This window comes from Lentzea sp. NPDC054927, assembly GCF_053610285.1.
In genome coordinates this window covers 1-53,958 of the sequence record NZ_JBSGXZ010000030.1, presented here as the reverse complement: position 1 = coordinate 53,958, position 53,958 = coordinate 1, and the positions used below count along the sequence as shown (strand labels likewise).

At 68.4% G+C, this 53,958-nt stretch carries 62 protein-coding genes (1 of these 62 only partly in view); 34 read left to right on the top strand and 28 right to left on the bottom strand.

Features of this window, described 5'->3' with window-relative positions:
• The 3 genes in view from ACWGE0_RS31090 to ACWGE0_RS31080 are tightly spaced (at most 5 nt apart) and all read left to right on the top strand, a layout consistent with a single transcriptional unit that may run on beyond the window.
• Window positions 1-1,370: the 3' portion of an ABC transporter ATP-binding protein gene (locus tag ACWGE0_RS31090; protein ID WP_452264461.1), read on the top strand. It extends 463 nt beyond the left edge of the window; the window shows 1,370 of its 1,833 coding nt (coding positions 464-1,833); the start codon falls outside the window, past its left edge; its stop codon occupies window positions 1,368-1,370.
• The gene (locus tag ACWGE0_RS31085; protein WP_452264460.1) at window positions 1,367-1,789 is read left to right on the top strand and encodes a S26 family signal peptidase; all 423 of its coding nucleotides are present in this window, start codon (window positions 1,367-1,369) and stop codon (window positions 1,787-1,789) included. Before ACWGE0_RS31090 ends, ACWGE0_RS31085 begins: the two co-directional genes overlap by 4 nt.
• Before the next feature lie 5 nt (window positions 1,790-1,794).
• The gene (locus ACWGE0_RS31080; protein ID WP_452264459.1) at window positions 1,795-2,328 is read left to right on the top strand and encodes a MauE/DoxX family redox-associated membrane protein; all 534 of its coding nucleotides are present in this window, start codon (window positions 1,795-1,797) and stop codon (window positions 2,326-2,328) included.
• On the opposite strand, the gene ACWGE0_RS31075 is transcribed toward ACWGE0_RS31080, so the two are convergent.
• On the bottom strand, window positions 2,325-3,722 hold the full coding sequence (locus ACWGE0_RS31075) for a hypothetical protein (protein ID WP_452264458.1): 1,398 nt from the start codon (window positions 3,720-3,722) through the stop codon (window positions 2,325-2,327). The two genes, ACWGE0_RS31080 and ACWGE0_RS31075, sit on opposite strands and share 4 nt — an antisense overlap.
• A 297-nt stretch (window positions 3,723-4,019) precedes the next feature.
• Window positions 4,020-5,339: a cytochrome P450 gene (locus ACWGE0_RS31070; RefSeq protein ID WP_452264457.1), complete on the bottom strand. Its 1,320-nt coding sequence runs from the start codon at window positions 5,337-5,339 to the stop codon at window positions 4,020-4,022.
• Between the two features lie 100 nt (window positions 5,340-5,439).
• Here ACWGE0_RS31070 and ACWGE0_RS31065 point away from each other — a divergent pair, with 100 nt between their 5' ends.
• Window positions 5,440-6,576 (top strand): HEAT repeat domain-containing protein, encoded by a 1,137-nt coding sequence (locus ACWGE0_RS31065; RefSeq protein WP_452264456.1) that lies wholly within the window; start codon window positions 5,440-5,442, stop codon window positions 6,574-6,576.
• Here the strand turns inward: ACWGE0_RS31065 and ACWGE0_RS31060 are convergent.
• A complete protein-coding gene (locus tag ACWGE0_RS31060; protein ID WP_452264455.1) occupies window positions 6,573-7,313 on the bottom strand; it encodes a DeoR/GlpR family DNA-binding transcription regulator in 741 nt (246 codons plus the stop codon). The genes ACWGE0_RS31065 and ACWGE0_RS31060 overlap by 4 nt on opposite strands.
• A 49-nt stretch (window positions 7,314-7,362) precedes the next feature.
• Here ACWGE0_RS31060 and ACWGE0_RS31055 point away from each other — a divergent pair, with 49 nt between their 5' ends.
• On the top strand, window positions 7,363-7,725 hold the full coding sequence (locus ACWGE0_RS31055; protein ID WP_452264454.1) for a DUF4406 domain-containing protein: 363 nt from the start codon (window positions 7,363-7,365) through the stop codon (window positions 7,723-7,725).
• Window positions 7,726-7,791: 66 nt separating this feature from the next.
• Here ACWGE0_RS31055 and ACWGE0_RS31050 read toward each other — a convergent pair whose 3' ends face one another.
• On the bottom strand, window positions 7,792-8,388 hold the full coding sequence (locus ACWGE0_RS31050) for a phosphoribosylanthranilate isomerase (RefSeq protein WP_452264453.1): 597 nt from the start codon (window positions 8,386-8,388) through the stop codon (window positions 7,792-7,794).
• Between the two features lie 108 nt (window positions 8,389-8,496).
• On the opposite strand from ACWGE0_RS31050, the gene ACWGE0_RS31045 reads away from it, so the two are divergent.
• The gene (locus ACWGE0_RS31045) at window positions 8,497-10,221 is read left to right on the top strand and encodes an L-aspartate oxidase (RefSeq protein ID WP_452264452.1); all 1,725 of its coding nucleotides are present in this window, start codon (window positions 8,497-8,499) and stop codon (window positions 10,219-10,221) included.
• A 61-nt stretch (window positions 10,222-10,282) separates the two neighbouring features.
• On the opposite strand, the gene ACWGE0_RS31040 is transcribed toward ACWGE0_RS31045, so the two are convergent.
• From ACWGE0_RS31040 to ACWGE0_RS31030, 3 genes are read right to left on the bottom strand one after another with little or no spacing between them, the layout of a single operon-like run.
• Entirely contained in the window at window positions 10,283-10,615 is a 333-nt protein-coding gene (locus ACWGE0_RS31040; protein WP_452264451.1) for a LuxR family transcriptional regulator, read from the bottom strand.
• The gene (locus tag ACWGE0_RS31035) at window positions 10,612-11,046 is read right to left on the bottom strand and encodes a cupin domain-containing protein (RefSeq protein WP_452264450.1); all 435 of its coding nucleotides are present in this window, start codon (window positions 11,044-11,046) and stop codon (window positions 10,612-10,614) included. Before ACWGE0_RS31035 ends, ACWGE0_RS31040 begins: the two co-directional genes overlap by 4 nt.
• Window positions 11,043-11,453: a hypothetical protein gene (locus ACWGE0_RS31030; protein ID WP_452264449.1), complete on the bottom strand. Its 411-nt coding sequence runs from the start codon at window positions 11,451-11,453 to the stop codon at window positions 11,043-11,045. The genes ACWGE0_RS31035 and ACWGE0_RS31030 overlap by 4 nt, the downstream gene beginning before the upstream one ends.
• A gap of 143 nt (window positions 11,454-11,596) precedes the next feature.
• Between ACWGE0_RS31030 and ACWGE0_RS31025 the strand changes: the two genes are divergently transcribed.
• Window positions 11,597-12,256: a glycosyltransferase family 87 protein gene (locus ACWGE0_RS31025; RefSeq protein WP_452264524.1), complete on the top strand. Its 660-nt coding sequence runs from the start codon at window positions 11,597-11,599 to the stop codon at window positions 12,254-12,256.
• A 169-nt stretch (window positions 12,257-12,425) separates the two neighbouring features.
• Here the strand turns inward: ACWGE0_RS31025 and ACWGE0_RS31020 are convergent, their stop codons facing one another.
• Both ACWGE0_RS31020 and ACWGE0_RS31015 read right to left on the bottom strand, forming a co-directional pair.
• Window positions 12,426-13,022 carry a DUF4360 domain-containing protein gene (locus ACWGE0_RS31020; RefSeq protein WP_452264448.1) on the bottom strand — a complete coding sequence of 199 codons (597 nt, stop codon included), beginning with the start codon at window positions 13,020-13,022 and terminating at the stop codon, window positions 12,426-12,428.
• Window positions 13,023-13,135: 113 nt separating this feature from the next.
• Window positions 13,136-13,960 (bottom strand): class II glutamine amidotransferase, encoded by an 825-nt coding sequence (locus ACWGE0_RS31015; protein WP_452264447.1) that lies wholly within the window; start codon window positions 13,958-13,960, stop codon window positions 13,136-13,138.
• Between the two features lie 96 nt (window positions 13,961-14,056).
• Here ACWGE0_RS31015 and ACWGE0_RS31010 point away from each other — a divergent pair, with 96 nt between their 5' ends.
• A complete protein-coding gene (locus ACWGE0_RS31010) occupies window positions 14,057-14,653 on the top strand; it encodes a hypothetical protein (RefSeq protein ID WP_452264446.1) in 597 nt (198 codons plus the stop codon).
• A gap of 27 nt (window positions 14,654-14,680) precedes the next feature.
• Here the strand turns inward: ACWGE0_RS31010 and ACWGE0_RS31005 are convergent, their stop codons facing one another.
• Window positions 14,681-15,169 carry a GlcG/HbpS family heme-binding protein gene (locus tag ACWGE0_RS31005; protein WP_452264445.1) on the bottom strand — a complete coding sequence of 163 codons (489 nt, stop codon included), beginning with the start codon at window positions 15,167-15,169 and terminating at the stop codon, window positions 14,681-14,683.
• A 111-nt stretch (window positions 15,170-15,280) separates the two neighbouring features.
• On the opposite strand from ACWGE0_RS31005, the gene ACWGE0_RS31000 reads away from it, so the two are divergent.
• Both ACWGE0_RS31000 and ACWGE0_RS30995 read left to right on the top strand, forming a co-directional pair.
• Complete coding sequence (locus tag ACWGE0_RS31000) at window positions 15,281-16,243, top strand: sensor histidine kinase (protein WP_452264444.1); 963 nt, start codon at window positions 15,281-15,283, stop codon at window positions 16,241-16,243.
• Window positions 16,240-16,845, top strand: a complete 606-nt coding sequence (locus tag ACWGE0_RS30995) for a response regulator (protein ID WP_452264443.1) — start codon at window positions 16,240-16,242, stop codon at window positions 16,843-16,845. Before ACWGE0_RS31000 ends, ACWGE0_RS30995 begins: the two co-directional genes overlap by 4 nt.
• Here the strand turns inward: ACWGE0_RS30995 and ACWGE0_RS30990 are convergent.
• The gene (locus ACWGE0_RS30990; RefSeq protein WP_452264442.1) at window positions 16,842-18,311 is read right to left on the bottom strand and encodes an ester cyclase; all 1,470 of its coding nucleotides are present in this window, start codon (window positions 18,309-18,311) and stop codon (window positions 16,842-16,844) included. The genes ACWGE0_RS30995 and ACWGE0_RS30990 overlap by 4 nt on opposite strands.
• Window positions 18,312-18,389: 78 nt before the next feature.
• Here ACWGE0_RS30990 and ACWGE0_RS30985 point away from each other — a divergent pair, with 78 nt between their 5' ends.
• Window positions 18,390-19,061 carry a TetR/AcrR family transcriptional regulator gene (locus ACWGE0_RS30985; protein WP_452264441.1) on the top strand — a complete coding sequence of 224 codons (672 nt, stop codon included), beginning with the start codon at window positions 18,390-18,392 and terminating at the stop codon, window positions 19,059-19,061.
• Here ACWGE0_RS30985 and ACWGE0_RS30980 read toward each other — a convergent pair.
• Entirely contained in the window at window positions 19,034-19,366 is a 333-nt protein-coding gene (locus ACWGE0_RS30980) for a hypothetical protein (protein WP_452264440.1), read from the bottom strand. The genes ACWGE0_RS30985 and ACWGE0_RS30980 overlap by 28 nt on opposite strands.
• A 65-nt stretch (window positions 19,367-19,431) precedes the next feature.
• Between ACWGE0_RS30980 and ACWGE0_RS30975 the strand changes: the two genes are divergently transcribed.
• Window positions 19,432-20,262, top strand: coding sequence for a phosphatase PAP2 family protein (locus tag ACWGE0_RS30975; RefSeq protein ID WP_452264439.1), 831 nt, complete (start codon window positions 19,432-19,434; stop codon window positions 20,260-20,262).
• 88 nt (window positions 20,263-20,350) lie between these two features.
• The gene (gene bla / locus ACWGE0_RS30970; RefSeq protein ID WP_452264438.1) at window positions 20,351-21,232 is read left to right on the top strand and encodes a class A beta-lactamase; all 882 of its coding nucleotides are present in this window, start codon (window positions 20,351-20,353) and stop codon (window positions 21,230-21,232) included.
• Here the strand turns inward: bla and ACWGE0_RS30965 are convergent.
• Complete coding sequence (locus tag ACWGE0_RS30965; protein ID WP_452264437.1) at window positions 21,225-21,614, bottom strand: GyrI-like domain-containing protein; 390 nt, start codon at window positions 21,612-21,614, stop codon at window positions 21,225-21,227. The two genes, bla and ACWGE0_RS30965, sit on opposite strands and share 8 nt — an antisense overlap.
• Before the next feature lie 104 nt (window positions 21,615-21,718).
• Between ACWGE0_RS30965 and ACWGE0_RS30960 the strand changes: the two genes are divergently transcribed.
• From ACWGE0_RS30960 to ACWGE0_RS30950, 3 genes are read left to right on the top strand one after another with little or no spacing between them, the layout of a single operon-like run.
• Window positions 21,719-23,416, top strand: a complete 1,698-nt coding sequence (locus ACWGE0_RS30960) for a cellulase family glycosylhydrolase (protein ID WP_452264436.1) — start codon at window positions 21,719-21,721, stop codon at window positions 23,414-23,416.
• A gap of 27 nt (window positions 23,417-23,443) precedes the next feature.
• Window positions 23,444-24,340 (top strand): NAD-dependent protein deacetylase, encoded by an 897-nt coding sequence (locus ACWGE0_RS30955; RefSeq protein WP_452264435.1) that lies wholly within the window; start codon window positions 23,444-23,446, stop codon window positions 24,338-24,340.
• On the top strand, window positions 24,318-25,748 hold the full coding sequence (locus ACWGE0_RS30950) for a DUF4419 domain-containing protein (protein ID WP_452264434.1): 1,431 nt from the start codon (window positions 24,318-24,320) through the stop codon (window positions 25,746-25,748). The genes ACWGE0_RS30955 and ACWGE0_RS30950 overlap by 23 nt, the downstream gene beginning before the upstream one ends.
• On the opposite strand, the gene ACWGE0_RS30945 is transcribed toward ACWGE0_RS30950, so the two are convergent.
• Both ACWGE0_RS30945 and ACWGE0_RS30940 read right to left on the bottom strand, forming a co-directional pair.
• A complete protein-coding gene (locus tag ACWGE0_RS30945) occupies window positions 25,745-26,101 on the bottom strand; it encodes an RNA-binding S4 domain-containing protein (RefSeq protein ID WP_452264433.1) in 357 nt (118 codons plus the stop codon). The genes ACWGE0_RS30950 and ACWGE0_RS30945 overlap by 4 nt on opposite strands.
• Before the next feature lie 34 nt (window positions 26,102-26,135).
• Window positions 26,136-26,444 (bottom strand): STAS domain-containing protein, encoded by a 309-nt coding sequence (locus tag ACWGE0_RS30940; RefSeq protein WP_452264432.1) that lies wholly within the window; start codon window positions 26,442-26,444, stop codon window positions 26,136-26,138.
• Between ACWGE0_RS30940 and ACWGE0_RS30935 the strand changes: the two genes are divergently transcribed.
• From ACWGE0_RS30935 to ACWGE0_RS30915, 5 genes are all read left to right on the top strand, one after another.
• Entirely contained in the window at window positions 26,419-26,811 is a 393-nt protein-coding gene (locus ACWGE0_RS30935) for a nucleotide disphospho-sugar-binding domain-containing protein (RefSeq protein ID WP_452264431.1), read from the top strand. The genes ACWGE0_RS30940 and ACWGE0_RS30935 overlap by 26 nt on opposite strands.
• Before the next feature lie 120 nt (window positions 26,812-26,931).
• Window positions 26,932-28,599 (top strand): peroxidase family protein, encoded by a 1,668-nt coding sequence (locus ACWGE0_RS30930; protein WP_452264430.1) that lies wholly within the window; start codon window positions 26,932-26,934, stop codon window positions 28,597-28,599.
• 58 nt (window positions 28,600-28,657) lie between these two features.
• Complete coding sequence (locus tag ACWGE0_RS30925) at window positions 28,658-29,119, top strand: hypothetical protein (protein ID WP_452264429.1); 462 nt, start codon at window positions 28,658-28,660, stop codon at window positions 29,117-29,119.
• 72 nt (window positions 29,120-29,191) lie between these two features.
• Window positions 29,192-30,421, top strand: a complete 1,230-nt coding sequence (locus ACWGE0_RS30920; RefSeq protein ID WP_452264428.1) for an MFS transporter — start codon at window positions 29,192-29,194, stop codon at window positions 30,419-30,421.
• A 33-nt stretch (window positions 30,422-30,454) separates the two neighbouring features.
• Entirely contained in the window at window positions 30,455-30,991 is a 537-nt protein-coding gene (locus ACWGE0_RS30915; RefSeq protein WP_452264427.1) for a hypothetical protein, read from the top strand.
• A 3-nt stretch (window positions 30,992-30,994) separates the two neighbouring features.
• On the opposite strand, the gene ACWGE0_RS30910 is transcribed toward ACWGE0_RS30915, so the two are convergent.
• The 5 genes from ACWGE0_RS30910 to ACWGE0_RS30890 form a co-directional block, all read right to left on the bottom strand.
• Complete coding sequence (locus tag ACWGE0_RS30910; RefSeq protein ID WP_452264426.1) at window positions 30,995-31,585, bottom strand: nitrile hydratase subunit alpha; 591 nt, start codon at window positions 31,583-31,585, stop codon at window positions 30,995-30,997.
• A complete protein-coding gene (locus tag ACWGE0_RS30905) occupies window positions 31,578-31,844 on the bottom strand; it encodes an SH3-like domain-containing protein (RefSeq protein ID WP_452264425.1) in 267 nt (88 codons plus the stop codon). Before ACWGE0_RS30905 ends, ACWGE0_RS30910 begins: the two co-directional genes overlap by 8 nt.
• Window positions 31,837-32,088, bottom strand: a complete 252-nt coding sequence (locus ACWGE0_RS30900; protein WP_406601542.1) for a hypothetical protein — start codon at window positions 32,086-32,088, stop codon at window positions 31,837-31,839. The genes ACWGE0_RS30905 and ACWGE0_RS30900 overlap by 8 nt, the downstream gene beginning before the upstream one ends.
• A gap of 1 nt (window position 32,089) precedes the next feature.
• The gene (locus tag ACWGE0_RS30895; RefSeq protein WP_452264424.1) at window positions 32,090-33,010 is read right to left on the bottom strand and encodes a TIGR01777 family oxidoreductase; all 921 of its coding nucleotides are present in this window, start codon (window positions 33,008-33,010) and stop codon (window positions 32,090-32,092) included.
• A gap of 222 nt (window positions 33,011-33,232) precedes the next feature.
• Complete coding sequence (locus ACWGE0_RS30890) at window positions 33,233-33,424, bottom strand: hypothetical protein (protein ID WP_452264525.1); 192 nt, start codon at window positions 33,422-33,424, stop codon at window positions 33,233-33,235.
• Between ACWGE0_RS30890 and ACWGE0_RS30885 the strand changes: the two genes are divergently transcribed.
• Window positions 33,419-34,405 (top strand): DUF222 domain-containing protein, encoded by a 987-nt coding sequence (locus ACWGE0_RS30885; protein WP_452264523.1) that lies wholly within the window; start codon window positions 33,419-33,421, stop codon window positions 34,403-34,405. The genes ACWGE0_RS30890 and ACWGE0_RS30885 overlap by 6 nt on opposite strands.
• A gap of 168 nt (window positions 34,406-34,573) precedes the next feature.
• Here ACWGE0_RS30885 and ACWGE0_RS30880 read toward each other — a convergent pair whose 3' ends face one another.
• Window positions 34,574-35,380: an SDR family NAD(P)-dependent oxidoreductase gene (locus ACWGE0_RS30880; RefSeq protein ID WP_452264423.1), complete on the bottom strand. Its 807-nt coding sequence runs from the start codon at window positions 35,378-35,380 to the stop codon at window positions 34,574-34,576.
• An 87-nt stretch (window positions 35,381-35,467) separates the two neighbouring features.
• Between ACWGE0_RS30880 and ACWGE0_RS30875 the strand changes: the two genes are divergently transcribed.
• From ACWGE0_RS30875 to ACWGE0_RS30845, 7 genes are read left to right on the top strand one after another with little or no spacing between them, the layout of a single operon-like run.
• Entirely contained in the window at window positions 35,468-36,094 is a 627-nt protein-coding gene (locus tag ACWGE0_RS30875) for a TetR/AcrR family transcriptional regulator (RefSeq protein ID WP_452264422.1), read from the top strand.
• 53 nt (window positions 36,095-36,147) lie between these two features.
• Window positions 36,148-37,176, top strand: coding sequence for a substrate-binding domain-containing protein (locus ACWGE0_RS30870; protein WP_452264421.1), 1,029 nt, complete (start codon window positions 36,148-36,150; stop codon window positions 37,174-37,176).
• Between the two features lie 33 nt (window positions 37,177-37,209).
• Window positions 37,210-38,508: an ABC transporter substrate-binding protein gene (locus ACWGE0_RS30865; protein WP_452264420.1), complete on the top strand. Its 1,299-nt coding sequence runs from the start codon at window positions 37,210-37,212 to the stop codon at window positions 38,506-38,508.
• A complete protein-coding gene (locus tag ACWGE0_RS30860) occupies window positions 38,505-39,380 on the top strand; it encodes a carbohydrate ABC transporter permease (RefSeq protein ID WP_452264419.1) in 876 nt (291 codons plus the stop codon). Before ACWGE0_RS30865 ends, ACWGE0_RS30860 begins: the two co-directional genes overlap by 4 nt.
• Entirely contained in the window at window positions 39,380-40,213 is an 834-nt protein-coding gene (locus ACWGE0_RS30855) for a carbohydrate ABC transporter permease (RefSeq protein ID WP_452264418.1), read from the top strand. Before ACWGE0_RS30860 ends, ACWGE0_RS30855 begins: the two co-directional genes overlap by 1 nt.
• A 14-nt stretch (window positions 40,214-40,227) precedes the next feature.
• On the top strand, window positions 40,228-41,160 hold the full coding sequence (locus ACWGE0_RS30850; protein ID WP_452264417.1) for a hydroxyacid dehydrogenase: 933 nt from the start codon (window positions 40,228-40,230) through the stop codon (window positions 41,158-41,160).
• The gene (locus ACWGE0_RS30845; RefSeq protein ID WP_452264416.1) at window positions 41,157-42,887 is read left to right on the top strand and encodes a DUF2264 domain-containing protein; all 1,731 of its coding nucleotides are present in this window, start codon (window positions 41,157-41,159) and stop codon (window positions 42,885-42,887) included. The genes ACWGE0_RS30850 and ACWGE0_RS30845 overlap by 4 nt, the downstream gene beginning before the upstream one ends.
• Here the strand turns inward: ACWGE0_RS30845 and ACWGE0_RS30840 are convergent.
• From ACWGE0_RS30840 to ACWGE0_RS30825, 4 genes are read right to left on the bottom strand one after another with little or no spacing between them, the layout of a single operon-like run.
• Window positions 42,847-43,848 (bottom strand): LacI family DNA-binding transcriptional regulator, encoded by a 1,002-nt coding sequence (locus ACWGE0_RS30840; RefSeq protein WP_452264415.1) that lies wholly within the window; start codon window positions 43,846-43,848, stop codon window positions 42,847-42,849. The two genes, ACWGE0_RS30845 and ACWGE0_RS30840, sit on opposite strands and share 41 nt — an antisense overlap.
• A gap of 32 nt (window positions 43,849-43,880) precedes the next feature.
• Window positions 43,881-44,687, bottom strand: a complete 807-nt coding sequence (locus ACWGE0_RS30835) for a carbohydrate ABC transporter permease (protein ID WP_452264414.1) — start codon at window positions 44,685-44,687, stop codon at window positions 43,881-43,883.
• Window positions 44,684-45,565, bottom strand: a complete 882-nt coding sequence (locus tag ACWGE0_RS30830) for a carbohydrate ABC transporter permease (protein ID WP_452264413.1) — start codon at window positions 45,563-45,565, stop codon at window positions 44,684-44,686. Before ACWGE0_RS30830 ends, ACWGE0_RS30835 begins: the two co-directional genes overlap by 4 nt.
• Window positions 45,562-46,806 (bottom strand): ABC transporter substrate-binding protein, encoded by a 1,245-nt coding sequence (locus tag ACWGE0_RS30825; RefSeq protein ID WP_452264412.1) that lies wholly within the window; start codon window positions 46,804-46,806, stop codon window positions 45,562-45,564. Before ACWGE0_RS30825 ends, ACWGE0_RS30830 begins: the two co-directional genes overlap by 4 nt.
• Before the next feature lie 141 nt (window positions 46,807-46,947).
• Between ACWGE0_RS30825 and ACWGE0_RS30820 the strand changes: the two genes are divergently transcribed.
• Genes ACWGE0_RS30820 through ACWGE0_RS30810 form a run of 3 tightly spaced genes read left to right on the top strand, consistent with a single transcriptional unit; the run spans window position 46,948 to window position 50,501 of the window.
• Complete coding sequence (locus tag ACWGE0_RS30820; protein WP_452264411.1) at window positions 46,948-49,017, top strand: glycoside hydrolase family 9 protein; 2,070 nt, start codon at window positions 46,948-46,950, stop codon at window positions 49,015-49,017.
• Window positions 49,018-49,034: 17 nt separating this feature from the next.
• Entirely contained in the window at window positions 49,035-49,964 is a 930-nt protein-coding gene (locus tag ACWGE0_RS30815; RefSeq protein WP_452264410.1) for a glycoside hydrolase family 6 protein, read from the top strand.
• A 54-nt stretch (window positions 49,965-50,018) separates the two neighbouring features.
• Window positions 50,019-50,501 (top strand): hypothetical protein, encoded by a 483-nt coding sequence (locus ACWGE0_RS30810; RefSeq protein WP_452264409.1) that lies wholly within the window; start codon window positions 50,019-50,021, stop codon window positions 50,499-50,501.
• Here ACWGE0_RS30810 and ACWGE0_RS30805 read toward each other — a convergent pair.
• From ACWGE0_RS30805 to ACWGE0_RS30795, 3 genes are all read right to left on the bottom strand, one after another.
• The gene (locus ACWGE0_RS30805; RefSeq protein WP_452264408.1) at window positions 50,498-50,908 is read right to left on the bottom strand and encodes a class I SAM-dependent methyltransferase; all 411 of its coding nucleotides are present in this window, start codon (window positions 50,906-50,908) and stop codon (window positions 50,498-50,500) included. The two genes, ACWGE0_RS30810 and ACWGE0_RS30805, sit on opposite strands and share 4 nt — an antisense overlap.
• Window positions 50,909-50,968: 60 nt before the next feature.
• Window positions 50,969-51,376, bottom strand: coding sequence for a VOC family protein (locus ACWGE0_RS30800; RefSeq protein WP_452264407.1), 408 nt, complete (start codon window positions 51,374-51,376; stop codon window positions 50,969-50,971).
• An 84-nt stretch (window positions 51,377-51,460) separates the two neighbouring features.
• The gene (locus tag ACWGE0_RS30795; RefSeq protein ID WP_452264406.1) at window positions 51,461-52,606 is read right to left on the bottom strand and encodes an acyl-CoA dehydrogenase family protein; all 1,146 of its coding nucleotides are present in this window, start codon (window positions 52,604-52,606) and stop codon (window positions 51,461-51,463) included.
• A 94-nt stretch (window positions 52,607-52,700) separates the two neighbouring features.
• Between ACWGE0_RS30795 and ACWGE0_RS30790 the strand changes: the two genes are divergently transcribed.
• Both ACWGE0_RS30790 and ACWGE0_RS30785 read left to right on the top strand, forming a co-directional pair.
• A complete protein-coding gene (locus tag ACWGE0_RS30790; protein ID WP_452264405.1) occupies window positions 52,701-53,363 on the top strand; it encodes a winged helix-turn-helix transcriptional regulator in 663 nt (220 codons plus the stop codon).
• A 118-nt stretch (window positions 53,364-53,481) separates the two neighbouring features.
• Window positions 53,482-53,919, top strand: coding sequence for a hypothetical protein (locus ACWGE0_RS30785; protein ID WP_452264404.1), 438 nt, complete (start codon window positions 53,482-53,484; stop codon window positions 53,917-53,919).
• The last annotated feature ends 39 nt before the right edge of the window (window positions 53,920-53,958 follow it).

Here is a 53,958-nt window from a genome sequence, read left to right as displayed (position 1 = left end):
CGACAGGCGGGTTCCTGGCGACGTTGCTCGTGCTCGACGCAGGCATGGCCGTGGTCGTGCTGCTCGCGGCCATCCCGGCGTTGATCGCTCACCTGCGGCTCAGCCGGGCCAGGGCAGAGGTGCTGTGGTCGATCACCCCGGCCGAGCGGCGCGAGGTGTTCTACGCGGAACTGCTGTCGAGCCTCGACGCCGCGAAGGAACTGCGGCTGCTCGGCCTCGGCGACCTGTTCCGGCGCCGCATGCTCGTGGAACTGACCGCCGCGCACGCCGTCGTGGAGGGCCAGGACCGCCGCGACGCGCGCGTCCGCGGCCTGCTCGCCGGTCTGACCGCGCTGGTGTCGGCCGCCGGGCTGGTCTGGTCGGTGTGGCTCGCCGCCGCGGGATCGCTGTCGATCGGTGACGTCGCGATGTTCGTGGCCGCCGTCGCCGGGGTGCAGGGCGCGTCGCAGGGTCTGGTGCACAATCTCGCCTCCGCGCACCACTCGGTGTTGTTGTTCCACCACTACCAGGAGATCGAGTCACAACCACCGGACCTGCCTCTCGCCGTTGCTCCTTCGGCGGTTCCGCCGCTGCACCGGGGAATCGAGCTGCGCGACGTGTGGTTCCGCTACGCCGAGGACCAGCCGTGGGTGTTGTGCGGCGTGAACCTGACCATCCCGCACGGCCGTTCACTCGCCCTGGTCGGCCTGAACGGCGCGGGAAAGTCGACGATCGTCAAGCTGCTGTGCCGCTTCTACGACCCCAGCCGCGGCGCGATCCTGTGGGACGGCGTCGACCTGCGCTCGTTCGCGCCCGAGGAGCTGCGCGCCCGCGTCGGCGCTGTATTCCAGGACTACATGCGCTACGACCTCAGCGCCGCCGAGAACATCGGCCTGGGCGATGTGTCCTCAATGGACGATCGTGTCCGTGTGGTGGCGGCCGCACAACGCGCGGGCGCCCACGACGTGGTGACGGCTCTGCCTCGCGGCTACGACACGTTGCTGTCCCGCATGTTCTTCGACGAGTCCGACCGCGAGGACCCGGAGACCGGCGTGCTGCTCTCGGGTGGCCAGTGGCAGCGACTTGCGCTGGCCCGGGCGTTCCTGCGCGACCGCAGGGACCTGATGATCCTGGACGAACCGAGCTCCGGCCTGGACGCACAAGCCGAGCACGAAGTGCACAACAGCCTGCGCCGGCACCGCGGCGAGGCGACGAGCGTGCTGATCTCCCACCGCCTCGGCGCGGTCCGCGACGCGGGCGTGATCGCGGTGCTCACGGGTGGCCAGGTCACGGAGCTCGGCACGCACGACGAACTCCTGTCGCTCGACGGCGACTACGCGCGGCTTTTCCGCCTGCAAGCTTCGGGCTATGACGAGGTGGTGACCAGATGACATGGGTGCTGACGGCGATCGTGATCGTCGCGCTGGCGGCGTGGATCCTAGTGCTGCGCAACCGTTTGCTGGTGGTGACGGTCCACGGCGTGAGCATGGAACCGACCTATACCTCCGGCGACCGGCTGCTCGTTCGCCGCGCCCGGCTGAACCGCGTCCGCGCGGGCCAGGTCGTGGTGGTGCGGGTCGATGGCGCCGCGCCGGACGACCCCACGGGCGGCCGCATGGTGAAGCGCGCGGTGGCGGTACCGGGCGATCCCGTACCGCCGCGGATCCCTGTGCCCGGCCCACGTGTGCCGGTGGACAGCCTGCTGGTGCTCGGCGACAACCTGGCGCGCAGCAACGACTCCCGCCGGCTGGGCTATCTCCCCGCGGACGCGCTGATCGGCGTGGTGGTCCGCCCGATCGGCCGGAGGTGACTTCGATGGTGCTGAGCGTGGTCGCTTCAGCCCTTTGTGGACTTGTGCTGCTGGTCTCCGCACTCAGCAAGGTGCGCGGCGGGACGGACTACGCGGACTTCGTCGCGACGGTGCCCGCGTTCGGGATCCCGGCGCGCTGGACGTCCTTCTTCGCCGTCGCGACGGTCGTGGCGGAGTTCGTGATCGCCCTGGTGCTGCTCGGATCCGTGCTCGCCGGACGCTGGTTCGCCGTCGTCGGCCTGGTGCTGGCGGCCGGCCTGTTCGGCGTGCTGACCGCGGCGGTGTGGCGCGCGGTGGCCCGAGGATCCGGTGCGGTGTGCCGGTGCTTCGGACGCACCCGCACCACGTTGACGCGCCGGCACGTCGTGCGCAACGCCTCGCTGCTCGGGGTCGCCTTGCTGGGCCTGATCTCCGCGGGGGCCGCGGATGTCGAGGCCGGGCCTGCGGCTGTGTCGCTGGCGGTGGTCGTCGGGACGGTGGGTGCGGTGCTGGTGGTGCGGTTCGACGACCTCGCGGATCTGGTCGCGGGTCCGGCCTAGCCCTGCTCCCCGGACTTCTCGGAGCGGACGGTGTGGCCGCGCAGGTCCTTGGTCTGGATCGCCCAGTACGCCGCGAACTCCGCGATCAGAAGGGTCTCGATGATGAGGATCAGGTGGGGGCTCTTGACGGTGAGGTTGGCGACCACGCAGACGATCAGGGTGAGTGCCATGACGGCCGCCACCCAGCCGTAGACGTTCTTCCGCTTCGTCACGGTCGAGTCGTCCTTGCGGTCGATGTGGTTGATCACCACGACGGCGATGATGCAGACGAACAACGTGGTCGCCGCGATCCCGTGCGCCCTCTCCACGAACTGGCCGTTGAGGGACCACAGGGCGGCGAGGACGACGAGCTGCGCGCCCAGGCCCGCACCGATGCGCCACACCTCCAGGCGGGGGCGAGGTGCGGACTTGTCCTTCTTGAGGCGAACGATGAACGCGATGAACGTGGCCACGAACGCGACCAGGAGCAACGGCAGGACGTTCCTCCACACCAGGAACGACTGCTCGACACCGAGCCCGACGTAACCCTTGTTCAGGCAGACGGAGATGGTCGTGTCTTTGTAGACGGGGTCCGCCGTGGGGACGAAGGCGACGATGAACGCCATGAAGCCGGCGATGTCGAGAAGGAGGTTCTCCTGGTAGGTCGTGCCCTGGTAGACGACGAGGCAGATGCCGATCGCCACGAGCACGCCGACGAACATCGGCTGCAGCGGCGAGTAGTAGAAGGCGCTGATGGAGTGCATCGCGCACCACTCCTGCACGCCCTGGATCGCCAGCGCGATCAGGAGCATCACGACGATCAGCGTCAATGCCAGCCGGAGTGAGAAGTAGGTCTGCTCGACGCTCTCTCCCTTGTGGTACCTCACCGGTTTGCTCCGCCACAGTCGTATGCCTGCCAGGACCACCAGCGCGCCGACCGCGATGGCGAGGAACACGTACTTGAGGATCCCGGCCCCGTGGGCGGTGACCAGCGCGGCACGGGACGGGTCCGGGGAATCGAGTGCGATCAGGATCGCGATGTCCTCCACCGCGTCCGATGCGCCGGCGATCACCGGCAGCAGCGCCAGTTTCCGAACCTTCTGGAGAACGTTCGGAGGCTCGGTCAGCGCGCGGATCGCCATGGCGAGCACGACCGTGTACAGGGCCATGAACAGGAAGTCGAGCAGCTCGAATCTCCAGTAGGCCTGCCGCGCGGGCTCCTTGAGGCCCTGCAACAGGGTTTCGGCGGCGTTGACGTCGAACGCGAACTGCGTGTCGAGCACCTCGAAGCGGTGAACGTTCTGGATGGACGGCGCGCTGAAGTCGAGGAACGGCGCGACACCGATCAGGACGCCCACGACGGCGAGCAGTCCGGTCAGCACCGCGAGCAGGATCAGCTCTGGTCTTCGCTGCATGTCCGCGGCCTCCGGTCTGTCTTCCCCGACAGCGTTCGACCCTGGATCGCAGCCCCGTGACCCCGCGTTATGGCCGTGACAGAATCGTTGCCCGACGAACCGCGTGGCCCAGTCGGAAATCACCCCTACGGCCTAACAGGCAGGGGCAACGAGGGTTCAAGCCTGACCGGTCGATCGGCCAGTTAGCTGTCGGGTGTCGCCAGTTGTTCGGCGTGGCAGATCCGTTGTCACGTACGGGAAATGACTGCGACGAGATGCGCTGAACGTCTTCTGCCGTGACCCACGTGCGCTCCGCGGTCACCCGCTGAGCTTGGTGAGGCTGGTGGGCAGGCGTTCGAAGCCGCGCAGGATGCGGGTGGGGCGGCGGCGGGCGCCGGGCAGCGGGCTCAGGCCGGGGAAGCGGCTGAAGATCGTGCGCAGGCCGATCTCGCCCTCCATCCTGGCGAGCTGGGCGCCCAGGCAGTAGTGGCGGCCGGCGCCGAACGACACGTGGTCGCGGGCGTTCGGGCGGGTGACGTCGAAGGCATCGGGATTCTCGAAGATCGACGGGTCGCGGTTGGCCGCCGCGAGAACGGTGGTGACGAGCTGGCCGCGGCGCACCGGGAGGCCGGCGATCGTGGTGTCGGCGACGCACATGCGGCCCGTCATCAGGACCGGCGGGTCGACGCGGAGGACCTCGTCGACGGCGTTGCCCCACAGTTCTGGCTGCTGTCGAACCGTGTCGAGCTGGGCCGGGTTCTTCGTGAGCAGCGCGATGCCGTTGCCGAGGAGGTTGACGGTGGTCTCGAACCCGGCCGCGAGCACGAGGCCCGCGGTGGCCTTGAGTTCGCGTTCGGTGAGTCCCACGCCGTCCTCGCGGGCGGTGATCAGGCGGCTGAGCAGGTTGTCGCCGGGGTTGGCGCGCAGGGCGTCGAGGTGGCGGGTGAGCCAGGCGTCGAACGAGGTGAGCGTCGTTTCGACGTTGCGGAAGACGCGCCACGACAGGCCCAGGTCGAGGCTCGGGGCGGCGGCCGCGCCGAGGGCCAGGACTGTCGCGCGTTCCTGGGGTGGGACGCCGAGGATCTCGCTGATGACGGTGACCGGCAGGAGTCCGCAGTAGGTCTCGATCAGGTCGACCGGGTTGTCCGGGTCGAGGCCGTCGAGCAGCTCGTCGGCGATCTGCTGGGTGCGGTCGCGCAGCTGTTCTACCGCGCGGGCGGTGAACACGCGGGTCACGAGCTTGCGGTAGCGGGTGTGCGCCGGCGGTTCGGTGACCAGCAACGACGGTGGCTGCACGGGATGCATCACCTGAGTGGCGGACCACGCGGCGAGCTTGCCGAGAATGCCGGCGCCGTACCGCGGGCGGGTGGTGACCAAGGCGTCGTTGGTCAACACCTCCTTGACCACGGCGTGCTGGGCGGTGGTGTGGCCGACCTTGGTGACGGCGAGCGGGCCGCGGGCGCGGATCTCGTCGAACAGGCCGGTGAGGTCGGCGCCGGTGGAGGCCTCGACGGTGATGCGGCCCTGAAGGTCGCCGCGCCGGGCTGCCAGGCGCAGCACCGCCCGTGGCAGCGCGTGGCCGATTCCCCACCGCACTGCCGGTTTGACGTGCTCCTCAGCCAACTTTGAGGTACTCATCTCCTTCCGCAGCTAAGCCGAGTGGACGGCAACGCGTCAAGGGTAGGCCGTCCGGCTGAACCGCAAGTCCACAATGGAGCAACGAGTATCGTGCCGCGCCATGGAAATCCGGGCGCTGCTCGACCGCATGACGCACGAGGACAACCGGCGCGAGGCCGGGGACTTCGTGGCCGAGCACGGCGTCACGTCGTTCGACGAAATAGCCGGCGTGATCGCCACCTCCGACGACGGTCAGGTCATCCGGTCAGCCTGCCGGGCGTTCACCATGCTGAACGCGGGCGACGCGGTCTACCTCGAAGCGACCCGGCATCCACACGCGACGGTGCGCAGGATGGCCGCGAGCATGTTCCGCGGCGAGCAGGCATTGCGGCACGCTCGCGAGCTGCTGCCCGTGCTGGCGGACGAGGACCACTACGTGCGGCAGGAAGCGTTGTGGGCGTTCGGGACCATGGGGCCGGAAGTGTTGCCGCTGCTGCAGGAAACGCGCCGGACGGCCAAGGGCGCGGTGCGCAGGGGAGCGCTGGCGGGGATCGTCGAGGTCGCCGGACCGGACGCGATGTCGGCGCACGACCGCGCGATGATCGAGCGGTACATCCGGTTCAAGATCGAAGAAGAGATGTACGGCAGCGAGCAGATGCACCTCTGCGGCGGTTGGTACGCGATCCGGACCGAGGAGCAGAACGCCGTGCTCGGCGTGTGCGGCCTGCAGGACCCGACGCCGGTCACCAAGATCCTCGGCGGCGCGGCCTGGAACAACGACCACCACGCGTGGGCCAAGGACGAGGAGCACGTCCGGTGCGCCAGGGTCTACGTCACGGGCGCGTGGGACGGCTGGACGCTCGTGTTCGGCGAGCCGTTCGCGCACGCCGAGAGGCCCGTGACGGAGATCTGCGCGGTGCTGAGCAAGGTGTTCGGCGAAGCGCACTACTACGGCATGAGCTGCGGCGACGGCTGGACGGCGTGGTGCATCGCCGAAGACGGCGAGATCGTCCGCTACTACGACGCCTTCAACGCCGAGGACCAGATCGGCGAACTCGACGTCGAGGACGGCCGTGGTCTGCCGCACGACTGGAGCGACGAGAACGACGACCTCGACGACATCTGGGCCACCGAGGTCGCCGAGGAGTTGTCGGTCGATCCCACCTACTTCGAGGGCGACGTGGAGGGCCACGGCGTGCTGGCGCTGACGCAGTGCGGCCTCACCTACGGTTCCCCCAAGGGTTTCCTGCAGATCTAGGCGTGGATCACCGGTACTTCCAACGCTTTGACGATGTCGTTGTCCGCGTCCGTGATCACGCCGGCGACATCGCTGAACGGCAGCACGCCGAACCGTGACGCCGTGCCGATCTTCTCCGAACTGGCCAGCACGTAGGTGTCCGCGGCCTGGTGGGCGAGCGCGCGTTTCATCGCGGCCTCATCGGCGTCACCGGTCGTGAGGCCCGCTTCGGGGTGCACGCCCGTGACGCCGAGCAGGAACACATCGGCGTGCACGCCCCGTGCGGCCTCCACGGCGGCAGCTCCACACGCGACCATCGAGTGCTTGAAGAGCCGCCCGCCGATCACATAGACGTCCACGTGCTCGTGCTCCTCCAACGCGCTCGCGATCGTCGGACTGTGCGTGACAACCGTGGCGTGCAGGTCGAGCGGTAGCGCACGCACGACGGCGAGGGTGGTCGTGCCGCCGTCGAGGATCACCGTGGCGTTGGGCTCGATCAACGCCGCTGCTGCCCGTGCGACCCGCTGCTTGCCGTCGATCTGCACGTTTTGCCGCGTTGTGTAGTCGGCGATCGCCGGTGACACGGGCAGCGCGCCGCCGTACACGCGTTGGCAGAGTCCCGCCGCCGCGAGATCCCGCAGGTCACGGCGGATCGTGTCCTCGGAGAGGCCGACCTCGGCGGCGAGGTCCTTGGCGACGATCCGGCCGTCACTGCGCAGGCGTTCGAGCAGCAGGTCACGACGTTGGGCGGCGAGCATGCACGTTTCTCCTTGTTTTTGCCGAGTCTTGCACATTATGGTCGAGTGCATGCTGATTCTGATCGCAGGCCCCTACCGCTCGGGTACCGGGGACGACCCCGCACTGATGGCGCGCAACCTCGAACGGCTGGAGGAGGCGGCGTGGCCGATCTTCCGCGGCGGCCACGTGCCGATGATCGGCGAGTGGGTGGCGCTGCCGGTGCTGCGCGGCGCCGGCGGCTCGTCGCCGCTGGACCCGATCGCGTCGGAGATCATGTACCCGACCGCGGAACGGTTGCTGCGGCACTGCGACGCGGTGCTGCGGCTGCCCGGCGAGTCGACCGGGGCGGACGAGGACGTGCGGATCGCGCGCGAACGCGGGCTGCCCGTCTACGAACGGGTCGAGGACGTTCCAGGCTGTTCCGCCGCCTGACCAGAGGCGGGCGGCTTGGCATCCGGACCATGCCGAGGTTCGTCGCCCTGGTGCGGCGCGCGTGATCTAACGGCGGGCGGCGGCCACGAACTCGCGCATCCGGCCGTGATCCTTGACGCCACGGCTCGACTCGATGCCGCTGGACACGTCCACGCCCCACGGCCGCGCCACGCTGATCGCCCCGGCGACCGTCTCCGGCGCCAGCCCGCCCGCCAGCACCCATTTGCCTTCCGGCCGGTTCTCGTCGAGCCGCGTGATGTCCCACTGCTCACCGGACCCGGCGACCGGCGAGTCGATCAGCAACAGTTCCTCGCCGAACGCACCAGTGCGCACATCGGTGTCCGGCCCCAGCGCGGTCGCCCGGATCAACTGGAACGGCAGGTCCGCCAGTTCGTCGAACGCTTCCTTCGGGTAGTCGCCGTGCAGCTGCAACGCCCGCACACCCGTCTTCAACGCCATCTCACCGGCTTCTGCGGCGGTGATGCCGCGCACAACGGCGACGGTGAGGACGTGGTCCGGCACCTGCGCGACGAGCCTGCTCGCCAGGTCGACGTCGATCTGGCGGGGGCTGGTGGTCAGCACGAAACCGACGGCGTCGGCGCCGGTTTCGATCGCGACGGCGACGTCGGACTCGGTGCGGAGACCGCAGAGCTTCACGAACACAGCACCGATCCTAGTGCCGTGACCCACGGCACCAGTGTCGCGGCTAACAGTCACACATTCCGGCGCCATTTGGTCCTACTAATGGAGATACGGGCAATGGAGGCCGCGATGACAGAACATCAGATTGCTACTTCGGTGCTGGTGATCGGCAGCGGCGGTGCGGGACTGCGCGCCGCCATCGAGCTGGCGGAGCGCGGGGTCGACGTGCTGGTCGTCGGCAAGCGCCCGAAGGCCGACGCGCACACCGCGCTCGCCGCCGGTGGCATCAACGCGGCCCTCGGCACCATGGACGCCGACGACACGTGGCAGCAGCACGCGGCGGACACCATCAAGGAGAGCTATCTGCTCGCCAATCCGGACATCGTCCGCGTCGTGGCGGAGCAGGGACCGCGCGGCATCGAGGACCTCGAACGCTGGGGCATGCCGTTCGCGCGCGAGGCGGACGGCCGCATCTCGCAACGGTTCTTCGGCGCGCACACGTTCCGCCGCACGTCGTTCGCCGGCGACTACACCGGGCTGGAGATCCAGCGCACGCTGGTGAACCGGGCCACGCAGCTCGACATCCCGATCCACGACACGTGCTACATCACGCAGATCCTGGTGCGGGACAACGTGGTTTTCGGCGCGTACGGGTTCGACCTCAACACCGGCACGCGGTACGTGTTCCACGCGGACGTGGTGATCCTCGCGGCGGGCGGGCACACCCGGATCTGGCGGCGGACGTCGAGCCGCCGCGACGAGAACACCGGTGACTCGTTCCGGCTGGCCGTGCAGGCGGGCGGCCGGATCCGCGACCCCGAGCTGGTCCAGTTCCACCCGTCCGGCCTGCTCGAACCGGAGAACGCGGCCGGAACCCTGGTGTCCGAGGCGGCGCGCGGCGAGGGCGGCATCCTCACCAACGCGCTGGGGGAGCGGTTCATGGCCCGCTACGACGCCAAGCGGATGGAACTGTCCACTCGGGACAGGGTGGCGCTGGCCGCGTACACCGAGATCAAGGAAGGCCGCGGCACCCCGAACGGCGGCGTGTGGCTGGACGTGTCGCACCTGCCGCGCGAGCAGATCATGCGCCGGCTGCCCAGGGTGTACCAGACGTTGCTCGAACTGCAGATGAAGGACATCACCCGCGAGGCGATGGAGATCGCGCCGACCGCGCACTACTCGATGGGCGGCGTGTGGGTGTCACCCGCCGACCACTCGACGGGAGTGGAAGGCCTCTACGCGATCGGCGAGGCGTCCAGCGGCCTGCACGGCGCGAACCGGCTGGGCGGCAACTCGCTCATCGAACTGCTGGTGTACGGCCGGATCGTCGGCGAGGCGGCCGCCGAGTACTCGGCTTCCCTGAGCGCGCAACGACGTTCGCGGATCGTGCTCGGCGAGGCCCGCGCCGAGGTGGACGACCTGCTGAACGCCGACGGACCGGAGAACGTCCGCGCCCTGCAACGGGCTCTCCGCAACACGATGACCGAGCACGCGGGCGTCGTGCGCGACGAAACGGGCCTGCGCAAGGGACTCGCCGAGCTGGACGAGCTGGAAGAACGCATCGCCAACGTCGGCGTGCACCCCGACCTCGCCGGCTACCAGGACCTGGCCCACGCCTTCGACCTGAAGTCCTCGGCACTCGCCGCCCGCGCGACCCTCGAGTGCGCCCTGGAACGACGCGAGACCCGCGGCTGTCACAACCGGTCGGACTTCCCGGACCTCGATCCCGCGCAGCAGGTGAACCTGGTCTGGGCCAGCCCCGGCTGGATCGACCGGGAGGAGATCCCCGCGGTGCCGGACGAGATCGCGTCGCTGATGAGGGAGGTCGACACGGCGGGCAAGCTGGTCGAGTGACGTTCGGCGAGTGGCGGGCGCACCGGGGATGGGCGCCCGCCCCTGTTTCACGGCGGCACTGTCACGGCATTCTCAGTGCTGTGGTGAAGAGGAAGACGCTGTCCTCCAGCGCCTCCACCCGATGCCTGTTCTCCGGCAACGTCAGCAGGTTGCCGGGCTCGGCCTCCTGCCGGTAGGGACCTGCGACGAGCCGCACCCGCCCGAGCAGCACCTGCACGGTCACCTCGCCGGGGTGTTCGTGCTCGTGCAGGTGCTCGCCGTGGCGCAGCGCCATCACGGTCTGCCGCAACGCCTTGTCGTGTCCGCCGTGGACGGTCGCGGCACTGCGGCCACTCGAAGCGTCACGTGCCAACGCGAGGTGGTTGTGCGCCAACGCGGTCAACGACGTCTTCACGGCCGCGGCGCCCGCAGGTGCTTGCGCGCTTCCAGCTCCTCCGGCTCCACCACGGTCAGCATCGGCTGGCCGGGTGCGCAGAACATCGTGACCACGAAAGCGGATTCCTCGTCACTGAGATGGTTGCCGTCCTGGTAGTGGATGGCGTCACCGCCCGGCTCCCAGAACGTCCCGCCCGCGTGCACGACCCGCTCCGGCTCACCTTCGAGCTCGAAGACGATGGCGCCCTTGACGACGTAGCCGTAGGCGGGCCCGGAGTGCCGGTGGGGCGGCGCGCCGGGGCTGTTCGGCGGCAGCGTCACGAAGATGGTCATGGCCTCGGCGCCGTCCGGGATCTGCGGTGCTCCCGGCACGGTGCCGATGACGTCGATCTTCGGCGGCGGGCCGCTCTTGTCGGGGTTGTCCAGCTGGTGCGTGTGTTCGTGGCTCATGTCAGTTCAGACCGGACACGCCACCGATCTGTGACAAGCCCTGGGCTCAGAAGGTACTCACCGGTCGACCGGTTGATGACGATCTGCTCGGTCGTCTCGTTCTCGCTCACGCCGAGCGCGGTGCCGCGGCGTCCACCCGCAGCGCCAGCGGTGCAGGTCACGGGCGTGCCGGTCGTACAGCTCGCCCCAGGCGTCCCGGTCCAGAGTTTTCTGAGGTCGGCGATCCCGATCGCCACGATCGACGTCGACAACGCCATGACCAGGCCCGATGCGCCGGACAGCAGCACGACGGAGTGCGCGATCGACTGCACCAGGTAGATCGAGTACGACCGCTCACCGAGCCACACCATCGGGCGAGCCGACAGCAGCCGCGGCACCCACCCCGGCGTCAGCAGCGCGGGCAGCATCAGCCCCACCGCGACCGCCTAGATCGGCACCACCGACACGAATCCGGGGATCACACCGTCCACAGCACCGGAGATGACCGGAACCAGCAGATGCACGCCGAGGAACAGCAGGATCGACCACGGCGTCATGAGCGGCTTGACCGATCTTCGGCGGGCTCACGTTCCTGCCGGTGTGGGTGGCGAACGCGCTGGTGGTGCTCATCAGTTTCCTGGCGCTGTCAGTGGTCTGCCTGCTGGTCACGGGCAGGCCCACGCAACGGCCGAACGTCGTGCGGACCGTGGCTCCGGCCGTCGCGATCGCCGCTGTGGCGCTGGAACCGGTGATCTCGACGTTCCTCTTCGGACAGATCAACCTGGTGGTGATGGCGCTCGTGGTGGTGGACGTGCTGGCGGTCCGCGATCCCCGGTGGTGTGGTGTGCTGGTCGGTCTGGCCGCCGCGATCAAGCTGACGCCGCTGATCTTCCTGCTGTACTTCCTGGTGCGCAAGGACTACCGGGCCGCGCTCACGTCGGCGGTGACCTTCGTCGTGCTGGCGCTGGCCGGATTCCTCTTCGCCGCCGGGGATTCCGCCGAGTACTGGTTCCACGCGCTGCTCGACCCGAGTCGCGCCGGCGGCCTCGCGTACATGGCCAACCAGTCGCTGCGCGGTGTGCTGCACCGGATCAACCTGGGCGAGCACGCGGAAACGCTGCTGTGGGTGGGTTTGTCGGTGCTCGTGGTGGCGCTGGCGGTGGTGGCGGCGCGCAAGGCGGCCAACGAGGTCGTGGCGCTGGGTTCGTGCGCAGGAACTGGGCGAGGGTGACGCTCGGCGCGTTGCTGGTGGTGTTCCTGGTCCAGCCCTTCACGTACCTGCCGAGCACCGGGGACAAGGAGATGACGTGGACCTGGTGGCAGCACGTCTACGGCGACGCCTACACGTGGGGTCGCGATCGGCCTGCTCATCGTGCTGGCCACCAGGTCCAGGATGAAGGTCAGCAGCGCCTGACCCGCACGGCGCCGCGGCTCGACTCCACGATCGCGAAGTTCAGCCGGTCCGGGTCCGCCGAGCCCAGCGTCACGCGCACCTCGGCGTTGATGTTGATGTTGCGCGGCGAACCGCACGGCGACCACTGGACCTCGGTCGAGTTCGGGCGGTAGTGGGTCTGCCAGTCGTCGCTGAACGGCCCGGTGAACGGGTGGGTCACCGTCGCGGTGGGTGAGGTGCCCTGCAGGTAGGTGCTGATCCGGTTCAGGCCGGTCGCGCCTTCCTGGAGGTGCGTGTAGCCCTCGTAGGACGTCCGCGCGAGGCCGTAGGTGTAGCCCTCCGGCACGTTCACCCGGATGTTGATCTGGCAGTTCTTGCGTTGGTCGAGGGGTGACGAGCCGCCGCCCGCCCGTGCCAGGAACGTGTGGTAGCCGACTGTGAACGTTCTGCCGTCCGTTGTCACGTCGGCGTCACCGGCCGGGCATCCCGAGCCGTTGACGGTCACGACCTCCAAAACGGGGGCGACTTCCGCTGGTTCTTCGGTCGCGTCGGCCGGGGTCAGGGCGGATAGGGCGATGAGTGCTGCCGCTGCCGTGCTGAGCATGAGGAACCTCTCCGAGGGGTCCGTGGGCGGCGGCAGCACCAGACGCTAGTGACGAAATCCAGCCTCTACCTGACGGTTGCCTGACGATTCCCCGGTTCGGCGCACGGTTTCGCTCATGGCTTGAACGGCAGCAGTTCCTCTTCCACGCCCGGCCGGACGACAACGCAGGTGGACTCCGGCACCTCCTGCCAGGCCCCGACCAGGTCACCCAGCGGTTCGGACACGATGAGCCGCGAGTCGTCGTCGAGGTCGTGCAGCGCGGGGTTGTCCGGGTACTGGCGGCGCAGCGTCGTCACGTCGGTGCTGTGGAACAGGGTCCGCGACTTGCCGCGGCTCGAGTAGCGGAACGCCCAGGTGGTGGAGCCGTCCGTGGTCGCCACGGTCATCTGGATCGGGTATTCGACGCCCGCGCGCCTGCCGACGTCCTCGACGAACTCGACCATGCGCGCCACAGCGGCGGGCGGGTCCTGCTCCAGCCCGAAGCTGACCGCGAGGTAGAACATGATCTCGGAGTCCGTCGAGCCCTCGATCAGCGGGAACACCACGGGATCGATCGCCAGCATCAGCTCGCGCCGCACCAGCGAGTACTTCGGGATCAGGCCGTTGTGCATCCACAACCAGTTGTTCCAGCGGAACGGGTGGCAGTTCGACCGCTGCACCGCGCCGCCGGTCGACGCCCGCACGTGCGCGAACACCCGGTCGACGGTGATCTGCGCGGACAGTTCCCGCAGGTTGCGGTCGTTCCACGCGGGTTCGGTGCTCAGGAACAGGCCGGGCGTGCTCGTGCTGCCGTACCAGCCGATGCCGAACCCGTCGCCGTTCACCGCGGTCGCACCCAGCCGGGCGTGCTTGGACTGCATGACGAGCGAGTTCTCCGGCGCGTAGAGCAGTTCCTCCAACAGCACCGGCGAACCGGAATACGCGAGCCACCGGCACATGACGAACCTCCCTATACCCAGCGCTACATGGGAACATGTACCGCACGGGAAACGCGAGGTTTGCGGCGGTGCGCCTTCCTCGGGCAGCATGCAGGTGTGTCTGTCCCTCCCGGCGTGCGGCCCCCGCCCTACGAACAGCGCGGGAACTTCGAGACGATCGAGGTGTACGCGCCGGTCCAGCAGGTGCAACAGGTGCAAGAGGTCGAGGCGGTCGAACCGCCAGAGCCGGCCGAACCCCGCGACGAACGCACGGACATCGCCGTCATCGGCCCGATCGCCGCTCTCGTGCTCGCCCTGACGATCAGCACGCTGATCCTGGAGCACCCCGCCGCGCGTGCCGTCGCCGCCGGCCTCGCCACCGTCGGCCTGATCGTGGCCGTGGTCCTGATGCTGATGGGCAAGCGGCCGCAGCCGGGCAGGCACGTGGCCCGGCACGCCATCGACCCGGAGGCCGAGGGACAGGACGCCTCCGACCGGCAGGGCACCGTGCGCATCGCCTCGCACCGGAACACACCCGATCGCAACGCTGCCGCGCCCTACGCCGCCGGGCCCACCGCCGCAGCGCCCCAACGTCCCGTGAACGCCCCTGGGGCAAATGCCCCTGTGTGGACTGCTCCGGGCTGGAGCACGACCGACCCCCGCGCCGCCGATCCCCGCGCCGCCGACCCGCGCGCCAACGACTGGCGCCGGTGACGGAGGCCTTTCAGGTCACCGTCACCATCACCTCAGGGTCGCGAGACCTGCCTTCGCGTACTTCTCGTCCAGGTCACCGCTCGGCGCCCCGCCGACGCCGATGCCCGCGACCGGCGTGCCGTCGACCGCCACCGGCACGCCACCGCCCAGGAACAACGTGCCGGGGATGTCCCGCAGCGTCGCGCCCTGACCCGTGACGCGGCCGGCGAGCTCCGAGGTCGGGGCGTTGAACGACACCGCGGTGAACGCCTTGCGCCGCGCGGACTCCTCGGTCTGCGGGCCGGCGCCGTCGCCCGCCAGCAGCACGACGAGGTCGCCGCTGCGGTCGACGACGGCCACCGTGACGCGCTGGTTCTCCTTCTCCGCGGCGTCGAGGGTGGCTTGAGCTGCCTTGACGGCCGCGTCGATGGTCAGCACCTTCTCCGTGCGGGTGGTGGTGTGCTGGTCGGCCGCCGCGTAGCCGCCGCCGATGGTCAGCACGGCGAGGGTGGCGATTGCGATCTTCTTGATGTCCATGGCCACCACGGTGTCGTGATTCGCGCGGGGAAACCTGGTGGTGACGGTTGAACCTCGGTTCAACCCATCGGTTGACCCGCGCGACCTGCGCGTTCGCCTACAGTCGCCGACGTGTGGCTGCACCGGGCGATGCACGCGGGCTTCTACGTGCTGTTGACGGCGTCGGCGGCGCGGTACGTCGCGTACCACGGCGCCGACGTCGTGGTGCTGGGCCTGGCTCTCGCGCTGGGGCTCGTCTATCCCGCCGGGGTGCGGTGGACGCGGGCGTTGCCGGCCGGGCTCGCCGTGTGGCTGGTGCTGGTGTGGCTGGCGCCGAGTTTCGGGTGGTGCGCGATCCCGTTGTTCTTCCAGTGCCTGCGGCAGCTCAGGCCGCGGGTGGCGCTGCCGATCGCGGCCGTGCTGACGTTCGCGGTGGTGCTCGCGCAGATCCGGCTGGCGGCGACGTTCGACTTCTCCCTGGTGCTGGGTCCGGTCGGGGTCGCGGTGCTGACGGCGGCGGTTTTCTTCGACCGCGCGCGGCTGTTGCACGAGGCCGGGGTGCTGGAGGAACGCCAACGGCTCGCGCGCGAGATCCACGACACGCTCGCGCAGGGCTTTTCCAGCATCAACCTGCTCCTGGAGCTCGGCGAGACGGACCGTGCCGCCTCGGTCGCGCGGGAGAACCTCGCCGAGGCGCGGCGGTTCGTGCGGGATCTGTCGCCGATCCGCGGCACGCTGGTCGACGCGCTGCACCGGTTGTGCTCGCACGTCGAGGTGGACGGAGAGCCGTATCCGTTGAGCGTGCAGACCGAGGTGGCGCTGCTGCGGGTCGCGCAGGGTGCCGTGGCCAACGCTTCCGAGCACGCGGCGGCATCACGAGTCGCGATCACGTTGTCCTACCTGGGAGACGCGGTGACGCTGGACGTCGTCGACGACGGCCGTGGCTTCGACCCGGCGGGTGTCACGCCGGTGGAGGGCCGCGGGTACGGGCTGGCGTCGATCCGCGGGCGCATCGCGGAACTAGGTGGCACTGTGTCGGTGGAAAGCGCGCCGGGGGAAGGGACCGCTGTGGCCGTCACGGTGCCGACGCCATGAGGGTGCTGGTGGTCGACGATCACCCGGTGGTCCGGTTCGGGCTCGTCGGGTTGCTGTCGCGCGACTTCGAGGTGGTGGAGGCGGCCACCGGCGAGGAGTCGGTCCAGCTTGCGTCCACTGTGGACGTGGTGCTGATGGATCTTCAGCTGGGCAAGGGAATCGACGGCGTCGAGGCCACCAGGAAGATCCGCGCGCTGGAGAACCCGCCGCAGGTCGTGGTGCTCACGACGTACGACTCGGACGCCGACATCGTGCGTGCGGTCGAAGCGGGCGCGATCGGTTACCTGCTCAAGGACTGCGTGCCCGAGGAGCTCGCCAAGGCCGTGCGGACGGCGTCGACCGGTCAGACCGTGCTGTCCCCGGACATCGCGCAACGGTTGCTGCGTCAGGTCCGCGGCCCCGCGCCGAAACTGAGCAAGCGCGAGGTGCAGATCCTCGAGAACCTCGCCAAGGGCATGTCGAACCGGGAGATCGCGAAGGCGCTGTTCATCAGCGAGGCCACCGTGAAGACGCACCTGGTGCGGATCTTCGCGAAGCTGGGCGTCGAGACCCGCACGGCGGCCGTGACGACCGCCGTGGAACGCAAGCTGATCCGGCTCTAGAACGCCGGCGGCGTCGTGTTGGTGAGACGCGGATCCGGCTGGCTGCCGGACATCGCGAGCATGCCGCGCAACACCTGCAGCAACTTCCGCAGCCCGCTCGGCTTCTTGCGATCGATCCCGCCGATCACCTGCTTCAGCACACTCAGCTGGTCGAAGTAGATCCGCTCGGTCACGAGGTTCTCGTTCTCGTCGAAGATGAAGTACGCGTTCATCCGCGTGCGGTGCTTGCCGCCGGTGGCCGGGATCTTGCCCAGCGGCCCGAGGTGCGTGCCGAGCAGCCAGAACTCGACGATCACCGCGTCGACGCTGTGCCGGAACGAGATCAGCTCGTGGTGCTGGTCGGGGAACGCCACCCGCGTGTCGGTGTAGTACCGCCGGACCGCGTCGTCCCCGTCGTGGACGACCATCTGCGCGATGATCTCGTAGTGGGGATGCGGGAACGTCGACAGCGTGGCGTCCCAGTCGTGCGCCACCTCGTCGCGGAAGTGGTCGAGGACGAGTTTCTCGCGCGCCTGCAGGACCTCTTTGGCGGGCAGGGTGAATCGGTCGGACATGATGCTCCTTTGTGGACAGCCCTCAGTGCGTGATACCGCGGTGGCTGAACGTGGGCGTTGTGCGGGGGTTCGTCCAGGCGCCGGTGAGTTCGCTGGAGGGGAAGAACTGCACGAACCGCGAGTCCGCCGTGCTGCGGTCGGCGAGCGTCTTCTCCAGGATGATCGAGTTGTACTGGTCCGCGGTGGTCTCCACGGTGTTCGCGTTGAGCACGACCTCCTGCTGCCGAACACGTGCCCCGGCGTCTTGATCACCGCGACGCCCGGCCCCAGCACGACCGATCCGTCGATCGGCAGGAAGGACTCCGGGGACAGGTCCCGGTAGGTCGACGGCTGGTACCAGGGCTTCTGCAGCGGGTGCAGTTCGCGCAGGGCCGCCAGTTCGTCGCGTTGCACGATCACCTTGGCGTTCGGGAAGTACGGTGTGGCACCGATCCAGCGCCGCAGGTCGTGGGTGTGCAGGTGGTCGAACATCAGGTAGTCGACGTTCTCCGGCGCGATCCCGAGCCGTTCGAGGTGGCCGGGCACGGTGCCGTGGACCTTGACCATGCGCCGTTCGACCACGTCCGGCGTCCGGCCTGACAGGTCCCCGAAGTACGGCGTGTACCGGCCGTACTCGTGGTCGCTCGGCTCGAACAGCAGGATGCGCTCGCGGCCGTCGTCGTGCCAGCGGATCACCAGCATCCGGTTCGTGATCGACAGGAACGGCGCGATCGCCCGCGATGCCCTGAACAGGCCGAACCGGGTCGGATACGGCAGCGTCACCAGGTCGCGCGTGACGATGCCGTCCGGCGTGCCGGTCGTGGTGAACTCCCGCCGGAACGCCTCGCCGCGTTCACGCACGACCCGCAGCCGCGCACCGGGGCCACCGTCGACGTCCATGTTGTCGAGCGTGTCGATCCTGGTGAAGCTCATCGTCCCTCCGATACCCACACCGTGGGTTAATTCGAGGCTAAACCCACACCGTGGGCATCCGCAAGGCACAATGGCGGGGTGACCGAACCCCGCCGAGGCCGCCCGCGCACACCGCTGCTGTCCCGTGACTCGATCGTCGCGGCAACGCTGCAGGTCATCGACGCGGAAGGCGTGACCGCGGTGGGCATGCGGTCAGTCGCACGGGCCTTGGGCGTGGACGCGAAGAGCCTCTACAACCACGTCGACGGCAAGGACGCCCTGCTCGACGCCGTCGCCGAACAACTCCTGGGCGGCCTGGTCCTGCCCGCCCCCACCGGCGACGCCCGCCGCGACCTGCACGCCATCGCCGACAGCTTCCGAACAGCCGCCCTGGCGCACCCACAGGCCGCTCCACTGGTGCTGACCCGCCAACTGGCCTCGCTGGAAGGCCTCGCGCCGGTGGACGCGGTGCTGTCGGTGTTGCTCGGCGTGGGCGCCTCACCGCAGGACGCGGTGCACCTGCTGCGGATGCTCCTCGCGACGTTGATCGGCACGCTGCTGCGCGAGGTGTCGGCGGCTCCGACGTTCGGGAGCGACGACGGGGCACGCCGGGCCGCGCTGGAGGCGTCCGGGTTGCCGGCGGTGGCGACGACGGCGGCGCACCTCGTGGAGTTCGACCGCGGCGCCGAGTTCGAGTACACGGTGGACCTGGCGATCACCGCGGTGCTGGACCGCCTCGAACCTCAGCGGTCCGGGTCCAGGTCCTCGTAGAGGCCCTGCACCAGCCTGCCGGTCAGCTCGCCTCCGGACGTCTCGATCAACGCCCAGCCCGGCAGGCCGGGATCGTCGTCGCCGGGGTCGTCCAGGAAGTAGAGCGCCGAGTGCAACGCCTCGAAGGCGACCATGCGCGCAAACGCCCGCAGGTCGTCCGGCGACGCCCCTAGTGCTTGGAGACGTTCGCGGGCGGCCTCGCCGTTCTGGAAGGTCGGGCCGGGACCGTGCTCGTCGATGATCGACCACATCCCGTGCAGGAAGCGGAACCTGGCCGCCTGCGGGATGTTCTCAGGGTCCGCCATGGTGCACAGCATGCCGGGTGATCTTCGAGCAGCGCGTTGGGCCGAACGGCGGCAGACTGCGCGGCGTGAACCTCCGACGGTGGCCCGTGGTCGCGGCATCAGGCTTCGTGTTCGCGGCGATCGTGTACGTGCTCGCGGTGCTGACCAGGGCCGGGCAGACGATCGAGAACGCGGCCCTGCGCGGCGCGGACCAGGACAACGTGTCCGAAACGGACGCCGCCTGGACCGCGCTGGGTCAGATCACCGTCTACTCGCTGGCGGCGGCGGTCGTCGCGGTGGCACTTGTCGGCGTGCTCAGGAAACGCTGGGACCTCACCATCGCGGCCGTCGGCGTGATCGTCGCCGGCCAGCTCGTCGTGCAGGCGCTCAAGCGGTTCGTCCTGCCGCGGCCGGGGCTGGTCGAGGTCACCGGCGACTACGCGCACAACAGCCTCCCGAGTGGACACACGACGATCGCGATGACCGTGTTGTTCGCGGCGATCATCGTGGTGCCGTGGAAGTGGCGCGGTGTGATGCTGTTCTTCGTGCTGCCGTGGGCGACCGCGATCGGGCAGTACACGCTGACCGCGAAGTGGCACCGGCTCAGCGACACCCTCGCCGCCGACGGCATCGCGCTGGCCGTCGCGGCCCTGGCGTCCTGGTGGCTGCAACGAAAAGGATCTCTCCAGCCCTACACCGGACCACGGCGCGTCGGCCGGGTCGTGCTGGTGGTGTTCTGGTCGCTGATCGCCGCGGGAACGCTCGCACTGGGCGGGATCCTGTGGGGCTTTTCGCTGGCCCAAGAGGGTCTCCACGCGGACGAGTGGGTGATCTACCTGGGCGCCGGCACGTTCGCGTCGGCCGGGTCGCTGCTCGCGGCGCTCACTTTTCTCGCATGCTGGCGCAGAGTCCACTGAGACGTCCCCCGGCAACATCCACTGGCAACCAGTTGATCTCTCGTACGTCCTGACTTGTGGAGAGGTTTCCAAAGAAGGGGACAGGACGTTGAGTGTTAACCGACGTGCGGTGCTGGCTTTGGGCGCTGGAGCAGCGCTGGCCGTGGCCGTGCCCGCCACGGCACAGGCCGCACCGCTCACCGGCAAGCTGCGCGACCTCGAACAGCAGCACAACGCGCGCCTCGGCGTGTTCGCCACCGACACGGGCACCGGTCGCACGGTGCTGCACAGGGCGGACGAGCTCTTCCCGATGTGCTCGACCTTCAAGACCATCGCGGCTGCGGCCGTCCTGCGCCGCGACCGGGACGGTTCGTTGCTGCACAAGGTGATCTGCTACACGCAGGAGGACGTCACCAAGTCCGGCTACGGCCCGATCACCGGCAGGCCCGAGAACCTCGCGAACGGCATGACGGTCTCGGCCCTGTGCGAGGCGACCATCACCTACAGCGACAACTGCGCGGCGAACCTGCTGCTGCGCGAACTCGGCGGCCCCACGGCGATCACCCGGTTCAGCCGCTCGATCGGCGACCCGGTCACGCGCCTGGACCGCTGGGAACCGGAACTGAACTCGGCCGAACCGGGCCGCACCACCGACACCACGTCGCCGCGCGCCATCGGCCAGAGCTACGCGCGACTCACCCTGGGCCACGCCCTCGACCGCGCCGACGCCGACCAGCTGACGAACTGGTTGCTGGCCAACACGACCGGCGGCAACCGGGTCCGCGCCGGGCTGCCCGCGGCGTGGCGGTGGGGCGACAAGACCGGCACCGGCAAGTACAGCACCACCAACGACGTCGGCATCGCGTTCCCGCCCGGCCGCGCGCCGATCGTGATCTCCGTGCTGTCGACGAAGAAGGACACGCCGGAGGGCGGGGCCGACGAGCCGTTGGTGGCCAAGACCGCCGCGCTGATCGTGTCGGCGCTCAGCTGATCGGCACCCAGAGTTCCACGACCGTGTGGCGGCGGTAGAACTCGACGAGCGGCCTGGAGGAGTCCCAGGGCCCCAAGGCTTTGAGCTCCTCCATGGCCGGTCCGACCTGCCCGTACAACTCTGGCGGCTCGCCCTCGAGCACCACGCGCCGGTACCGCCCGCCGGGCAGCACCCCGATCGGCAGTGAGAACGAATCGCCGGGCTTCAGAGGCGTGCACACGGTGTACGTCCCGGCCGTCTCGTCCACGCGCGCGTACATCTTGCGGCCGCGAAGTCCCACCAGGTTCTCGAACCACTGCCACGCCTCGCTCATCGCGGTGAGCTCGTCGGCGACGGTGTGCTCCAGCACCTCGACGTCGGCGCGGTCGATCACGTCAGCCATGCGTTCCCCCTTCGCGAGTCGAACGCTAGTCGAACGCAAATTTGTCGGCTAGCGTGTAACGCGAATCTCGTTCACGTTCCTGACAGTGGCGACAGGTGGCGGCGATGCGGCGAGCTGTTCTTCTCGCAGTCCTGATCTTCTTCTCCTCGATGATCACTCCGGCGCGGGCCGAGTCGTTCGACGGCTCCGAGCTCCGGGTGTCCGGCGGGGTGTTCCGCGACGAGCACGGGCGTGAGGTCGTGTTGCGCGGCTTCAACGTCTCGGGCACGGCGAAACTCGCCGAGTACCGCGGCCTGCCGTTCGCGAACATGGCCGACGCGCGCAAGTCGGCGCAAGCGATGAAACAGCTGACCGGCGCGAACGCCGTGCGGTTCCTGCTGACGTGGGCGTGGATCGAACCGCAGCGCGGCCAGATCGACCACGCGTACCTCGACGGCGTCACGAACCAGCTGCGGGCGTTCACCGACCTGGGGATCCGCGTCTACCTCGACTTCCACCAGGACCTGTACTCGCGGTACCTGTTCAACAAGGACAGCTGGTACACCGGCGACGGCGCACCGGCGTGGGCGGCCAGCGGTTACCCCAAGGAATCGTGCGGCATCTGCTTCCACTGGGGCCAGAACATGAAGAACAACAACGCCGTCACCGCCGCCACCTACGACTTCTGGCACAACCGCAACGGTGTGCAGGAGTCGTTCGTCAACGCGGCCGGCGAGGCGCTCAAGCACGTCAGGGAAGCCTTGCCCGCCAACGAGTTCAAGCTCGTCGTCGGCGTCGACCCGCTCAACGAGCCCTACGCCGGCAAGTACGACAGCGGCCAGACGTCGCAGACGTGGGAGCGCGACCTCCTGATGCCGTTCTACCACCGGTTCCGCGCCGAGATGGACGAAGCCGGCTGGACCTCGAAGCCCGCGTTCGTCGAGCCGCTGGTGTTCTGGAACCAGAACGTGGACTTCTTCGCCGAACCCGGCGGCCTCGCGCTGGTGCCGTCGCTGGGCGAGCGGTTCGTGTTCAACGCGCACTTCTACGACGGCAAGGCGCAGTCGGGCCTCCTCATGCCGGGCAAGGCGGGCGACGGCCAGTACACCCAGGCGTTCGGCACGATCCGCGACCGCGCCAGGGCACTCGGCACCACCTCGATCGTCTCCGAGTTCGGGCACCCGGTCGCGGGCAACACCTCCGACAAGGCCTCCTCCGTGCTCAAGGCGATCTACCAGGGTCTCGACTCGACCGCGCCGGGCGCGCGCTGGTGGTCGGCACCGCGCGGCAGCGTGATCTCGGGCAGCCAGTGGCACTGGGACACCAACTACGGCCGCCACCGCGAGCTGATGAACGACAACCCGGGCAAGGTCAAGACCGACGGCGACGCGATGAACGACGAGCACTTCTCGGCGGTCAAGCTCGACGACGCCGGCAACGCGGTGCTCACCGTCGACCGCGCGCTCGTCGACCGCGTCTACCCGCAGGCCGTCGCGGGCACGACGCTCGCCTTCACCTACGAGGACCGCGCCTACCAGACCTGGCAGCAGATCCCGTTGCCGAACGTCCGCACGCTGGTCGGCTCGGCACCGTTCGCCGTGCTCGTCTGGGACTCCACCGGCGGCTCCGCGCCGACCGAGGTGCACCTGCCAGCGTCGCTGCGCTCGCCGCTGGTCGTGAGCTCGGCGCCGGCCACGGTGGACGGCGACAAGCTGCTGCTGCGCGGAGGGCCCGGCAGGCAGTTCGCACTGGTCACGGCGGCATCGGGAGGGAACACGGTGGCGGCGGAGGCAGAGCTGCGGCAGTGGTACCAGAGCTGGTGACTTGCAGGTGAAACGTAAAGTGGCACTGTGCGAACAAGGCCCACTCTGACCTGGTCGCCTTCGGGCCCGTCGCTGCCGCGCACCTCCACCCTGACCGACGTCGTCCCGATCGTCGCCGACGGCGGGGTGCTGGTGCTCAGCGGCGCGGGCCTGTCCACGGAGTCCGGCATCCCGGACTACCGCGGTGAGGGCGGCTCCCTGCGCAAGCACACCCCGATGACCTACGAGGAGTTCACGACCAGCCAGGCCGGGCGGCAGCGCTACTGGGCCCGCAGCCACGTCGGCTGGCGCACCATCGCCCGCGCGCACCCCAACGCTGGCCACCACGCCGTCACCCGGCTCACGCCGATGCTGTCCGGCGTCATCACCCAGAACGTCGACGGCCTGCACCAGGCCGCGGGCACCCAGGACGTCGTCGAGCTGCACGGCGGCCTGGACCGCGTGATCTGCCTGGACTGCAGGCTGCTCTCGCCCCGGATCGACCTGGACCGCCGCCTGCGCGAGGCCAACCCGGACTTCGCCGCGACGACCACCGAGATCAACCCCGACGGTGACGTGTTCCTGCCGGAAGACCAGGTCCGCGGCTTCGAGGTGGTCGGCTGCGTCGAGTGCGGCGGCGTGCTGAAACCGGACGTCGTGTTCTTCGGCGAGAACGTGCCGCGCCCACGCGTCGAGCAGTGCTACTCGCTCGTCGACAACGCCCGTTCGCTGCTGGTCCTCGGCTCCTCGCTGACGGTCATGTCGGGCCTGAGGTTCGTGCGACGCGCTTCGGCGGCCGGTCTGCCCGTCGTGATCATCAACCGCGGCGAGACCCGAGGCGACCCGTACGCGTCCTGTCGAGTCGACCTGCCGCTCGGAAAATCGCTCACTGAACTGGCTGATGTCGTTCTACAGTCCGGAAATGGTGACCTTTCCGGTCGATGACGTCACGCCGGTGACCGACGCGCTGCCCACCCGCCCCGTCGCCGATCTGTTCCCCGCGGCGCTGGCCGTCGGAGGCGGCGCGCGGGTGCTGAAGCCGAACGGCGTCCACCCGCTGCTGCACGCGGTCGGCAAGGCGTTCGGCGAGCATCGGCCGGTGGTCCTGTCACCGGACGCGGTGTGGCTGACGATCGCGCGGGGCATCGCCGAGCACGTGAAGCTCAACGCCGAGGAACTGCGGCCAGTCCTGGCCGGCCACGAGGGCAAAGCGGTCCTGGCCGTGTCGTACGGTCCGGGCGACACCTGGGAACAGATCGTGGAGCGATTCGCGAAACAGATCGGCGACACGATCTTCGAGTGCGACTTCAGCACGAGCACCGAGGTCGAACGCCTGGCAGGCCGTGTCGCGATGCTCGACGCCTACTCACCCTACTTCGGGTACTGGATGGTCGGCATCTGCGGCATCCCGTCGATCACCCTGACCGGGACGCCGGACGACTGGCGCCGGATCCGCGCCCGCGTCGACGACCTGCCGCGGTTCGGGCTGGAACACTGGTGCCGCTCGCTGGCGCCGATCACCGACGAGTTCGTGCGTGCCGCCGAGGGCAACGCCGACACCGCCTTCTGGCAACGGATCTACAACCCGGTCGACGCGTACGGCGGTGAGATCGTCACCGGCTGGGTCACGCGTTTCTACCCATACCTGGACCACGGCCGCGAAGGCGCCGTGCCGAACCCGATGCTGGACCTCCCGGTCGGCGAGCCACGTGAGAGCACCGACCAAGGCATCGCCACCGACAGCGTGCTCGCCACGTTGTGCCGCGTGGTCATCAACGTCAACGATCGCAGTGACATCAGCGCGGTCGCCCTGGACGCGGGCCTGGTCGGCGTCGCCCAGCACGAGGACGGCGCGCTGGAACCCGTTGCGGGCTGGGCGCTGGTGCCGTCACCTCCCGGCATCGAGGCGGTGCTGAACCGCGTTGTGGCCGAGCACGAGTGGGAGCCTCCCGGTCCTCGCAAGGAGCGCACGTTCCTGCGCGGACACGAGATCACCGTGCACCACGAGGTCCAGGGCAGCGGCGAGCTGATCGCGCTCTACCAGCGCATCGGCACGGCGTCGCTGCACGGTGGTGCCTGGCGGGTGCGCGCGTACGGGTCACATGGCGAACGCGTCGGTCACTATTACGTGCAGGTCGTGTTCGACCTCGCGGACGGTCGGCTCGCCGGCGAGATCGGCGACTTCCGCACCGGCCTGAGCCACTGGGTGATCTTCCGCCCCGGCGACCTCCCGGCGGACGTCCCGGTGCTCGGCACCTCGCTCGCGATGCTGCTCGAATCAGTGCTCGACCACGGCGACGTCGCGCATTTGGAGACGATGCGCCTGTCCAGACTGGAGATGAGCTACGACTAGTTCTGAGCCCGGAACTGGTCCAGCACGCGCCGCTCACGCTTCGTCGGCCGCCCCGCACCCCGGTCGCGCCGAGCGATCGGAGCCTCCACCGGTGGCGGGGGAGTGCGGTCGATCAGGCACGTGGCCGCGTCCGCCGCGCCGACCCGCTTCTGGATCACCCGGACGACCTCGACGATCCACGTCTTGTCGTGCACCCGCACGCGGACCCGATCACCGGGCACCACGGTCGCCGAGGCCTTCACGGGCTTGTCGTTGATGCGCACGTGGCCGCCCTTGCACGCCGCCGCGGCGTCCGGGCGGGTCTTGGTCAGCCGGACCGCCCACAACCAGCGGTCGATGCGCGTGGACTCCACCCCACCATCATGGCACGGTGTGTTCCCGACGGTCTCAAAGCTCCACTGTGGACTGAAGCCCGAGCATGCGCGCCAGCCCTGCCAGTTCGAGCACCCGTGTCACCTGAGGCGATGCGGCGGACAACCGCAGCCGACCGGCGGCGGCCGAAGCGCGCGCATGTCCGCGCACCAGGGCGCTGATCCCGCTGGAGTCGCAGAACGTGACGCCGGCGAGGTCCAGCACGACGTAGCGGTGGCCTTTCTCGAGGAGGCGGTCGAGCCGTGTGAGCAGTCGCTCCGAGCCGGATCCGGCGAGTTCACCGGTGACGGTGAGAAGGGTGGAGGCAGGCGACGACTCGGTCACCGTGACTTCGAGCATTTCGCAGTGGTACCCAGCCGCCGCCGCCCCGAAACGCGGTCGGCTGACCGGATCGGAAGTTGTCCGGCCGCACGCCGGCTACAGCGGCGTGCGGGAGGCGTTGACCGCGGGCGTGCCGATGGTGTGCCTGCCGTTGTTCGCCGACCAGCCGCGCAACGCCGCGCGAATTCAAGATCTGAAAGCGGGAATCCAAGTGGCCGTGAAAGATCTTTCCGCCGCTGTTCTCGCCGAACGCGTCCAGCACGTGCTGGATACCAAGACTTACTGTGACACAGCTGTGAGTTTCGCCGCGGAGATGGCCGAGCTGCCGGTTTTCACGAATATTCCGGACCACCTCGTATCCGCTGTGTGACGACGTTTTGGTTGTGGCCAAAAGCTTCGACGGTATTTTCGTCCGTATGGAGACTGGCGGTGGGGCAGGTGCTTGTTGGGGAGAACAGGTTGCCTGATACAGGGGAATACAGGGGGATATATGAAGAGGCACGTGCGCGACAGTTTCTTCGTCGTGGGCGAAGGTGTGCTGGAATTCGACGGCAAAGGTGAGGCCACCACGCGTCAGCCCTCCACGGCGGAGGAGTTGCGCAGGTTCCGGTTCTCGCGACTGGGACCGAAGGGCCCGCGAACGGACGAGGCGTTGCGCGAGGCGCTCGCGCTGGCGATGACACCGTCCGGCGCGCAGCCCGACTCGGAGAACCCGGCCGTCCCGGCGGGCTTCACCTACCTCGGCCAGTTCGTCGACCACGACCTGACGATGGACCGCACCGAGTCGCAGCTCGGCCAGGACGTCAACGTGGACGAGCTGATGCAGGGCCGCTCGCCGGCGCTGGACCTCGACTCGGTCTACGGCCGCGGCCCGCGCGACAAGGACGACCAGGTCTTCTACGCCGAGGACGGCGTGAAGCTCAAGATGGGCACCACTTCGCCGCTGGGGCCGGAGTTCCCTCCGTTCGAGGGCTTCGACCTGCCCCGCCGCGGTGGGACCGCGGGCACGGCGGCCGATCGCCGCGCGCCACTGATCCCGGACGCGCGCAACGACGAGAACCTGGCGATCGCCCAGACGCACCTGGCGTTCATCCGCTTCCACAACCGCGTGGTCGACGAGCTCGCGCTCACCGGCCTCACCGGTGACCGGCTGTTCCGCGCCGCCAAGGAACTCGTGGTGCGGCACTACCAGTGGATGCTGAAGACGGACTTCCTGCCGCGCATCATCGATCCGGCGATCGTGGACGACGTCTTCACCAACGGCCGCAGGTTCTTCGAGGTGCCCGGCGACTGCCACGGCCGGGACAACACCCCGACGATGCCGATCGAGTTCTCGGTCGCGTCCTACCGGCTCGGCCACAGCATGATCCGCGACGCCTACCAGTGGAACCGCGTGTTCAACACGACCCAGGGCATCGCGGGAACGCTGTTCCTGCTGTTCGTGTTCACCGGCACCGCGGGCAACTTCGATCCCAGCTCCGCCGTGCCCGACCTGGACGACGTGAACAGGGGGAACACCTTCACGTTGCCCAGCAACTGGATCGCGGACTTCCGCCGCCTCTACGACTTCACCGAGGCGGACCGGGACGACCTGGTGCCCCCGGCGGAGTTCGGCGGCGGCAACCTCACCAAGCGGATCGACTCGCTGCTGGTGGACCCGCTGCGGCAGCTGCCGGCCGGCACGTTCGGCGGCCGCGGCACGCAGTTCCCGGAAATCCAGCGCAACCTCGCGTTCCGCAACCTGACCAGGGCGAACATGATGGAACTCGCCACCGGGCAGCAGATCGCGGAGCTCTTCGGGGTCGAGCCGCTCACCGCCGAGCAGATCCTGGTCGGCAACGGCGGCGCGAACCTGGACGCGCTGACCGAGGAGCAGAAGGCGCAGCTGGTCGAGGCGACGCCGTTGTGGTTCTACGTCTTGCGCGAGGCGGAGGTCGGCAACGGTCTGATGGGCCCGGTCGGTGGCCGGCTCACCGCCGAGGTGTTCCACCGGGCCATCGAGGGCAGCCGGATCTCGATCGTGCGTTCGCCGTACTGGCGGCCCACGCTCGGCCCGGACTCCAGCACGTTCCGCATGGTCGACCTGCTGCTGTTCGCCTTCGAGGGCAAGGCCGACCTGCTGAACCCGCTCGGGGACCCGGCACAGCCCAGCAGCTGATCTCCCTCGCTCCTCCTGTCTGGCTGGGTGGTGGCAGCCAGACAGGAGAGGGAGATCGATGTTGAGTCCAGAAACCACACGCCGCGAGAGCACGGAGGAACGCGTCACCCGTTTCGCGAGTGACGCCGGAATTCCGCTGCTGCGCATTGGACTGGGGGTCGTGTACCTCTGGTTCGGCGTGCTGAAGCTCTTTCCCGGTGGCAGCCCTGCCCAGGATCTCGTCGAACGCACGGTTTCCGCGCTGACGTTCGGGATCATCCACGGGGATTTGGCCAGACTGAGTTCCGCGATCCCCGAAATCGGGATCGCACTGGTTCTGCTGAGCTTCCGCGCACCACGATTGTGCGCGGTCCTGCTGATCGGTCACGTCGTGCTGGTGTCGACACCACTGGTGTTGTTCCCCGGCGAGATGTGGGCCGGTCCGCTGCAGGCGTCATTCGAAGCCCAGTACATCCTGAAGAACCTGGTGACCGTCGCCGCCGCGGTGGTCATCGCCTCATCGCATCCGAGGGTGCGGTGACCGGGAGCCGCTCGATCCCAGGTCGGGCGGCTCCCGGCAATTCGACTTGAACGCGGCGGTACGGTGCGATCCATGGGGGGATCACTCGCGCCTTTGGCGCGTCCAGCTTTCCGCTGGCTGCTCGCGGCCAGGGTGACGACCATGTCCGGCAATGCGATGGCGCAGATCGCGCTGGTGTTCGCCGTGCGGGACGTGACGCAGTCGGTGACCACGCTCGGCATCGTCGTGGCGGCGCGCTCGATCGCGAACGTGCTGTTCCTGCTGTGGGGCGGTGTCGTGGCGGACCGGCTGCCCCGCCAGTTCGTGCTCGTGGGCTCGTCCACCGTGTCCGCGGCCAGCCAGGCACTGCTCGCCGTCCTGGTGCTGACCGGGTCGGTGTCCATCCCGGCGTTCGTCGTGCTCGCGGTGGTGAACGGCATGTCGAGCGCGTTCTCGTTCCCCGCTTCCGCCGCTCTCGTCCCGCAGACCGTGCCCGTGGAGCTGCGGCAGCGCGCCAACGCGTTGCTGCGCCTCGGCCTGAACTCGTCGATGATCGCGGGTGCGTCGCTGGGTGGCCTGCTGATCGCCTTCGCCGGTCCTGGCTGGGGTCTCGCGGTCGACGCGTTGTCGTTCGCGCTGGCAGGCTTGTGCTTCGCGTTCGTGCGCGTGCCCGCGGCCCGTGTGGCCGCCGAGCACAAACCGGGCGTGCTGTCCGAACTGAGGGTCGGCTGGACGGAGTTCGTGTCGCGGCCCTGGGTGTGGATCGTGGTGGTGGCCTTCTTCCTCGTCAACGCGGCCTACGCGGGCGGCACGATGGTGCTCGGCCCGGTGCTCGCGGACACCGTGATCGGACGCGAGACCTGGGGTTTCGTGCTGGCCGCGCAGACGGCGGGCATGCTCGCCGGCGCGTTCGTGGCGCTGCGGCTCAAAGTCCGCCGGCTGCTGTTGTTCGGCTGTGCGTGCGTGGCGGCGTTCGTGGGCCTGCCCCTGACCCTCGCCCTGCACCCCGAACCGTGGTTGCTCATGGTCGCGGCCTTCGTGTGCGGGCTGTGCATGGAGCAGTTCGGCGTGGCGTGGGAGACGTCGCTGCAGCACCACGTGCCCGCGGACCGGCTCGCGCGGGTCTACTCCTACGACATGCTCGGGTCGCTGGCGGCGGTTCCGCTCGCCCAGCTGGTGGTCGGTCCGGTGTCGGGCGCCGCGGGGATCACCGCGACCCTGCTGGGCTGCGCGACGATCCAGGTGGCCGCGACCCTGTTCATGGTCGCTTCACGGTCCGTGCGCTCGGTAGAGAACCTTCCATCGGTTCAACCGGTTCACTGATCTGCGTCGCGTCGTTGTGCGAGAGTGGTTCGCATGGGGAGAGTGCTGGGGGCGCTGATCGTGTTGCTGCTGTGTGCGGCATGCGGGACCGAAACACCGCCGCCGCCGGTGCCGACGAGCCTGCCGCCAGCCGGGCCGTGCCGGGTCGAGGAGAAGGTGCCGGAGCCGGTGGTGCAGACGGTTCCTCCGGCGCAGCCAACGGGTGGGGCGACTCCGGACGTGGCTCCGCACAACGCCGAGAACAACCGCTGGAAGCAGCGCAAACCGTTGAACGCCAAGGGTGTCCAAACGGGACGCGACACGATCGCACGGGTCCGGCCGATCCTGGAGCGGGTGTGCGGGTCGGGCGACTTCTCGGTCGACGCCACCAAGAAGGCGCTGGACGGGTACGAGACGTACGTGATCCGGCCGGACGAGCAGGAGGCATTCGTCGGGTTCACGATCACCGTGTCGAACGGGCCGACCGAACGCGTGACGTGCGTTCTCGGTGACCTGAAGCCCGGTCTGGTGCGGATCTTCGTCGACGGCACCACCGGTGAAGGTGGCTGCTACGAACCGAAGTCGCACTGACCTTCAGATCGCCGCCGTGCCGATCAGCCCGTTGCGCGTCACCCGCGTCGCGAGCTCGTCCTCGGTCAGGTGCTCGGTGTTCTCAGGCCTGCGCGGCAGCACCATGTACCGCGTCTCGGCATTCGCGTCCCACACCCGGATCTCGGTGTCGCCCGGCAGCGTGAACCCGAACTGCTCGAGCACCTCGCGCGGATGGCTGACCACCTTCGAGCGGTAGGCCGTGCTCTTGTACCAGGTCGGGGACGGTCCGAGCAGCGCGATCGGGTAGCAGCTGCAGAGCGTGCAGACGACCACGTTGTGGATCTGCGGGGTGTTCTCGACGACGAGCAGCCGTTGCACCTGAAGTCCGCCGCCCATCGACAACCCGATCGCTGGCAGCGCGTCGTTCGCGTTGTCGAGCAGCTGTGCCCTGAACTCGGGATCGACCCAGGCGCGTGCCACGACCCGGAACCCGTTGGCGGACGTGGCCTTGTGCGCGAACGCCTCCAGCGCGCGGTCCAGTTCGGCCGCGTCCAGCAGTCCCTTCTCCTCGAGGATCGCTTCCAGCTCCCGGACGCGCGCGGCGATGGGGGAGTCGTCGTGGTCGTCACTCATCGCTGAGGTAGTCCTCCCAGAGGGACAGCGTCACGTTGTGGTCGCCGTGTCCGAACAGTTCCCGTGCGGTGAACCGCACCAGGTAAACCGGCTGTGGTCGCTCGATTCCGCGCGATCGCAGGTCTGCCAGCGGATGCACGCCGTCGCTGCCGACCACCACGCCCACCCGTCCGCGCACGTAGCCCGGCAGCCGCGTGTGATGGTCCGGGTCCACAGTGGACGTCCGGACGCGGTCACCTGTCGCGTATCGGTCAGACATGGCCCTTCTCCCGCAGCAACGTCTGAATCCCGCGCAACCAGTTCTCGTAGTACGACGACTCGTGCGACATCGTCCGCTCGACCGCGTCCCGGAACTCGTCCAGGTTGTAGACACCGCGTCCGATCAGCGCCCGGTTCATCGCGAAGACGTGTGCCTCCCAGTCCGCGTGGAACATCGGCTCGTCCAGCTCCTCGAGCACCGGTCCGAACCCGTCCTGCCCGCCGACGTCGTTGATCCTCGGCATGTCACCTCCTGCGCTCAGCCAGATTCTGCGCTGCTTCCCGCCAGTTCGGGAAGTGGAACTCGAAACCGGCCTCCCGCAACCGCCCCGGCACGACCCGGCGGCTCTTGAGCAGCAACTCGGTGTCGCTTCTGATCACGAACGCCCCGATCTCGGCCATCCACGACGTCGCGGGCAGCCCCGCCGGGACACGCCAGGCCCTCCGCAGCTCACGCATGAAGTCCTTCTGCGGCACCGGGTTCGGCGCCGCGAGATTCACCGCGCCCTCGATCGGTTCCCTGATCAGCAGCGCGATCGCCCGCACGAAGTCGTCGTCGTGGATCCACGACACGTACTGCCGCCCGCCCGCGATCGGTCCGCCGAGCCCGAGCCGCGTGAGCCACGACAGGTAGTCGAACACACCACCCTTGTCCGGGCTCATCACCATCGCCGCCCGCAGTGCGACCTTGCGGGTCCGCGGTGTGTCGGCCTCGTTCAGCTCCGCTTCCCACCGCTTGGCGATCTCGACGCTGTACGCCCAATAGCCCGGCACGTCCCTCTCGCGACCGCCGATGATCCCGGTTTCCTCGTCGTTCGCCGCGTCGAACCGGTGTGCGTAGATCGTCGCGGTGCTCATCTGCAGCCAGACCGGCGGTGGGTTTTCGGCTTTCGAGATCGCCTGGCCGATCACCCGTGCGGAGTCCACTCGTGAGCGCATCATCTGTTGCAGGTTCTCGGCGGTGTACCTGCAGCTCACGCTTCTGCCTGCCAGGTTGATCACCACGTCGGCGCCGTCGATCTCGGATGCCCAGTCGCCCAGCGTGCTGCCGTCCCAGCGGACGCCGGTGCTTCGGCTGATGATCACTACCTCGTGGCCTGCTGCGGTCAGGGCTCGGTGCAGTACGTTGCCCACCTGGCCGGTGCCACCTGGGATCACGATCTTCATGTTGCTCGACGTTAGTCCTGGCTTGCTGAGAACTTGCGGCTGCGCCGACCCGGCACATGCCCTCCTTCGTCGGGCGTGTGCCGGACCGAATTTCTGTGGTCATCTTGGGTAAGTGGTTGCGGGGCGTGGACCATTTGCGTGCGTCGGGTTCCGGGGGCGTGGGTGGTTGCTAGGTGCGGGTTGCGTTGTCGGGAAAGAATTTGTCACTCGATCGTGTAGCGCTTAGCCCCCTTTGACGTTTTTGATCACGAATAGAATGGCGGTATGGAAGCGGTCGAGGTTCTCGATGCTCTCGCCTATCATCAGAAACAAGTTGCTTATCATCAGGCTCAGGCCATTCGCGTGCTCGCTGATTACGCTGTCGCGTGCGCTGGTGATGAGTTCTTCGACGCTGAGATCGCGGCGGCGATGCACTGGACTTCACGCTGGACCACCGACCAGGTTCACATGGCGGTGGAGCTGGCGAGCAAGTTGCCGCAGACCCTCGACGCGTTGGAGAAGGGCGAGATCGACCTCTACAAGGCCCGTGTGCTGTACGAACGCACGTTGCCGTTGACGGCGGATCTGGCCGCCGAGGTTGAGGAACGGGTGCTGGTCAAGGCGCCGGAGCAGACCGGTGCGCAGATGCGGCAGCTCACCAACCGGGTGGTGATGCGTGTCGATCCCGAGGGACACAAGGCGCGGGCCGAGGAGCGCAAGAAGCAGCGCTGCACCGGCATCGACTCGTTGGAAGACGACATGGCCAGGATCTGGGCGTTCCTGCCCGCGCACCTGGCCGCCGCCTGCTCCGCCCGCGTCGACGCCATCGCCCAGCAGGTCAAGACGCCGCAAGATCCGCGCACGCTCGACCAGGTCCGCGCGGACGTGTTCGCCGACCTGCTGCTCGCCACCCCGGACAAGGCCAGTGCCGTCAAAGTCGAGCTGTACGTGACCGTCTCCGCCGCGACGCTGATGGGCTTGTCCGAACAGCCCGGCGAACTCGCCGGCTACGGCCCCATCACCCCCGGCCTGGCCCGCGAACTCGCCGGTGACGCCACCTGGCGCCGCCTGCTCACCGACCCCACGACCGGCGAAGCGCTGGAGTTCGGCACCAGCACCTACCGCCCACCCGCCGCGCTGCGCAGGTTCGTGTGGGCCCGAGACCGCACCTGCCGCTTCCCCGGCTGCATGCGCCCCTCGCACAAGTCGGAACTGGACCACACGGTCCCATTCCCGCTGGGCAGCACCTCAGCGGACAACCTCGGCGCGTTCTGCAAACGCCACCACCGCGTAAAACACCGCTCAGCCTGGCAAGTGAGCCAACCAAAACCAGGCCGTTTCTGCTTCAAGAGCCCAGCCGGAAAAACCTACCAACGCATCCCAGAACCAGTACTGGGCGACCCACCACCCTTCTGATCAAGAATGGTCTTTCAATCGCAACTCGCACCTGGCGACCACCAACGCAATCCGCACCATTCGCATGCAACTGGTCCACGCCCCGCAACCACCCAAGCACGGTGACCACAGAAATTCGGTCCGGCACACGCCCGACGAAGGAGGGCATGTGCCGGGTCGGCGCAGCCGTCAAACCCGCCGAAGGCGGGCAGCAATGACCCGATCAAGCGCACGATCAGACAAAACCCGAACCAGCCGAGTGAGCACAGCAGCATCCCGCCCAACCGTGTACCGAGTACGCGGCCGACGCACCATCACCGCCTTGGCCACCACCAACGCAGCCGCCTCAGCCGAAACCCCCGCCGAAGTCCCGGAATCCATCAGCGAGTTGATCGCCAGCACCATCCCGCCATACCGCCGCTCCTGCTCAGCAGTCATCCCAGCGGCCAACTCGTTCGCCGTAGCAATCCCACGCGCAGCCATCTCCGTCCGCACCCCGCCAGGCTCGATCACCACGACCTGCACACCCAACGCGGCAACCTCCCGCCGCAACGAGTCGCTGATCGCCTCCAACGCGAACTTCGCCCCGGCATACGCCCCATAAGTGGGCATCGCCGCCTTACCGCCAACCGAACTGATGTTGACGACCCGCCCCTGGCCACGCAGCAACGCGGGCAGAAGCGCCTGCGTGACAGCAACGTGGCCGAACAGGTTGACCTCGAACGTCCACCGCCACTGATCCATCGGCAGTGCTTCGACCGGCGCGTTCACCTGGATTCCGGCGTTGTTGACCAACGCGTGCAGCGAAGGGCCGACCCGCAAGGCAAGCGCCCGAACCTGCTCCGGCTTGGTGATGTCGAGGATGACCGGCTCGACCCCGTCCGACCGGATGGCGTCGGCATCACTGTCCCGGCGCACTCCTGCCAGCACGTGGAACCCCTGCCGCGCCAGTTCGACGGCGGTCGCCCGGCCCATGCCCGTGGACGCTCCGGTCACGACGACCAGCTTCCGAGTTTCAGATGACGTTGTCACCTCAACCACGGTACGCACTCAGATGACACTGTCAACTGTAAGGTGGACGGCATGGTCACCCGTGCGGAGTCCGCCGCCGCCACCCGCCGCGCCCTGCTCGACGCGGCCGCCGAGCTGCTCGACCTCGGTGGTCCCGAAGCGGTGACGTTGCGCGAGGTCGGGGCGAAGGCAGGCGTGACGAGGGGAGCGCCCTACCGGCATTTCGCGGACAAGGACAGCCTGCTCACCTCCATCGCCGCCGAGCGCTGGGAAGGCATCAGCGACCAGGTGCACGCCGTGCGGACCGACGAAACGCTGCCGGCCGCCGAGAAGCTGCGGGCCGCTCTTCAAGTGCTCGTCGGCATCGGCCGGGAGCAGCCGCACCTGTACCAGATGTTGTTCAGGTGGAACGGAAAGCGCCTCAACCAGCTCGAGCGGCTGCACCGTCAGGTGTGCGGACCGGAGGGCGATCCCGAAGCGGCCGACCGCGGCGCCGCGCGGTTCCAGGACGAGTTCCTGGCCATCGTCGCCTCCGTGGTGGGAGAGGAGAACGCGCAGCACTACGGCGCGTTGCTGCTCGCCGGTGCGCACGGCATCGCGGGCATGGAGCACAGCGGCCACCTCGGCGCGGACAAGTGGCACACCACTGCCGACGCCCTCGTCGACACACTCGTCCGGATGGCCTTGGCGGCGCCGTGATCGTTCCCGGGATATGCTGACGACCAAACGCTCAAACGAACAGGCGGACGGTCATGCGGGAACCCGGTGATGCGCGGCGGCAGCGGATTCTGGCCGTCATCGCGTCGCGGGGCACGGTCAAGGTGAGCGATCTGGCGAGCGAGCTGGACGTTTCGATCGTCACGATCAGGCGTGACGTCGAGGAGCTCGCAAGGCTGGGCAAGTTGCGCCGCGGGCACGGGGTCGCAAGGTCGCTGACGCCGGTGGAGCAGCCGTCGCCGAGGCGGGACGCGAACGGGGCGGTCGCGCTGGTCGTGCCGGAGCGGCACGCGTACCTGTACGAGACGATGAACGGTGCCCGCCAAGCGCTGGAAGAAGCCGGCATGCGGGTCGTGCTGCACATCGCGCCGCAGGTCAAGGGTGCGGAGAAGCCGATCGTCGAACGAGCGCTCGCCGAACCGGTCCAGGGTCTGCTCATCGCGCCGAGGTGGCGCAGCCACGAGGAGGAGCTGAAGGACGACTGGCTCGCCGAGACCGGGGTGCCGACCGTGCTGATGGAGCGCCGGCCGAGCGGTCACCTGCGCGCGATGAACTCGGTCTGCTCGGACCACTGGTACGGCATGCACCTGGCTGTGAAGCACCTGACGGACCTCGGTCACCGCCGGATCGTGCTCGCCGCCCGCGACGACAGCCCGACCGCGCGAGCGCTCAGGAAGGCGTTCAAGGAGATCTCGGCAGACCTCGAGGACGCCATCACGGTCGGCAGCTCACCGGACACCGGACTGGTCGGCATCCTCCGGGCGCACCGGGCGACCGCGACGATCCTGCACGGCGACGTCGACGCGTTGATGCTGGTCCAGCAGCTGATGGACGCCGGGATCGCGGTGCCCGGGAGGTGCTCGGTCGTGGCGTACGACGACGTGGTCGCCGCGCTCGGCAGCATCCCGCTCACGGCCGTCGCGCCGCCGAAGACCGAGGTCGGCGAGGTCGCGGCCCAGCTGTTGCTGCGGCAGCTGCAAAGCCCAGGTCAGAGCGCCGAACGCGTCGAGTTGCTGCCCGAGTTGAAGGTCCGCTCATCGACTGAGCGTTTGACCGTTTCTTGACGATAAACCGATCAGGCGATCAGGATGCGATCCATGCGCCTGAGTCGTCGCACACTCCTCGCGGCGGGCCTCACCGCACCACTGGCGGCCTGCTCAACTCCGCAACGCCGCGGTGCCGGGGGCCCGGTTGAGATCACGTTCTGGTCGGCGCTGCGCGGTAGCCAGCAGGTCGTCGACGCGTTCAACACCACGCAGAACCGCATCAGGGTGATCTTCCAGCAGATCCCCTCCGGCGGGCAGGGCGGCTACGCCAAGCTCAGCAACGCGGCCAGGGCGGGCAACGCCCCCGACGTCGCCACCATCGAATACCCGCAGGTGCCGGGGTACGCGATCGACGGCGTCGCCCGCGACATCACCGACCTCGTCACCGATCGCGTGAAGCAGAAGCTGCTGCCGCAGGCGCTCAAGCTGACGACGTTCGACAACCGGGTGTTCAGCGTCCCGCTCGACATCGAGCCGATGGTGCTGCACTACCGCGCAGACCTGTTCGAGGCCAACGGTTTCCAGATCCCCGAGACCTGGGACGAGTACACCGATCTGGCCAGGAAGGTGCGGGCGAAGTTCCCGGACAAGAAGCTCGGCCTCTTCCCGACCGACGGCGCCATGCAGTTCGCCTGCTACGCCTGGCAGGCCGGCGCGCAGTGGTTCGACACGGGCAACGGCAAGTGGCAGGTCTCGCTCGCCGACGCGCCCACGCGCAAGGTCGCCGAGTACTGGCAGGGCCTGATCGACGAAGACCTCGTCTTCCGCAACGCCAGCGACAGCAAGCAGCACGACGCCCAGGTCGGTCAGGACCGGGTGATCACCAGGCTGAGCGGCGCGTGGGACGCGGGTGCCCAGATGCGGGCCCGTCCCGGTCAGAAGGGCAAGTGGCGCATCGCTCCCATGCCCGTCTGGGACCAGCCGGTGGTCGGCACGCACGGCGGTTCGACGTTCGCGGTCACCAAGGACTCCCAGGAACCCGAGGCGGCGATGGAGTTCATCGAGTGGCAGTGCACGCACCCGGACGCGCTCACCGCCCGCCTCAAGAGCGGCACCAGCAGCCAGTACCCGGTCGCGCCCGGCCTCGTCGAAGCGGGCGGCAAGGCGTTCCCCGGTGAGTACTACGGCGGTCAGGACATCTACCGGCTCTTCAAGCAGGAGGCCGACAAGATCCGCGACGGCTGGGTGTGGGGCCCGCGGATGACCGCCACCCAGAAGGTCATGCAGGACGGCTTCGCGAAGGCGGGCGCCGGCGTCGGCACGCTGATCGAAGCGGTTCGCGAGGCCCAGAGCGGCACCATGCCCGACCTCAAGGCGCTCGGACTGTCCACAGAGGAGGTCGAGCGGTGAAGGGCAAACTCGCCTGCGCCGTGCTGATGGCGCCGTTCTTCCTCCTGCTCGTCACGGTCTTCCTCGTCCCGACCGGCACCGCGATCTGGCTGAGCTTCTTCGCGCAGGACCAGCCGGGACTCGGGTTCGGCGCGGAGAGCACGGTATTCGTCGGCGTGCGCAGCTATGTCGCCGTGCTGAGCGATCCGACCTTCCTCAACGGCCTGCTCACCGTGGTGCTCTACTGCCTGATCTACATCCCGCTGATGGTCGTCGGCGCGCTCGTCCTCGCACTGCTGCTGGACTCCGGCGTCGCCAAGCTGCGCAGCTGGGCCCAGATGGGCCTCTACCTGCCGCACGCCGTGCCGGGCATCATCGCCGCCCTGATCTGGCTCTACCTCTACACCCCCGGACTGAGCCCGATCATCGACCTGTTCGCCAAGGGCGACATCCAGATCAACTTCCTCGGCATCGACACGGTGCTGCCGTCGATTGTGAACATCGCCCTGTGGAGCAACCTCGGCTACAACATGGTGATCTTCTACGCGGCACTGCAGGCGGTGCCTCGCGAAGTCCTGGAAGCCTCGGTCGTCGACGGCGCGGGCCCGGTCAAGCAGGCCCTCCGCATCAAGACACCGCTGGTGCGCGGCGCGATCGTCACGGTCGGCATCTTCACGCTGATCTGGGCGCTGCAGCTGTTCACCGAACCCGTGCTGCTCAGCCAGTCCACGCCGATGATCAGCGCCCGGTTCTCGCCGAGCATGTACATCTACGACGCCGCCTTCACCCGCAACAACTACGGCCTCGCCGCGGCCGCGTCCGTGATCCTGCTGGCGTTCACGGTCGCGTTGTCCTTCGGCGTCACCCGCTGGACGAACAGGAAGGCCGCCTGATGACCCTCCTCGGCCGGACCACGGTGAACGTCGTCATCGGCGTCGCCGTCCTCTACACCCTGCTGCCGGTGCTGTGGCTGCTGCTCGCCGCCACGAAGAACGTCGACGCGCTGTTCCAGAGCGATCTGTTCTCCTTCAGCGACTTCTCGTTCGTCGAGAACGTCAAGAACCTGTTCGCGATGGACAAGGGCCTCTACGGCCGTTGGTACCTCAACAGCCTGCTGTACGCGGTCATCGGCGCGGCGGCCAGCGCGTTCATCTCGATCGCGGCGGGGTACGCGTTCGACAAGTACTCGTTCCGCCACAAGGAAAAGCTCTTCGGCCTGGTGCTCGCTGCCGTGATGGTGCCGCAGACCGTGCTGGCGCTGCCGCTGTACCTGATGGCGTCCGAGGCGGGCCTGGTCAACACGTTCTGGGCGGTGTTCATCCCGGCGCTGTTCAACCCGTTCGGCGTCTACCTCGGCCGGATCTTCTCGCAGGGCTACGTGCCGGACGAGGTGCTGGAAGCCGCCCGCATCGACGGCGCGGGCGATCTCGGCACCTACTTCAAGGTCGCGCTGCGGATGCTGGGACCCGGCATGATCACGCTGTTCCTGTTCCAGCTCACCACGATCTGGAACAACTTCTTCCTGCCCATGGTCATGCTGTCCGACCAGAAGCTCTACCCGGTGAGCCTCGGCCTCTACCAGTGGAACAGCTCGGCCACCGTGTCCCCCGAGTACTACCCGGTGGTGATCATGGGATCGCTGTTCGCCGTGCTGCCGCTGATCCTGGCGTTCATGCTGCTGCAACGGTTCTGGAAGGCAGGCATGACCGCGGGAGCCGTCAAGTGAGGGGCGCGGGCCTCATGTCGGCGGAGGCTACCGCCGCCGTCCTGACGCCCGTGCTCGATGATCTCAAGTCGGTCTGCGAGTTTGGCCCGGTCGTCCAGGATCTCGCTGATCTCCCGGATGTCGACCTGCTCGTCACGGGCTGGGGTTGTCCGCCGATCACCGCCGCCGTGCTGGAACGGTTGCCGAGACTCAAAGCGATCGTGCACACCGCCGGTTCCGTGAAGGGCTTCGTCACGGACGCCTGCTGGGACCGGGGGATCGTGGTGTCGTCGGCCGCGCAGGCCAACGCGCTACCGGTCGCCGAGTACACCGTCGCGATGATCCTGCTGAGCGGCAAACGGGTGCTCGAACGCGCCCGCGAGTACCGTTCGACCAAGCAGATGACCGTGTACGGCGTGCCTGACACCGTCGGGAACTTCGGCGCGACCGTCGGGATCCTGTCCGCGTCGATGATCGGCCGGCGGGTGGTGGAGCTGCTGCGGCCATACGATTTCCACGTGCTGGTGCACGATCCGTTCGTGACCGAAGTGGACGGTGCCGAGTCCGTGAGCCTCTCCGAGCTGTTCGAGCGCAGCGACGTCGTCAGCGTGCACACACCGTTGCTGCCGGAGACCAGGGGCCTGGTGAGCCGCGACCTGCTCGGCCTGCTGCGTGACGACGCCGTCCTGATCAACACCGCCCGCGGCGCCGTGGTCGACCAGGACGCGCTGGTTGAGGAGGTCGGGCGGATCCGGGCAGTGCTCGACGTGACCGACCCCGAGGTGCTGCCCGCGGACCACCCGTTGTGGCGCAACGACAACGTGCTCATCACACCTCACTTGGCCGGCTCGCAGGGCAACGAGTGGGGCCGCCTCGGCCGGCACGCCGTGGACGAGGTCCGCAGGTGGGTCGCGGGGGAGCCGTTCCAGACGCCGGTGCCTGCCGAACGAAGGGAACACATCGCGTGAAGCTGCCAGCCGAGGATCGCGCACTCAGCCCGCACACCGGCCTCACCCGCACCCACTGGGTGGCCGCCGCCGATGGTTTGCTCGAGGCGGCCTGGCGGTACGCGTCCCCTGACCAGGCATTCCTCGACCTGCCCGGCCGCCCCTCGCGCAGCGGCGTGCGCTCCGACGGCCTGGAGGGTTACGCCCGCACGTTCCTCGCCGCCGCCTTCCGCACCGCACACGGCGAAGACCCGCACAACTGGCTGGAGCGCTACGCCGCCGGTCTGGCCGCGGGCACGGCGGGGGAGTGGCCCGCGATCACCGACGTCGGCCAGCCGATGGTCGAGTCGGCCTCGGTCGCGCTCGGCCTGAGGCTGACCAAACCGTGGCTCTGGGACAAGCTCCCCGAGGGCGTTCAAGACCGCGCGGAAGCCTGGTTGCGCGAGTCGCTGAGGCACGTCCCCGCGGCGAACAACTGGTACTTCTTCCCGTACACCGTGGCGTCCTTCCTGGAAGCGGCCGGCCGCGGCGACGACGAGACCCGGCAGGCGAAACACCGGGCGATGGAACTCCTGGAAGGCTGGTACCGCGGCGACGGCTGGTACTCCGACGGCGACGGCCGCGCGTTCGACCACTACAACGGCTGGGCGCTGCACCTCTACCCGGCGCTCGACGCCCACCTCAACGGCCAGCCGGTCACCACACACCTCGCCGAACACCTGAAGAGCTTCCACCTGCTGTTCGGCGCGGACGGCGCCCCGATCTACTTCGGACGGTCGCTGACCTACCGCTTCGCCGCCGTCAGCGCCATCGCTCTCGGCGCCGTTACCGGCGAAACCCCGCTGACCCCCGGACATTCCCGCCGGCTCATCAGCAACACGTTGAAGTACTTCCTCGACCGCGGCTCCCTGACCGACGGTCTGCTCAGCCTCGGCTGGCACGGCCCGCACGAGGCGTCGTTGCAGCCCTACTCCGGCCCCGCCTCGCCGTACTGGGCCTCGAAGGCGTTCGTCTGCCTGCTCGCCGGTCCGGATCATCCACTGTGGACCGCGCAGGAAGAAGGCGACTCCGGCGACCACACGCTTGCGCTCCCCGGCCCCGGGCTGCTGATCCAGCGGCACAACGGCGTCACCAGACTGCACAACCACGGCAGCGACCACGTCCGCCCGTTCGAGGGCGAGCACGCGACCGACGACGACCCGCTCTACAGCCGTTTCGCGTACTCGACCGCCACAGGCCCGACGTCCGCGAAGAACCCGGCCGACAACCACATCAGCCTGCTCATCAGGGGCGACCGCAGCGTGCGGCGGCGCATCCACCCGCTGGACGCGCGGGACAACTGGGCGGCTTCGTGGCATCGGCCAGTGTTCGACGCGAACCAGCCGATGGTGCCGGGCCTGCGGATCGAGAGCGTCACGGCCGTGTGGGACGACCAGGAACTGCGTATCCACCGGGTGATCGGCGCCCCGCCCGGCACACGGGCAGAGCTCACAGGCTGGGCGACCGACCTGCCGAACGCGTTGGTGGCGGTCCGGGGGTGGAGCGGCGAGGAACGGCGAGCCGCTCCGCAGGGCACGGCGTTCACCACCAACGCGAGCATCCCCGTGCTGACCGCCGACATCGAGGGAACGGTGACGCTCGCGGCGGTGGCGGTCCTCGGCGGGACGGCGCAGGAGATCGACTGGGACGCCCGCGTCGACGAGGTGCTCAGGCTGACTCTCGACGCACCAACGTTGTCGGCAGGATGAGCGACGTCGGCGTGTCCCCGTCGATCAGCCGCAGCAGCATCCGGGTCATCTCCCGCCCGAGCGCGTCGATCGGCTGGCGCACCGTCGTCAACGCCGGCGTGGTGTGCTGGGCGGTCACGATGTCGTTGAACCCCACCACGGCCACGTCCGCGGGCACCTGAAGCCCGCGGGCCGCCAGCACCGACAACGCTCCGGCGGCCATCGCGTCCGAGGCCACGAACACCGCGTCCAGCTCGGGGAAGCGGTCCAGCAGCTCCGACATCGCCTTCGCCCCGCCCTCCTCGGTGAAGTCGCCGTGCGCGACCCGTGAGTCCTCGAGACCGGCCAGCACCACGGCTTCGCGGTAGCCGAGGTACCGGGCCACGCCGACGTGCTGGTCCTGGCCGCCCGTGATCGTCGCGATCCGGTTGCGTCCCAACGAGATCAGGTACTCGACCGCCTCGCGCGCGCCGCCGCGGTTGTCCGCGTCGACGTAGTAGCGCGGTTCGTGGTCGAGGGACCGGCCGCCGTGCACGACCGGTAGTCCGCTGGACTCCGCCAACGCCGACAGCGGGTCGTTCTCCTTCAACGCCAGCAGCATCACGCCGTCCGCCGCCCGTGCCCTGAAGATCCGGGAGAGCCTGGCCCGGCCGCGATCGGACGCGGCCAGCACCAGCTGCAGCTCCAGATCGGTCTCCTCGACCACCGCGTTCACGCCGGTGACGACCTGGGCGAAGAACAGGTTCGCGAACAGGCCCGGGTCGTCGCTGGAGATCGCCAGCACGACCGAACCGCGGCGTTGGCCGGCCAGCGACTGCGCGGTCTTGTTCGGCACGTAGCCGAGCTCGTCAATGGCGCGCTCGACCGCGTCACGGGCCTTGCGGCTCACGTGGGGGGCGTTGTTGATCACCCGCGACACGGTGCCGATCGAGACTCCCGCGTGTTTTGCCACGTCGTCCACGGTCACCGGCCGGTTGTTCATGCCCACAGTGTCGCATCCTCTTTCAGGCTGCCTCACGCCTTGATCGCCCCCTCCATGATGCCGCCGATGATCTGCCTGCCGAACAGGAGGAACACGGCCAGCAATGGCACGGTCGACACCAGCGCGCCGGCGAACATGAGGGTGTAGTCGGTGTAGTAGGTCGTGGAGAGCTGCGACAGCGAGAACTGCACGGTCGGGTTGTCCGCCTCCAGCACCGCGAGCGGCCACAGGAACTCGTTCCACGTGCCCATGAACGTGAACAGCCCCAGCACCGCCGCGCCCGGTCGCAACGCGGGCAGCACGACGGACCAGTAGATCCGGAACGTCGAGCAACCGTCCACTCGCGCCGCCTCGATCAGCTCGTCCGGTATCGCCTTCTCGGCGTACTGGCGCATCAGGAACACGCCGAACGCGGACACCAGCGACGGCACGATGATCGCTTCCAGCCGGTTCTGCCAGCCCAGCTCCACCATGATCAGGTACAGCGGGATGATGCCCATCTGCACCGGGATCATCATGGTGCCGAGGATGACCAGCAGCAGCGCGTTGCGGCCGCGGAACCGCAGCTTGGCGAACGCGAACCCGGCCAGCGAGCTGAAGAACACCACGGAGACCGTCACGACGGCCGACGACAGCGCCGAGTTCCCCATGCCCAGCAGGAAGTTCGCCTGGTCGGCGGAGAAGAGCCTGTCGACGTTCTCCCACAGGTTCGGGCCCGGCAGCAACGGTGGCGGCCAGTCGCCCACGACGTCGTTGGCTCGCGTCGCCACCACGAACAGCCAGTACAGCGGGAACGCGGACAGCACGATCGCCGCGGCCAGCGTCAGCCTGACCATCATCGGCTTCTCCTCGTGATCAGGAAGTTCACCACGGCGAGCAGCGTGATCAGCAGGAAGATGAGCCACGCCACGGCAGAGCCGTAGCCGTAGTCGAAGTCGCGGAACGCCTTCTCGAACATGAACATCGACAGGGTCTGGAACTGCCGGAGACTGCCGCCGGAGATCGCGAAGCCGCCCTGGGCGAAGATCAGTGGCTCGGTGAACAGCTGCACGCCCGCGATCGTCGACATGATCACGGTGAACAGGATCGCCGGCCGGATGTTCGGCACGGTGATGCTGAAGAACTGCCGCACCTTCCCTGCACCGTCCACAGTGGCCGCCTCGTAGAGATCGCGCGGCACCGCCTGCATCGCGGCCAGGTAGATCAACGCGTTGTAGCCCGTCCAGCGCCAGTTCACCATCGTCGCGATCGCCGTCCACGACGACCACCTGTCGGCGTGCCAGTCGATCGGCGTGACCCCGGCCAGGCCGAGCAGGCCGTTCGCCATGCCCGCGTCGCGGTCGAAGATCTGGCTGAACACGATGCCGACCGCCGCGACCGACGTGACGATCGGCAGCAGCACCCCCATCCGCAGGAACGTGAGCCCGCGCAGCTTCTGGTTCAGCAGCGACGCCAGCACCAGCGCGCCGAACAGCTGCGGCACGGTGGCCAGCACGAGCATGCCGACCGTGTTGAGCGTCGCGTTCCAGAAGTCAGGGTCGCTGAACAGCGCTGCGTAGTTGTCCAGGCCGACGAACCCGCCCTGCCCGGCGATGTCCCACTCGTGCAACGACACCCAGGCCGTGTACACGAGCGGGAACAGGCCGAACGCCGCGAAGATCAGGAAGAACGGTGCGACGTAAAGGTACGGCGACAGCCGGTCGGAAAGGGACTTCACTTGACCAGCCGCTTGGCGTCGTCGACGGCCTTGGCCCAGGCCTCGTCCGGAGTCAGCTTCTTCTGCTCCACGGCGGTCAGCGCGTTCACGACCCGGTCGTTGATCGCGATGTTGTCCGGGCCGAGGTAGACGGGCTTCAACGCCTTGACGCTCTCGCCGAAGATCTTCCCGACCGGGGCGTCGTTGAAGTACGGGTTGGTGAACGCCTGCACGGCCGGGTCGTCGATGGCCTGCGGTGACGACGGGAAGTTGTTCTTCGCCTTGAACGCCGAGGTCTGACCCTTCGCGCTGGTGAGGAACTTGGCCAGCTCAGCCGCTTCCTTCTGGTGCGTGCTCTGCTTGGGCACCGCGAGGAACGAACCACCGCGCACCGCGCCGTCGCCCGGCACCCGCGTCACGTCCCACTTGCCCTTGAGTTCCGGCCCCGACTGCTTCTCGATCGTGCCGAGCATCCAGGACGGGCACGGGATCGTGGCGAACGCGCCGTTCTTGAAGCCCGCGTTCCACTGTGGACTCCACTGGTCCACGTTCGCGGACAGCCCGGCCTCGATCATCCGCACGGTCGTGTCCCACGCCTTGCGCACGCCCGCGTTGGTGTCGATCACCAGCTTGTTGGATGTGTCGTAGTACGTGTGGTCACCCTGCTGCATCAGGACGTTCTGGTAGACACCACCGGACGAGTCGAAGAACTTGGCGCCCTTGAACGACTTGCCGACCTCGATGTACTTCTCCCACGTCGGCCAGAGCGCGCCGACCTGCTCGCGATCGGACGGCAGCCCGGCCGCGGCGAACAGGTCCTTGCGGTAGCACATGCCCTGCGCGCCGACGTCCGTGCCGAGCCCGACGATCTTGCCGTCACCCGTCACGGCCTGCTTCCACTTCCACGGCAGGAAGTTCGGCTCGAGCGAAGCGGCGTCGTGCTCGCGCAGGTCCACGAACTGGTCGGGGTTGGCCATGAACTGGACGAGGATGCCCTCCTCCAGCGCCACCACGTCGCCGGCGCCCTTGCCGGTCTGCATCCACTGCTGGAGCTTCGGCGTGTAGTCGCCGAGCTTGCCGATGTTCTCCTCCTTGATCTTCACGCCGGGGTGGGAGGCCTCGTACTCGCGGTAGAGGTCCTCGTACCCGAACTGGCTGAACGTCTTGACGATCAAGGTCGTGCCGTCGCCGGTGGCTTGGGCACCACAGGCCGACAGTGCTGAGAGCGCGCACACGGCGGTCAGCGCGATGATTCTCCTCATGGGGTTACCTCCAGGTCCGGCGGAAGTTCCGGAAGCGATTACGGTCTTTTGAAGTGCTGTGATGTGGCGTACAGTTCGCCGAAATTGGAAGCGCTTACAGGACTGTAACCACGACATCATGCATCTGTGAAGAGGCCACCAATGTCTGTTGGACTCAGATCCACCGCGGCCGTTCTGCCGGTCGTGCTCGTGCTGAGCCTTGCCACCGCGGCGCACGCCGCCGGGTACGAACGCGTGCTGAACGGCTCCTTCGACGCGGGCAAAACCCCGTGGTGGAGCAGCGGGAACACGCCGTCCAAGATCGTCGACGGACGGCTGTGCGCCGACGTTCCGGCTGGGACGGTCAACCCCTGGAACTCGATGATCGGGCAGAACGACGTACCGCTGGAGGCCGGTCAGCCCTACACGCTGAGGTTCACCGCGACCGCCACGAAACCCGTCACGATCCGCGCGGTCGTGCAGTCGGCGCTGAACAAGCCGGCGGCGCTCACCACTGCGCCGCAGACGTTCGAGTTCACCGGGAACTCGACGATCTCGGACATCCACCAGCAGGTGTCGTTCCAGATGGGCGGCGCCACCGAGCCGTACACGCTGTGCGTCGACGACGTCTCGCTGACCGGCGGCGCGATCCCGCCTGGTGGTGGCTGGACCTACGGCTCACCGGTGCGGGTCAACCAACACGCTTACGCAGTCGATGGGCCGAAACGGGCCACCGTCGTCACCACTGCCACAAAACCTCTGCCGTGGCAGCTGAAGGACGCCGCGGGCAAGGTCGTCCGGAGTGGACGGACCGAGGTGCACGGCGCGGATGCCTCATCCGGCGATCAGGTGCACCAGGCGGACTTCTCGCAGTATCGCCGCGCCGGCACCGGCTTCACGCTGGTGGTGGGGGAGGAGGTGTCGGCGCCGTTCGACATCGCGAAGAACCCGTACGAGCAGCTCAGCAAGGACGCGCTGACGTACTTCTACCACAACAGAAGCGGCATCCCGATCGAAGCTTCGCGGGTCGGAGCGGCCTATGCGCGGCCCGCCGGACACCTCAGTGATGCGTTGGTGCCTTGTCTGCCAGGGGTCTGCGATTACTCACTGGACGTGCGCGGTGGCTGGTACGATGCGGGCGACCACGGCAAGTACGTGGTGAACGGCGCCCTGGCAGCGTGGCAGCTGATGGACTCGTACGAGGAGTCTCCGCGCGCCGACGTACTGGACGAGGCGCGCTGGGAAGTCGAGTTCCTGATACGCATGCAAGCGCCGAACGGCATGGTTCACCACAAGATCCATGACCTCGCCTGGACGGCGTTGCCGACCCTGCCGCACCTCGATCCGCAGCCGCGTTACCTGCACGGAGTTTCCACGGCAGCGACGTTGAACCTTGCCGCCGCTGGTGCCCGCTGCGCGCGGGTCATCACCGCGCTGGCGAAGGATTGCCGGACTGCGGCCGAACGCGCGTGGCAGGCTGCGAACGAGAACCCGGCCGTCTACGCGCCACGCGAGGACAACGTCGGTGGCGGCCCTTACGACGACACCGACGTCCGCGACGAGTTCTCGTGGGCGGCGGCCGAGCTGTACGCGTTGACGGGGGACAGGAAGTACCTGGCGCGCATCACCACCAAGCTCACCGCGGCGGGTTTCTCCTGGAAGGACACGGGTGCGCTGGCTGACCTGGCAGTGCTGCGGGTGCCGTGGAGGTTCCCGGTCGCCAAGGTGATCACCGCCAGGATCAGGGTGATCGGCGTTGCGAACGGTTACGTGAAGTCGTTGCGGGAACAGGGCTATCCCGATCCCGCGCCCGGCTACCTGTGGGGTTCGACCAGCTCCACCGCCAACGCGGCGATGATCATGGCGCTGGCGCACGACATCACCCACCTCCCGATGTACCGCGACGCGGTGCTGGAGTCGTTCGACTACCTGCTCGGCCGCAACGCGCTGAACCAGTCGTTCGTCAGCGGCTACGGCGAACGGGCCGCGCACAACCAGCACCACCGCCACTGGGCCCACCAGCTCGACCCCAAGCTGCCCAGCCCGCCCGCCGGGGCGCTCGCCGGTGGACCGAACGCCGGGTTGCAGGACCCTGTGGCCCAGCAGAACCTGCGCGACTGCAAGCCGGCCAAGTGTTACATCGACGACATCGGTTCGTGGTCGACGAACGAGGTCGCGATCAACTGGAACTCCGCACTGGCTTGGGTGGCCGCGTACGCAGATTCCCGTTAACAGAAAGGAGATCCACAATGAGGTGGGTCGTCTGTCTGGCAGCACTGCTGTTCCTGTTACCCGTGCCCGCGCACGCGGCCAATCCGCTCGACCTGACCAGCGGGTTCTACGTGAACCCCAACTCGGCGCCCGCGGTGTGGGCGCGCACCAACCCCGGTGACGTGCGGGCGTCCCGGATCCAGGCGTCGATCGGTTCCCGGCCGATCGCGCGCTGGTTCGGCAACGAGGCGAACATCGGCAGCGTCGTGGCGAGCTACACCGGCGCCGCGGACGGCAACGACAAGCTGCCGGTGCTCGTCGCCTACAACCTGCCCGGCAGGGACGCGTGCGGCGGCCATTCCGGCGGCGGCGCGGGCACCCCGGCCGCCTACCGGACGTGGATCTCCAGCTTCGCGGCGGGCATCGGCACGAAACCGGCGGTGGTCGTGATCGAACCGGACGCGCTGGGCGACTTCGAGTGCATGACCCAGACGCAGATCAACGAACGCAACGCGATGCTCGTCTACGCCACCCAGATGTTCCAGCAGAAGGCACCCAACACCTATGCGTACTTGGACGGCGGCAACGCGGGCTGGGTCGCGGCGGCCACGATGGCGTCCCGCCTGAACGCGGCGGGCGTGCGCAACGTGCGCGGCTTCTCGGTGAACGTGTCGAACTACTACACGACCAGTGCGTCGGTCAGCTACGCCAACTCGGTCGTGTCGGCGCTCGGCACCACATCGCGGTTCGTCATCGACACCAGCCGCAACGGCAACGGCCACAACGGCGAGTGGTGCAACCCGGCCGGTCGCAGGCTCGGCGTCCCCGCGCAGGTCGGCGGCGGTGCGGAGATGCTGTTGTGGGTCAAGACGCCGGGCAACTCCGACGGCGAGTGCGGCATCGCGCCGACGGTGCCCGCCGGTCAGTTCAGCCCGGCGTTGGCCATCAGGTTGATCGACGGCACCTGACCAGAAGAAATCTCTCGGCGTAACGCGGTGGCGGCGGATGGTCGATGTACCGGTGTGCGCATCGCCCTCCTCGCCGCCGCCGCGTTCCTGCTCGCCGCGTGCACTTCGACGCCAGAAGCAGCTCCAACGCAGGCCCCGACGACCCAGACCACCGTCGAGCAGGTGGCCGGGAACGGCCCGAACTGCGCCAATGCCAACTCGTCCGTCGTGGGCAAGGCGCTCGGGCTGCGGTTGCAGGGCCAGCAGGAGACCGTCGAGAAGTCCGTCACGACCTGCAAGTACGTGGGTTCGGGCATGCCGGTCGAGGTGCGGTTCACCACGAACGCGACGGCCAAGTCGTTCGCGCAGGGCAAGCCGGAGAAGGCCAAGGCCATCGACGGCTTCCAGGACGAGGCCTACGAGGCGACGGCCGGCGGTTCGGAGACCACCCAGCACACGGTCGCCGCGCGCAAGGGCAAGACGCAGGTCGAGGTCGTGTCACCCGCGGGCGTCGAGCCGTCGAAGAAGCTGATCGGCGAGTTGCTCGGCCGGATCTAGACAGTGTGCGTCTGAACAGCGCCGGAACGCATGGGCACGTCGAAGAAGGACAGTATGCGCGCGCCTGGCGCCAGCCAGGGGCGCAGCAGTTCGTGTGCACGGCTGGGATCGCGGTGGAACAGGCCGACGCGCACGGCGAAGACCAGGTCGAACCGCCGGTCGCCGAGGTTCATGTCCTCCAGCGACGCGATGAGGAACTCGGCCTTGCCGGACGCGACGTACGGGGCGTTGCGGCGGGTCGCGGCCTCGACCATCTTCGTGGAGCGGTCGATCGCGGTGAGGGTGCCGGTGTCGAGCAGCTGGCACACCATCGTGGCGGCCACGCCCTGACCGCAGCCGATCTCCAGCACCCGCTCGTCCGGCCGGATCGCGAGTTGGTCGACCACACCCCTCAGGCGCTCGCTCATGGTCCACATGATGCGTCAGCACGGCGAGCGGGGCCACTACCGCGACCCCGCCCATGAGCGCTACCCAAGACCGCCCAGGTTGACCATCCAGTTGATGCCGTACTTGTCGGTGAGGTCGCCGTACTCGTCGCCCCACATCTGCTTCTCCAGCGGCGTACCGACCTTGCCGCCGTCGGCGAGCTTCTCGAAGTACGTGCGGAGCACCTCCTCGTCGCCCGACAGGGACACGGTGATGGTGTCGCCGGGGTTGTACCCCATGCCGGGCGGCGTGTCGGAGGCCATGATCGTGTAGCCGGCCTCGGTCTCCAGCTGCGCGTGCATGATCTGGTCTGCCTGCGGCGTGTCCTGCATGCCGAACTCGCCGAACGTGTTGATCTTCAGCTCGCCGCCGAAGACCGAGTGGTAGAACTCCATGGCTTCACGGGCGGAGCCGTCGAAGCGGAGGTACGGGTTGAGCCGAGTGGCCACCGGGATCGCTCCTTAGAAGAGACGGACCCGAATCCTCGCAAACCCTTGGCATGCCTACAACTTGAAGTTGTCCAAGAAGAAGTTCTACTCCGTGACTCCGGGGTCACCCTGAGCGACCTTGCCTGTGTACATGAGTGTGGCTTCGGGCGTTAGTGGGTGGAACGTTCCGGCGCGCACGTCGCGGTAAGCGCGTTCCAGCGGTGAACGCTTGAAGAACGACCGTCCACCCAGGACCTCCATCGCGATGTTCACGACCTCGATCGCTTCCACGACGGCCTGGCGCTTGGCGAGCATCACCGTGACGGTCGACTCGGCGTTGGCCGTGTAGTCGTCACCGAGATCCTCGATCGATCCCATCAGCGACCACCACGCGGTGCGCAGCTTGTAGTCCATCAACCCGATCTGCCGCACGGCGTTCTTCGACGTCGACCGCACGGCCACGTCCCGCGCGCCCGAGGCGATGCCGTAGTACGTCGCCCCGCACACCGGCGCGAAGTGGACGACCGCGGCGAACAACGGCGCGCCGAACTCGCCGTAAGGCCGTCGTGCCGCGATCTTCTCGGCCGGGATGAACACGTCCTCCAGCACCACGTCGTGGCTGGCCGTGCCGCGCATGCCGAGCGTGTCCCACGTTTCCTCGATGCGCACCCCGTCCGCGTTGAGCGGCGCGCTGAAGTGCAGCACCTCCTCGCCCAGGACGGCGGACGTGGCCACGACGTTCGCGCGCGGCGACTGGCTGCAGAACGCCTTGCGCCCGGAGATCAGGAAACCGCCGTCCACCTGCGTCGCCGTGGTCGTCGGCCACAGCCAGTCCGACCCGCCGCTGGTCGCGATGACCAGGCCTTCCGCGGCCACACGCCGCAGCACGCCCTCCGCGTCCGGCGCGCCCTTGCGTCTGCGATATCCCTGCATCAGCGTCAGATACAGGTGCATCGTGACGGCCAGCGCGGTCGCACCGTCGTGCCGCGCGAGTTCGGCCTGCGCGTAACAGATTTGGCGCATCGTGGCGCCGAGCCCGCCCAGTTCCTCGGGTACGGCCAACGCCAGATAGCCCTCCTCGCGCATGGCCTCGTACGCCTCGGCCACGAACGTCGCGTCGCGGTCGTGCTCTCCGGCATGGGCTGCCGCGATCGCGCCGATGCGGGCGGCCATCTCCGCGAACTTCGCGTCGTCGTCTCTGGTGACAGTCGGGAACGTGCTGGTCACCCGCGGTGTTTCAAGAGTTGTCATGCGACGAACGTAAGAACAGAAGAGCCCCGCAGGTAGTTCTGAAAGTGAACCGGACGGCGGTAACGAAACACCCGCGACGACGGAGACTTTCCCTGTGAGGACGTATGCGCAGTACTGCCCGATCGTCCGCGCCGTCGAGGTGCTGGGCGACCGGTGGACGTTGCTGATCGTGCGGGACATGCTCGTCGGTGCCTCGCGCTTCAACGAGCTGTCCCGCGGCCTGCCGGGACTCTCGCGCGCCCTGCTGTCCCGCCGCCTGAGGCAGCTGGCCAACGCCGGCCTGGTGACCCGCACCGGTGACGGCTACGCGCTGACGCCGGCCGGGCTCGCCTTGCGCCCCTTGGTGTTCGGCCTCGCCGACTGGGGTGCCCGGTACGCGTTCGGCGACCCGCGCGCCGACGAGCTCGACCCCGAGGTGCTGATGTGGTGGATGCACGGCCGCGTCGACACCGGCACGCTGACCCGCCGCGCCAACATCGAGTTCCGCATCAACGACCGCCACCGCACGTTCTGGCTCGTGGTCGAACCCGGTGACGCCTCCGTCTGCTACACCGATCCGGGCCTGGAGGTCGACGCGGTGCTGGCATCCGACCTCGCGACGCTCTACCGGGTGTGGGAGGGGGAGTTCGAACTGCTCGACGCCGTGCGCGCGGGCACGGTCGAGCTGACCGGCACGCGCTGGGTGGTGCGCGGCCTGCCGGACTGGCTCAAGCTCAGCCCGGTCGCCGAGCACGTCCGCGCGGCTCGAGAGGGCTGACCAGCGCGAACAGGTTCCGCCGAAACTTTTTGAAGATTTTCTGGGCCGATTGTCGATCCGGTGTCGTGGCCGTTCGACGCATCAGTGGAAGGACACCACAGCCCAGGAGGAACCCGAGATGACCGCCACGACCGTTACCGCCGCCCCTGCTACTCGCAAGATCGCCGTCGGCCGCTACGCCACGATCGTCACCCGCGTGCTGATCGGCCTGCTGTTCACCACGACCGGCTTGAACGGGTTCCTGAACTTCATGCCCGCGCCGGATCCGAGCACGATGGCGCCCGCCGGAGTGGCGTTCACCGCCGCCCTCTACGCGACGGGCTACATGCTGCAGCTGGCCTCGGGTGTCCAGCTCGTCGCGGGCGTCCTGCTGGTCGCCGGCCGGTTCGTGCCGCTGGCCCTGGCGATCCTGGCGCCGATGGTCGTGAACATCTTCCTGATCCACGTGTTCCTGGAGCCGTCGGGGCTCGGGATCGCGATCGTCGTGGTCGCCGCCGAGATCGGTCTGGCGTGGGCGTACCGCGACAAGTTCCGCCCGATGCTGCAGGCCCGCTAGACCAGTGCTCTGGTAGCCTCACAACGAAAAATCCCCCGC

Bases quoted from the DNA above. Each gene is read 5' to 3' on its own strand.
- ACWGE0_RS31085 (WP_452264460.1), top strand. From the start codon at position 1,367: ATGACATGGGTGCTGACGGCGATCGTGATCGTCGCGCTGGCGGCGTGG.
- ACWGE0_RS31080 (WP_452264459.1), top strand. From the start codon at position 1,795: ATGGTGCTGAGCGTGGTCGCTTCAGCCCTTTGTGGACTTGTGCTGCTG.
- ACWGE0_RS31075 (WP_452264458.1), bottom strand. From the start codon at position 3,722: ATGCAGCGAAGACCAGAGCTGATCCTGCTCGCGGTGCTGACCGGACTG.
- ACWGE0_RS31070 (WP_452264457.1), bottom strand. From the start codon at position 5,339: ATGAGTACCTCAAAGTTGGCTGAGGAGCACGTCAAACCGGCAGTGCGG.
- ACWGE0_RS31065 (WP_452264456.1), top strand. From the start codon at position 5,440: ATGGAAATCCGGGCGCTGCTCGACCGCATGACGCACGAGGACAACCGG.
- ACWGE0_RS31060 (WP_452264455.1), bottom strand. From the start codon at position 7,313: ATGCTCGCCGCCCAACGTCGTGACCTGCTGCTCGAACGCCTGCGCAGT.
- ACWGE0_RS31055 (WP_452264454.1), top strand. From the start codon at position 7,363: ATGCTGATTCTGATCGCAGGCCCCTACCGCTCGGGTACCGGGGACGAC.
- ACWGE0_RS31045 (WP_452264452.1), top strand. From the start codon at position 8,497: ATGACAGAACATCAGATTGCTACTTCGGTGCTGGTGATCGGCAGCGGC.
- ACWGE0_RS31035 (WP_452264450.1), bottom strand. From the start codon at position 11,046: ATGAGCCACGAACACACGCACCAGCTGGACAACCCCGACAAGAGCGGC.
- ACWGE0_RS31030 (WP_452264449.1), bottom strand. From the start codon at position 11,453: ATGCTGCCCGCGCTGCTGACGCCGGGGTGGGTGCCGCGGCTGCTGTCG.
- ACWGE0_RS31020 (WP_452264448.1), bottom strand. From the start codon at position 13,022: ATGCTCAGCACGGCAGCGGCAGCACTCATCGCCCTATCCGCCCTGACC.
- ACWGE0_RS31015 (WP_452264447.1), bottom strand. From the start codon at position 13,960: ATGTGCCGGTGGCTCGCGTATTCCGGTTCGCCGGTGCTGTTGGAGGAA.
- ACWGE0_RS31005 (WP_452264445.1), bottom strand. From the start codon at position 15,169: ATGGACATCAAGAAGATCGCAATCGCCACCCTCGCCGTGCTGACCATC.
- ACWGE0_RS30995 (WP_452264443.1), top strand. From the start codon at position 16,240: ATGAGGGTGCTGGTGGTCGACGATCACCCGGTGGTCCGGTTCGGGCTC.
- ACWGE0_RS30990 (WP_452264442.1), bottom strand. From the start codon at position 18,311: ATGAGCTTCACCAGGATCGACACGCTCGACAACATGGACGTCGACGGT.
- ACWGE0_RS30980 (WP_452264440.1), bottom strand. From the start codon at position 19,366: ATGGCGGACCCTGAGAACATCCCGCAGGCGGCCAGGTTCCGCTTCCTG.
- ACWGE0_RS30965 (WP_452264437.1), bottom strand. From the start codon at position 21,614: ATGGCTGACGTGATCGACCGCGCCGACGTCGAGGTGCTGGAGCACACC.
- ACWGE0_RS30960 (WP_452264436.1), top strand. From the start codon at position 21,719: ATGCGGCGAGCTGTTCTTCTCGCAGTCCTGATCTTCTTCTCCTCGATG.
- ACWGE0_RS30950 (WP_452264434.1), top strand. From the start codon at position 24,318: ATGGTGACCTTTCCGGTCGATGACGTCACGCCGGTGACCGACGCGCTG.
- ACWGE0_RS30930 (WP_452264430.1), top strand. From the start codon at position 26,932: ATGAAGAGGCACGTGCGCGACAGTTTCTTCGTCGTGGGCGAAGGTGTG.
- ACWGE0_RS30925 (WP_452264429.1), top strand. From the start codon at position 28,658: ATGTTGAGTCCAGAAACCACACGCCGCGAGAGCACGGAGGAACGCGTC.
- ACWGE0_RS30920 (WP_452264428.1), top strand. From the start codon at position 29,192: ATGGGGGGATCACTCGCGCCTTTGGCGCGTCCAGCTTTCCGCTGGCTG.
- ACWGE0_RS30915 (WP_452264427.1), top strand. From the start codon at position 30,455: ATGGGGAGAGTGCTGGGGGCGCTGATCGTGTTGCTGCTGTGTGCGGCA.
- ACWGE0_RS30910 (WP_452264426.1), bottom strand. From the start codon at position 31,585: ATGAGTGACGACCACGACGACTCCCCCATCGCCGCGCGCGTCCGGGAG.
- ACWGE0_RS30905 (WP_452264425.1), bottom strand. From the start codon at position 31,844: ATGTCTGACCGATACGCGACAGGTGACCGCGTCCGGACGTCCACTGTG.
- ACWGE0_RS30900 (WP_406601542.1), bottom strand. From the start codon at position 32,088: ATGCCGAGGATCAACGACGTCGGCGGGCAGGACGGGTTCGGACCGGTG.
- ACWGE0_RS30895 (WP_452264424.1), bottom strand. From the start codon at position 33,010: ATGAAGATCGTGATCCCAGGTGGCACCGGCCAGGTGGGCAACGTACTG.
- ACWGE0_RS30885 (WP_452264523.1), top strand. From the start codon at position 33,419: ATGCACTGGACTTCACGCTGGACCACCGACCAGGTTCACATGGCGGTG.
- ACWGE0_RS30875 (WP_452264422.1), top strand. From the start codon at position 35,468: ATGGTCACCCGTGCGGAGTCCGCCGCCGCCACCCGCCGCGCCCTGCTC.
- ACWGE0_RS30870 (WP_452264421.1), top strand. From the start codon at position 36,148: ATGCGGGAACCCGGTGATGCGCGGCGGCAGCGGATTCTGGCCGTCATC.
- ACWGE0_RS30865 (WP_452264420.1), top strand. From the start codon at position 37,210: ATGCGCCTGAGTCGTCGCACACTCCTCGCGGCGGGCCTCACCGCACCA.
- ACWGE0_RS30855 (WP_452264418.1), top strand. From the start codon at position 39,380: ATGACCCTCCTCGGCCGGACCACGGTGAACGTCGTCATCGGCGTCGCC.
- ACWGE0_RS30850 (WP_452264417.1), top strand. From the start codon at position 40,228: ATGTCGGCGGAGGCTACCGCCGCCGTCCTGACGCCCGTGCTCGATGAT.
- ACWGE0_RS30840 (WP_452264415.1), bottom strand. From the start codon at position 43,848: ATGAACAACCGGCCGGTGACCGTGGACGACGTGGCAAAACACGCGGGA.
- ACWGE0_RS30835 (WP_452264414.1), bottom strand. From the start codon at position 44,687: ATGATGGTCAGGCTGACGCTGGCCGCGGCGATCGTGCTGTCCGCGTTC.
- ACWGE0_RS30825 (WP_452264412.1), bottom strand. From the start codon at position 46,806: ATGAGGAGAATCATCGCGCTGACCGCCGTGTGCGCGCTCTCAGCACTG.
- ACWGE0_RS30820 (WP_452264411.1), top strand. From the start codon at position 46,948: ATGTCTGTTGGACTCAGATCCACCGCGGCCGTTCTGCCGGTCGTGCTC.
- ACWGE0_RS30815 (WP_452264410.1), top strand. From the start codon at position 49,035: ATGAGGTGGGTCGTCTGTCTGGCAGCACTGCTGTTCCTGTTACCCGTG.
- ACWGE0_RS30805 (WP_452264408.1), bottom strand. From the start codon at position 50,908: ATGAGCGAGCGCCTGAGGGGTGTGGTCGACCAACTCGCGATCCGGCCG.
- ACWGE0_RS30795 (WP_452264406.1), bottom strand. From the start codon at position 52,606: ATGACAACTCTTGAAACACCGCGGGTGACCAGCACGTTCCCGACTGTC.
- ACWGE0_RS30785 (WP_452264404.1), top strand. From the start codon at position 53,482: ATGACCGCCACGACCGTTACCGCCGCCCCTGCTACTCGCAAGATCGCC.